This is a genomic window from Ralstonia sp. 24A2 (genome assembly GCF_051783885.1).
Taxonomy (GTDB): domain Bacteria; phylum Pseudomonadota; class Gammaproteobacteria; order Burkholderiales; family Burkholderiaceae; genus Ralstonia.
Genome location: NZ_JBPVZD010000002.1, coordinates 1032823 through 1087867, shown reverse-complemented (window position 1 = coordinate 1087867; position 55045 = coordinate 1032823). Strand labels below are relative to the sequence as shown.

The 55045-nt window shown below is 64.1% G+C and carries 57 protein-coding genes and 1 tRNA gene (2 of these 58 running past the window's edge); 31 read left to right on the top strand and 27 right to left on the bottom strand.

Annotation, left to right across the window (positions count from 1 at the left end; all coding sequences use genetic code 11):
* Nucleotides 1-1419: the 5' portion of a cation:proton antiporter domain-containing protein gene (locus ACS13N_RS09980; RefSeq protein WP_438931516.1), read on the bottom strand. 561 nt of this gene lie to the left of the window's left edge; the window shows 1419 of its 1980 coding nt (coding positions 1-1419); it begins with the start codon at nt 1417-1419; the stop codon falls past the left edge of the window.
* A 321-nt stretch (nt 1420-1740) separates the two neighbouring features.
* Here ACS13N_RS09980 and ACS13N_RS09975 point away from each other — a divergent pair, with 321 nt between their 5' ends.
* The 12 genes from ACS13N_RS09975 to ACS13N_RS09920 all read left to right on the top strand — a co-directional run bounded on the left by ACS13N_RS09975 (nt 1741) and on the right by ACS13N_RS09920 (nt 11569).
* Entirely contained in the window at nt 1741-2724 is a 984-nt protein-coding gene (locus ACS13N_RS09975; RefSeq protein ID WP_438931515.1) for a KpsF/GutQ family sugar-phosphate isomerase, read from the top strand.
* Nucleotides 2725-2734: 10 nt separating this feature from the next.
* Complete coding sequence (locus ACS13N_RS09970; RefSeq protein ID WP_438931514.1) at nt 2735-3322, top strand: KdsC family phosphatase; 588 nt, start codon at nt 2735-2737, stop codon at nt 3320-3322.
* Nucleotides 3323-3326: 4 nt separating this feature from the next.
* On the top strand, nt 3327-3959 hold the full coding sequence (lptC, locus tag ACS13N_RS09965; protein ID WP_438931513.1) for an LPS export ABC transporter periplasmic protein LptC: 633 nt from the start codon (nt 3327-3329) through the stop codon (nt 3957-3959).
* A 69-nt stretch (nt 3960-4028) separates the two neighbouring features.
* Entirely contained in the window at nt 4029-4604 is a 576-nt protein-coding gene (gene lptA / locus ACS13N_RS09960) for a lipopolysaccharide transport periplasmic protein LptA (protein WP_438931512.1), read from the top strand.
* Nucleotides 4605-4632: 28 nt separating this feature from the next.
* Nucleotides 4633-5421, top strand: a complete 789-nt coding sequence (gene lptB, locus ACS13N_RS09955; protein ID WP_438931511.1) for an LPS export ABC transporter ATP-binding protein — start codon at nt 4633-4635, stop codon at nt 5419-5421.
* Nucleotides 5422-5529: 108 nt separating this feature from the next.
* Nucleotides 5530-7038: an RNA polymerase factor sigma-54 gene (locus ACS13N_RS09950; RefSeq protein WP_438931510.1), complete on the top strand. Its 1509-nt coding sequence runs from the start codon at nt 5530-5532 to the stop codon at nt 7036-7038.
* A gap of 51 nt (nt 7039-7089) precedes the next feature.
* Nucleotides 7090-7443 carry a ribosome hibernation-promoting factor, HPF/YfiA family gene (gene hpf / locus ACS13N_RS09945; RefSeq protein WP_438931509.1) on the top strand — a complete coding sequence of 118 codons (354 nt, stop codon included), beginning with the start codon at nt 7090-7092 and terminating at the stop codon, nt 7441-7443.
* A gap of 346 nt (nt 7444-7789) precedes the next feature.
* A complete protein-coding gene (gene ptsN, locus ACS13N_RS09940) occupies nt 7790-8245 on the top strand; it encodes a PTS IIA-like nitrogen regulatory protein PtsN (protein WP_021196400.1) in 456 nt (151 codons plus the stop codon).
* Nucleotides 8246-8309: 64 nt separating this feature from the next.
* Nucleotides 8310-9284 carry an HPr(Ser) kinase/phosphatase gene (gene hprK / locus ACS13N_RS09935; RefSeq protein ID WP_021196399.1) on the top strand — a complete coding sequence of 325 codons (975 nt, stop codon included), beginning with the start codon at nt 8310-8312 and terminating at the stop codon, nt 9282-9284.
* Between the two features lie 189 nt (nt 9285-9473).
* Nucleotides 9474-9821 (top strand): PsiF family protein, encoded by a 348-nt coding sequence (locus ACS13N_RS09930; protein ID WP_438931508.1) that lies wholly within the window; start codon nt 9474-9476, stop codon nt 9819-9821.
* Between the two features lie 93 nt (nt 9822-9914).
* The gene (gene rapZ, locus ACS13N_RS09925; RefSeq protein WP_438931507.1) at nt 9915-10817 is read left to right on the top strand and encodes an RNase adapter RapZ; all 903 of its coding nucleotides are present in this window, start codon (nt 9915-9917) and stop codon (nt 10815-10817) included.
* Between the two features lie 98 nt (nt 10818-10915).
* Nucleotides 10916-11569, top strand: coding sequence for an LON peptidase substrate-binding domain-containing protein (locus ACS13N_RS09920; RefSeq protein WP_438931506.1), 654 nt, complete (start codon nt 10916-10918; stop codon nt 11567-11569).
* A 22-nt stretch (nt 11570-11591) separates the two neighbouring features.
* Here the strand turns inward: ACS13N_RS09920 and mutY are convergent, their stop codons facing one another.
* The 3 genes from mutY to mutM all read right to left on the bottom strand — a co-directional run bounded on the left by mutY (nt 11592) and on the right by mutM (nt 15911).
* Entirely contained in the window at nt 11592-12740 is a 1149-nt protein-coding gene (gene mutY, locus ACS13N_RS09915; protein WP_438931505.1) for an A/G-specific adenine glycosylase, read from the bottom strand.
* Between the two features lie 102 nt (nt 12741-12842).
* Nucleotides 12843-14795, bottom strand: a complete 1953-nt coding sequence (locus ACS13N_RS09910) for a dynamin family protein (RefSeq protein ID WP_438931504.1) — start codon at nt 14793-14795, stop codon at nt 12843-12845.
* 252 nt (nt 14796-15047) lie between these two features.
* Nucleotides 15048-15911, bottom strand: coding sequence for a bifunctional DNA-formamidopyrimidine glycosylase/DNA-(apurinic or apyrimidinic site) lyase (gene mutM, locus ACS13N_RS09905; protein WP_438931503.1), 864 nt, complete (start codon nt 15909-15911; stop codon nt 15048-15050).
* A 100-nt stretch (nt 15912-16011) separates the two neighbouring features.
* On the opposite strand from mutM, the gene ACS13N_RS09900 reads away from it, so the two are divergent.
* From ACS13N_RS09900 to ACS13N_RS09865, 8 genes are all read left to right on the top strand, one after another.
* On the top strand, nt 16012-17940 hold the full coding sequence (locus ACS13N_RS09900) for a tetratricopeptide repeat protein (protein WP_438931502.1): 1929 nt from the start codon (nt 16012-16014) through the stop codon (nt 17938-17940).
* On the top strand, nt 17940-18557 hold the full coding sequence (lolB, locus tag ACS13N_RS09895) for a lipoprotein insertase outer membrane protein LolB (RefSeq protein ID WP_438931501.1): 618 nt from the start codon (nt 17940-17942) through the stop codon (nt 18555-18557). The genes ACS13N_RS09900 and lolB overlap by 1 nt, the downstream gene beginning before the upstream one ends.
* 18 nt (nt 18558-18575) lie before the next feature.
* Nucleotides 18576-19445 carry a 4-(cytidine 5'-diphospho)-2-C-methyl-D-erythritol kinase gene (gene ispE / locus ACS13N_RS09890; RefSeq protein WP_438931500.1) on the top strand — a complete coding sequence of 290 codons (870 nt, stop codon included), beginning with the start codon at nt 18576-18578 and terminating at the stop codon, nt 19443-19445.
* A 51-nt stretch (nt 19446-19496) separates the two neighbouring features.
* Nucleotides 19497-19573: transfer RNA gene (locus ACS13N_RS09885), tRNA-Gln, on the top strand.
* A gap of 82 nt (nt 19574-19655) precedes the next feature.
* On the top strand, nt 19656-20606 hold the full coding sequence (locus ACS13N_RS09880; RefSeq protein ID WP_039599029.1) for a ribose-phosphate pyrophosphokinase: 951 nt from the start codon (nt 19656-19658) through the stop codon (nt 20604-20606).
* A gap of 153 nt (nt 20607-20759) precedes the next feature.
* Complete coding sequence (locus tag ACS13N_RS09875) at nt 20760-21386, top strand: 50S ribosomal protein L25/general stress protein Ctc (protein ID WP_438931499.1); 627 nt, start codon at nt 20760-20762, stop codon at nt 21384-21386.
* Between the two features lie 189 nt (nt 21387-21575).
* Nucleotides 21576-22178, top strand: coding sequence for an aminoacyl-tRNA hydrolase (pth, locus tag ACS13N_RS09870; RefSeq protein WP_438931498.1), 603 nt, complete (start codon nt 21576-21578; stop codon nt 22176-22178).
* Nucleotides 22179-22201: 23 nt separating this feature from the next.
* Complete coding sequence (locus ACS13N_RS09865) at nt 22202-22852, top strand: DUF4124 domain-containing protein (RefSeq protein WP_438931497.1); 651 nt, start codon at nt 22202-22204, stop codon at nt 22850-22852.
* Nucleotides 22853-22910: 58 nt separating this feature from the next.
* Here the strand turns inward: ACS13N_RS09865 and ACS13N_RS09860 are convergent, their stop codons facing one another.
* From ACS13N_RS09860 to ACS13N_RS09840, 5 genes are all read right to left on the bottom strand, one after another.
* On the bottom strand, nt 22911-23171 hold the full coding sequence (locus ACS13N_RS09860; RefSeq protein WP_438931496.1) for a YfhL family 4Fe-4S dicluster ferredoxin: 261 nt from the start codon (nt 23169-23171) through the stop codon (nt 22911-22913).
* A 50-nt stretch (nt 23172-23221) separates the two neighbouring features.
* Nucleotides 23222-23725, bottom strand: coding sequence for a pantetheine-phosphate adenylyltransferase (coaD, locus tag ACS13N_RS09855; protein ID WP_438931495.1), 504 nt, complete (start codon nt 23723-23725; stop codon nt 23222-23224).
* A 205-nt stretch (nt 23726-23930) separates the two neighbouring features.
* Nucleotides 23931-24587, bottom strand: a complete 657-nt coding sequence (gene rsmD / locus ACS13N_RS09850) for a 16S rRNA (guanine(966)-N(2))-methyltransferase RsmD (RefSeq protein ID WP_438931494.1) — start codon at nt 24585-24587, stop codon at nt 23931-23933.
* 76 nt (nt 24588-24663) lie between these two features.
* On the bottom strand, nt 24664-25998 hold the full coding sequence (locus tag ACS13N_RS09845) for a M16 family metallopeptidase (protein ID WP_438931493.1): 1335 nt from the start codon (nt 25996-25998) through the stop codon (nt 24664-24666).
* Nucleotides 25999-26018: 20 nt separating this feature from the next.
* The gene (locus ACS13N_RS09840) at nt 26019-27527 is read right to left on the bottom strand and encodes a M16 family metallopeptidase (RefSeq protein ID WP_438931492.1); all 1509 of its coding nucleotides are present in this window, start codon (nt 27525-27527) and stop codon (nt 26019-26021) included.
* Nucleotides 27528-27586: 59 nt separating this feature from the next.
* Here ACS13N_RS09840 and ftsY point away from each other — a divergent pair, with 59 nt between their 5' ends.
* Nucleotides 27587-28921: a signal recognition particle-docking protein FtsY gene (ftsY, locus tag ACS13N_RS09835; protein ID WP_438931491.1), complete on the top strand. Its 1335-nt coding sequence runs from the start codon at nt 27587-27589 to the stop codon at nt 28919-28921.
* 57 nt (nt 28922-28978) lie between these two features.
* Here ftsY and maiA read toward each other — a convergent pair whose 3' ends face one another.
* Nucleotides 28979-29626, bottom strand: a complete 648-nt coding sequence (gene maiA / locus ACS13N_RS09830) for a maleylacetoacetate isomerase (RefSeq protein WP_438931490.1) — start codon at nt 29624-29626, stop codon at nt 28979-28981.
* Between the two features lie 9 nt (nt 29627-29635).
* Nucleotides 29636-30361, bottom strand: coding sequence for a fumarylacetoacetate hydrolase family protein (locus ACS13N_RS09825; RefSeq protein ID WP_438931489.1), 726 nt, complete (start codon nt 30359-30361; stop codon nt 29636-29638).
* A 148-nt stretch (nt 30362-30509) separates the two neighbouring features.
* On the opposite strand from ACS13N_RS09825, the gene ACS13N_RS09820 reads away from it, so the two are divergent.
* The 5 genes from ACS13N_RS09820 (at nt 30510) to ybiB (ending at nt 36582) form a co-directional block, all read left to right on the top strand.
* Nucleotides 30510-31148: an ANTAR domain-containing response regulator gene (locus tag ACS13N_RS09820; RefSeq protein WP_438931488.1), complete on the top strand. Its 639-nt coding sequence runs from the start codon at nt 30510-30512 to the stop codon at nt 31146-31148.
* A 679-nt stretch (nt 31149-31827) separates the two neighbouring features.
* Nucleotides 31828-33108, top strand: coding sequence for a CmpA/NrtA family ABC transporter substrate-binding protein (locus ACS13N_RS09815; protein WP_438931487.1), 1281 nt, complete (start codon nt 31828-31830; stop codon nt 33106-33108).
* Between the two features lie 46 nt (nt 33109-33154).
* On the top strand, nt 33155-34009 hold the full coding sequence (ntrB, locus tag ACS13N_RS09810; protein WP_438931486.1) for a nitrate ABC transporter permease: 855 nt from the start codon (nt 33155-33157) through the stop codon (nt 34007-34009).
* Between the two features lie 19 nt (nt 34010-34028).
* The gene (locus ACS13N_RS09805; RefSeq protein WP_438931485.1) at nt 34029-34832 is read left to right on the top strand and encodes an ABC transporter ATP-binding protein; all 804 of its coding nucleotides are present in this window, start codon (nt 34029-34031) and stop codon (nt 34830-34832) included.
* Nucleotides 34833-35580: 748 nt separating this feature from the next.
* Nucleotides 35581-36582 carry a DNA-binding protein YbiB gene (gene ybiB / locus ACS13N_RS09800; protein ID WP_438931484.1) on the top strand — a complete coding sequence of 334 codons (1002 nt, stop codon included), beginning with the start codon at nt 35581-35583 and terminating at the stop codon, nt 36580-36582.
* A 10-nt stretch (nt 36583-36592) separates the two neighbouring features.
* Here ybiB and ACS13N_RS09795 read toward each other — a convergent pair whose 3' ends face one another.
* Together ACS13N_RS09795 and ACS13N_RS09790 are read right to left on the bottom strand one after the other, a co-directional pair.
* A complete protein-coding gene (locus ACS13N_RS09795) occupies nt 36593-37462 on the bottom strand; it encodes a pirin family protein (protein WP_438931483.1) in 870 nt (289 codons plus the stop codon).
* A 14-nt stretch (nt 37463-37476) separates the two neighbouring features.
* Nucleotides 37477-37884 carry an OsmC family protein gene (locus ACS13N_RS09790; RefSeq protein ID WP_438931482.1) on the bottom strand — a complete coding sequence of 136 codons (408 nt, stop codon included), beginning with the start codon at nt 37882-37884 and terminating at the stop codon, nt 37477-37479.
* Between the two features lie 242 nt (nt 37885-38126).
* Between ACS13N_RS09790 and ACS13N_RS09785 the strand changes: the two genes are divergently transcribed.
* Nucleotides 38127-41060 (top strand): diguanylate cyclase domain-containing protein, encoded by a 2934-nt coding sequence (locus tag ACS13N_RS09785; protein ID WP_438931481.1) that lies wholly within the window; start codon nt 38127-38129, stop codon nt 41058-41060.
* Nucleotides 41061-41259: 199 nt separating this feature from the next.
* Entirely contained in the window at nt 41260-42189 is a 930-nt protein-coding gene (rpoH, locus tag ACS13N_RS09780) for an RNA polymerase sigma factor RpoH (RefSeq protein WP_438931480.1), read from the top strand.
* Between the two features lie 67 nt (nt 42190-42256).
* On the opposite strand, the gene ACS13N_RS09775 is transcribed toward rpoH, so the two are convergent.
* The 5 genes from ACS13N_RS09775 to ACS13N_RS09755 form a co-directional block, all read right to left on the bottom strand.
* A complete protein-coding gene (locus tag ACS13N_RS09775) occupies nt 42257-42862 on the bottom strand; it encodes an SCO family protein (RefSeq protein ID WP_438931479.1) in 606 nt (201 codons plus the stop codon).
* A gap of 68 nt (nt 42863-42930) precedes the next feature.
* Complete coding sequence (cyoE, locus tag ACS13N_RS09770; protein WP_438931478.1) at nt 42931-43872, bottom strand: heme o synthase; 942 nt, start codon at nt 43870-43872, stop codon at nt 42931-42933.
* Nucleotides 43873-43881: 9 nt separating this feature from the next.
* Nucleotides 43882-44973 (bottom strand): COX15/CtaA family protein, encoded by a 1092-nt coding sequence (locus tag ACS13N_RS09765; protein WP_438931477.1) that lies wholly within the window; start codon nt 44971-44973, stop codon nt 43882-43884.
* Nucleotides 44974-44976: 3 nt separating this feature from the next.
* The gene (locus ACS13N_RS09760) at nt 44977-45624 is read right to left on the bottom strand and encodes an SCO family protein (RefSeq protein ID WP_438931476.1); all 648 of its coding nucleotides are present in this window, start codon (nt 45622-45624) and stop codon (nt 44977-44979) included.
* A gap of 52 nt (nt 45625-45676) precedes the next feature.
* Nucleotides 45677-46447: an SURF1 family protein gene (locus tag ACS13N_RS09755; protein ID WP_438931475.1), complete on the bottom strand. Its 771-nt coding sequence runs from the start codon at nt 46445-46447 to the stop codon at nt 45677-45679.
* A 55-nt stretch (nt 46448-46502) separates the two neighbouring features.
* Between ACS13N_RS09755 and ACS13N_RS09750 the strand changes: the two genes are divergently transcribed.
* Nucleotides 46503-46712, top strand: coding sequence for a twin transmembrane helix small protein (locus ACS13N_RS09750; protein WP_039599003.1), 210 nt, complete (start codon nt 46503-46505; stop codon nt 46710-46712).
* Nucleotides 46713-46824: 112 nt separating this feature from the next.
* On the opposite strand, the gene ACS13N_RS09745 is transcribed toward ACS13N_RS09750, so the two are convergent.
* The 8 genes from ACS13N_RS09745 to ACS13N_RS09710 form a co-directional block, all read right to left on the bottom strand.
* The gene (locus tag ACS13N_RS09745) at nt 46825-47685 is read right to left on the bottom strand and encodes a cytochrome c oxidase subunit 3 (protein ID WP_438931474.1); all 861 of its coding nucleotides are present in this window, start codon (nt 47683-47685) and stop codon (nt 46825-46827) included.
* Between the two features lie 80 nt (nt 47686-47765).
* Complete coding sequence (locus ACS13N_RS09740; protein WP_039599001.1) at nt 47766-47978, bottom strand: DUF2970 domain-containing protein; 213 nt, start codon at nt 47976-47978, stop codon at nt 47766-47768.
* 4 nt (nt 47979-47982) lie between these two features.
* Nucleotides 47983-48585, bottom strand: a complete 603-nt coding sequence (locus tag ACS13N_RS09735; RefSeq protein ID WP_438931473.1) for a cytochrome c oxidase assembly protein — start codon at nt 48583-48585, stop codon at nt 47983-47985.
* A 52-nt stretch (nt 48586-48637) separates the two neighbouring features.
* On the bottom strand, nt 48638-48769 hold the full coding sequence (locus tag ACS13N_RS09730; RefSeq protein ID WP_232314020.1) for a cytochrome oxidase small assembly protein: 132 nt from the start codon (nt 48767-48769) through the stop codon (nt 48638-48640).
* Nucleotides 48770-48821: 52 nt separating this feature from the next.
* Nucleotides 48822-50426: a cytochrome c oxidase subunit I gene (gene ctaD, locus ACS13N_RS09725; protein WP_438931472.1), complete on the bottom strand. Its 1605-nt coding sequence runs from the start codon at nt 50424-50426 to the stop codon at nt 48822-48824.
* Between the two features lie 41 nt (nt 50427-50467).
* Entirely contained in the window at nt 50468-51724 is a 1257-nt protein-coding gene (gene coxB / locus ACS13N_RS09720) for a cytochrome c oxidase subunit II (protein WP_438931471.1), read from the bottom strand.
* Between the two features lie 47 nt (nt 51725-51771).
* The gene (locus ACS13N_RS09715; protein ID WP_438931470.1) at nt 51772-52311 is read right to left on the bottom strand and encodes a DUF2244 domain-containing protein; all 540 of its coding nucleotides are present in this window, start codon (nt 52309-52311) and stop codon (nt 51772-51774) included.
* Nucleotides 52312-52504: 193 nt separating this feature from the next.
* On the bottom strand, nt 52505-53446 hold the full coding sequence (locus tag ACS13N_RS09710) for a methyltransferase domain-containing protein (RefSeq protein WP_048933886.1): 942 nt from the start codon (nt 53444-53446) through the stop codon (nt 52505-52507).
* A 111-nt stretch (nt 53447-53557) separates the two neighbouring features.
* Here ACS13N_RS09710 and ACS13N_RS09705 point away from each other — a divergent pair, with 111 nt between their 5' ends.
* Entirely contained in the window at nt 53558-54280 is a 723-nt protein-coding gene (locus ACS13N_RS09705) for a ComF family protein (RefSeq protein ID WP_438931469.1), read from the top strand.
* A 108-nt stretch (nt 54281-54388) separates the two neighbouring features.
* Nucleotides 54389-54859, top strand: a complete 471-nt coding sequence (trmL, locus tag ACS13N_RS09700) for a tRNA (uridine(34)/cytosine(34)/5-carboxymethylaminomethyluridine(34)-2'-O)-methyltransferase TrmL (protein ID WP_438931468.1) — start codon at nt 54389-54391, stop codon at nt 54857-54859.
* A 34-nt stretch (nt 54860-54893) separates the two neighbouring features.
* Here the strand turns inward: trmL and ACS13N_RS09695 are convergent, their stop codons facing one another.
* Nucleotides 54894-55045 carry the final stretch of an NAD(P)H-dependent glycerol-3-phosphate dehydrogenase gene (locus tag ACS13N_RS09695; protein ID WP_438931467.1) on the bottom strand. 865 nt of this gene lie beyond the right edge of the window, so the window shows 152 of its 1017 coding nt (coding positions 866-1017); its start codon lies off the right edge, out of view — the gene reads right to left on this strand; its stop codon occupies nt 54894-54896.

Genomic DNA, 55045 nt, shown 5'->3' with positions numbered 1-55045 from the left:
ATGGATACCCGCCGCCACCAGCGATTCACGCCGCGCCGCATCACCATAGACCACATGTTCGCCCGCCGCCGCCGCATCACGCACACGGTCCGGGTCCAGGTCGAGCGCCATGTAGCCGATGCCCTCCTGCTCCAGCATGTGCGCTAGGTTCTGGCCGCTGCGCCCGTAGCCGCAGATGATGACGTGACGCTCGGTGGCGATGCTCTGCGCCGCGATCTTGGTCATCGCCAGCGATTGCAGCAGCCAATCCGTGCGCGAGAACCGCATGGCAATCACGTCGCTGTACTGGATCAGGAAGGGGGCGATCAGCATCGACAGCAGCATCGCCGCCAGAATCGCCTGGCTGAGCAATGGGTCGATCAGGTGCATGCCGTCAATCTGGTTGAGCAGCACGAAACCGAATTCACCGGCCTGCGCCAGGCCCAGCGCCGTACGGATCGCCGCGCCACCGCCGGAGCCGAAACCGCGCGCAAGAAACGCGATCAGCACGAACTTGAACAACACCGGCCCGGCCACCAGCGCCAGCACCAGCGCCCAGTGCTCGACCACCACGCGCGGGTCCAGCAGCATGCCCACGGTCACGAAGAACAAGCCCAGCAGCACGTCGCGGAACGGCTTGATGTCCTCTTCCACCTGCAGCTTGTACGGCGTTTCCGACACCAGCATGCCGGCCAGGAACGCGCCCAGCGCCATCGACAGCCCCAGCCGCTCGGTCAGCGCTGCCATGCCCAGCGTCACCAGCAGCAGATTCAGCATGAACAGCTCCTGCGAGCGGCGCGCCGCCACCAGGTGGAACCAGCGTGACAGCAGCTTCTGCCCCAGGAACAGGATCAGCACCAGCGCGACGGTGATCTTCACCGCCGCAATGGAGAGTGTCAGCACCAGATCGGTCGGGTTCTTGCCCAGCGACGGCACCACGATCAGCAGCAGCACCACGGCCAGATCCTGGAACAGCAGCACGCTGATGATGTTGCGGCCGTGCTCGGTTTCAAGCTGCAGGCGCTCGGCCAGCATCTTCGAGACGATCGCCGTGGACGACATCGCCAGTGCGCCACCCAGCGCCAGCCCGGCCTGCCACGACAGCGGATACCAGCGCGACAGCAGCATGGTGATCGGCACGGTCAGCAGCATGGTCAGCGCCACCTGAGACGCCCCCAGCCCGAACACCTGCCGCCGCATCGAGCGCAGCTTGGAGAGGTTGAACTCCAGCCCGATCGAGAACATCAGGAACACCACGCCAAACTCGGCGAGGTAGCGCGTCTGCGCAGAATCGGACTCCAGCCCCGTCGCCTTCGGCCCGATCAGCACACCCACCACCAGGTAGGCCAGCATCGGCGGCAACTGCAGCATGCGGAACAACACCACGCCGATCACGGCGGCGGCCAACAGCACAAGAGTGAGTTCCAGCGGCGAATGCATGCAGCTCGAAAAACCAGGCGAAAGGGGTTGGACAGGGTGGACAGCACCGGCGCATCAGGACGGTGCACACGGCAAACATGCCGCAGGCAGCACGCAGCGCGTTGCAAGACCGATGCCAGGGTATAAACGAAGAACGCGATACGCGGGACGCCGCAGAGCAAAAAATGACGGCGTGGCGACGGGAAGAAAAGTGATTTGAAAGAGAATTGCCGCGGCGCAGCAAAACGAAGCGCCCGCACGCTCCGCGACTCCCCGCAAGCCCAGCCCCAACATGCGGCAAGCGGCCGGGACCAGTGTCAATCGTTGTTATACTTCGCCGCCATGATAGCGAATTTCAATCCAGATCGAGCGCTTGCGCTGGCGCAGCAAACTTTCGACATCGAAGCGCAAGCGGTGCTCGGTCTCAAATCCCAGGTGTCCGCCGACTTTGCGCGTGCGGTCGAGATGGTGCTCGGCTGCACGGGGCGCGTGGTCGTCTCGGGCATGGGCAAATCCGGTCACATCGCGCGCAAGATCGCGGCCACGCTGGCCTCGACCGGCACGCCAGCCTTCTTCGTGCACCCGGCCGAAGCCAGCCACGGCGATCTCGGCATGGTCACGCGTGACGACGTCTTCATCGGCTTCTCCAATTCCGGCGAGGTATCGGAGCTGAACGCCATCCTGCCGCTCATCAAGCGGCTGGGGGCCAAGCTGATCGCCGTGACGGGCAACCCGGGATCCTCGCTCGGTAAGCACGCGGATGTCGTGCTGAATTCACACGTCGACGTCGAAGCCTGCCCGCTGAATCTGGCCCCCACTGCCAGCACCACCGCCCAGATCGCACTGGGCGATGCGCTGGCCGTGGCCGTGCTCGATGCGCGCGGCTTTGGTGCCGAAGATTTCGCCCGCTCTCACCCGGGCGGGTCGCTGGGTCGCAAGCTGCTGACCCACGTGCGTGACGTCATGCGCGCCGGCGATGCCGTGCCGCGCGTGCTGGAAGACACGCCGCTGTCGCAGGCGCTGATGGAAATCACCCGCAAAGGCATGGCAATGACCGCCGTGGTCGATGCCGACGGCCACGCCGTGGGCGTCTTCACCGATGGCGACTTGCGCCGCCTGCTGGAAACCCCGCGTGACTGGCGCACCGTGCCGATGGCCGAGGTCATGCACCGCAACCCGCGCTCGATCGGCCCAGACCAGCTCGCGGTCGAGGCTGTCGAGGTCATGGAAACGCACCGTATCAACCAGCTCCTGGTGGTCGATGCCGCCGGCATGCTTGTGGGCGCGCTGCACATCCACGACCTGACCCGCGCCAAGGTCATCTGACATTCCGCTGATGTCCGCCCCGGCAGAATCTCCCGTCCACAGCAATATCGACGCGCGCTTTCCGCAGGCAATGAAACGCGCCGCCCGCGTGCGCCTGATGGTGTTCGACGTGGATGGCGTGCTGACCGACGGCCGCCTGCTGGTTGGCCCCGAGGGCGAGATCAGTAAGGCCTTCGACACGCTCGACGGCCACGGCATCAAGCTGCTGGCCCAGGCGGGCATCACGTCGGCCATCATCACCGGCCGGCAATCTGAGATCGTTGCCTGGCGTGCTGGGGAACTCGGCATCGAACACCTGTACCAAGGCGTAGCCGACAAGCGTGAGGCATTTGCCCTCCTGCTGGCTGCCACCGAGCTGCAACCCGCCGACGCCGGCTACATGGGCGACGACTGGCCCGACCTGCCGGTGATGACGCTGGTGGGCTTTGCCGCTTGCCCAGCCCAGGCCCACGCTGAACTGCGCAACCGTGCCCACTATGTCGCCCAGGCGACGGGCGGCCGCGGCGCGGTGCGCGAAGTGGCCGACCTGATCCTCAAGGCTCAGGGCGCCTACGACAACCTGCTCGCACAACTGCTGCAGGCTCCGCAAACTTTCTGACCCCATGGCCAGCGAACGCTCCCAACGCCTCGTCTCCACCGTGCTGCAGATCATGCTGCGCGGGCTGCCGATCCTGCTGATGGCGATCGTCTGCGGTGTCACGTTCCTGCTGGTGCAGGTCAACACGCCGCAAACCGACGAAACCGCCAACCAGCCCAAACATCACGTGGCCGACTACATGATGGACGGTGTCTCAGCCACCGCGCTCGACGAGAAAGGCGTGACCAAATACCGCTTCACCGGCGTCCACATGAACCACTACGAGGACGACCTGACCTACGACGTCACCTTCCCGGCGCTGCGCGTGTACGCGCCCGACCGCCCACAGGTGACCGCCCGCGCCGACCTCGGGAAGATGAACGGCGAAGGCACCATCATTGATCTGTACAACAATGCCAAGGTGGTCCGTGCGCAAGGCCCTGATCCGCATCAGGACCCGCTGATGACCGCCGATTCGACATACTTCCAGGTGCTGCTCAACGATGACGTCGTGCGTACCGACAAGCCGGTCGAACTGCACCGCGGGCCGTCGGTCATGAACGCCAACGGCCTCACCTTCAACAACGTGACGCGCCAAGTACAATTGCTGGGCAATGTGCGCGGCCGGATCGAAGGGCTGGGAGCGCCGAAGCAGTAGACAGTAAACTGCGTCCACTCCCGCCCTTGACCACGCCCATCGACCGCGCTCTTCTCTGAATTGATCTCCATGACCGACTCCCTCCGTGCCGCCGGCCTTACCATCGCTGCTGCGCTGCTGCTCCCGGCCCTGCCCGCGCATGCCGAGCGCGCCGACCGCGACAAGCCGCTGGTGCTCGAAGCCGACAACGCCAGCTACGACGACCTGAAGCAGGTCTACCACCTGACCGGCAACGTCGTGCTGACCAAGGGCACCATGGTGCTACGCTCCGACGAGGCCGATCTGCGCACCGACCCGGAAGGCTACAACTACGCCATCGCCACCTCCAAGCCCGGCAATCTGGCCTTCATCCGCCAGAAGCGCGACAACGTCGACGAATACATCCAGGGCTGGGGCGAGCGCATCGAGTACGACGGCAAGCAAGAGATCTCCAAGCTGATCACGCGCGCGCGCATGGAGCGCCTGCAGGGCGCCACGCAGCTCGACGAGATCCGCGGCGCGGTCATCACGTACGACGGCCAGAAGGAGTTCTACACGGCCTCTGGCGGCCCGGAGAACACCACCGCCGCCAACCCATCGGGCCGTGTGCGCGCCGTTCTCGCACCGCGCACCAGCACACCGGGCACGCCTGCCGCCAAGCCCTGATCCGTCCCGCTCGTTTTCTGTTTCGCCTATGTCCGCAACTACCCTCGCCCCCCAAACCGTCGCGCCGCAGGCTACGACCTCCAGCACGCTGGTCGTACGTCATCTGAAAAAGCGCTACGGCACACGCACGGTGGTCAAGGACGTGTCGCTCGATGTGAAGAGCGGCGAAGTGGTCGGCCTGCTCGGCCCGAACGGCGCGGGCAAGACCACATCGTTCTACATGATCGTGGGCCTGGTCGCGCTGGACGCCGGCGACATCGTGCTCGACGGCGAGCACATCAGCCGCCTGCCGATCCATCAGCGCGCACGCATGGGTCTGTCGTATCTGCCGCAGGAAGCCTCGGTGTTCCGCAAGCTCAACGTGCAGGAGAACATCCGCGCCGTGCTCGAGTTGCAGGAACAGGATGGCAAGAAGCTCTCGCAAGACGAGGTCAACCGCCGCCTCGACGGCCTGCTCGACGATCTGCAGATCGCCCACCTGCGCGACAACCCTGCGCTGTCGCTCTCGGGCGGTGAGCGCCGCCGCGTGGAAATTGCCCGGGCACTGGCCTCGTCGCCGCGTTTCATCCTGCTCGATGAACCGTTTGCCGGCGTCGACCCGATCGCCGTGGGCGAAATCCAGCGCATCGTCAGCTTCCTGAAAGACCGCAACATCGGCGTGCTGATCACCGATCACAACGTGCGCGAAACCCTGGGCATCTGCGATCACGCTTACATCATCAGCGAAGGCTCGGTGCTCGCCGCCGGAAGCCCCGCGCAGATCATCGAAAACGAGGATGTGCGCAAGGTCTATCTGGGCGATAACTTCCGGATGTAAGCCACACGCCGCGCTTACGTCATAAGGACGTGCGAAGGGGCGTGGTAAGGGCGCACCTTAAAGCAAAATCCGTTCCATCGACTGACTGTTGGGCATAGAATAGCCCGCATGAAACAGTCGCTCCAGCTCCGCCTCTCTCAGCATCTTGCGCTCACGCCGCAGTTGCAGCAGTCCATCCGGCTGCTGCAGTTGTCGACCATCGAACTGCAGCAGGAAGTTGAACAGGCACTGACCGAAAACCCGCTGCTGGAGCGGGAAAACGAGTGGCTCGACACCTCCGCGCGCATCGGTGCGGACGGCTCCGTCAACGCGCTGCAGAACAACAACGCCACGCCGCTGCCCACCGAATCGCCGCCGCCTTCGCCCAACGGCGCGGACAACTCCGACACGGCCGACAACAGCTACGACGGCCACGACAGCGGCGCCGATTTCGACAGCGACTACGGCTCCGACCGCTCCGACTGGAGCCTCGACGACTTCGCCCGCAAACCGCAATCCGACGAAGACGATCGCGCCCCGCTGCAGCTACGCGAAGCCGAACAAAGCCTGCGCGAATTCCTCATGGAACAGCTCGCGCCGCTCAAGCTGTCGATGCGCGACAAGGGCCTCGTCATCTTCCTGATCGAGTCGCTCGACGACGAAGGCTATCTGTCAGCCACGCTCGACGAGATCCTCACCGACCTGCCCGCAGAGCTCGAGGTCGAACTCGATGAACTGCAAGCCGCGTTGCGCATGCTGCAAAGCTTCGATCCGCCCGGCATTGGCGCACGCTCGGCAGCCGAATGCCTGTCGCTGCAATTGCATCGGCTCGACTCGCCAGCAAAGGCGCTTGCACTCATCATCGTCAATCAGCATCTCGAACTGCTCGCCGCGCGCGACTACACGCGGCTGAAGAAAGCGCTGTCCGTCGATGAGCTCGCGCTGAAGGCCGCGCATGAACTGATCCGTTCGTTGGCGCCGTTCCCCGGTCACGCCTTCGGCCGCGCTGAAGCCGACTTCGTGGTGCCCGACGTGGTCGTGCGTAAGACCAATGCTGGCTGGATGGCACAACTGAATCCGGACGTCATGCCCCGCCTGCGCATCAACGACATGTATGCGCAGATTCTGCGCAGCAGCCGTGGTGAAACCGGTGCCGCCAATCTGCAGCAGAAGCTGCAGGAAGCTCGTTGGCTGATCAAGAATATTCAGCAGCGCTTCGACACGATCCTGCGTGTCTCGCAAGCTATTGTCGAACGTCAAAAGAGCTTTTTCACGCACGGCGAAATCGCCATGCGCCCCTTGGTTTTGCGGGAAATAGCTGATACGCTGGGCTTACACGAGTCCACGATCTCCCGTGTGACGACAAACAAGTACATGGCAACGCCCATGGGGACGTTTGAGCTGAAGTACTTCTTCGGCAGCCATGTATCGACGGAAACCGGCGGGGCCGCGTCATCCACTGCGATACGCGCGCTCATCAAGCAACTTGTAGGAGCCGAAGACCCGAAGAATCCTCTGTCCGATAGCAGAATTGCCGAGCTGTTAGGTGAACAAGGATTCGTGGTGGCCCGTCGGACGGTGGCCAAATACCGCGAAGCCCTCAAGATCCCTGCAGTGAATCTGCGCAAGTCTTTATAGCCGCATCGCGGGCAATTCCGGTGCGGCCCATCCGTGAGAAGGAGAACCGCTATGAACTTCAAACTCAGTGGACACCACCTGGACATCACGCCGCCGTTGCGTGAATACGTGGAAACGAAACTGGAGCGTGTGATCAGGCACTTCGATCAGGTCATTGGCGTCAGCGTGTTGCTATCGGTCGATAACCACAAGGAGAAGAACCGTCGCCAGTACGCGGAAATCAACCTGCACCTCAAGGGTAAGGACGTCTTCGTCGAGTCACACCATGAAGATCTTTATGCGGCCATCGACCTCTTGGTCGACAAGCTGGACAGGCAGGTCATCAAGTACAAGGATCGTGTGCAAGGACATGATCGCGACAGCGTGAAGCATCAGGCCTTCCAGGCCGTGCAGATGCAGCAATAGCAACCCGCACCGCAAAAGACCGCGCCCTCAGATGGCGCGGTTTTTTTATGCCGTGGTGCATTCCTGACGAATCCGATTGCATCCGAATTAAGTCGGGCTAAAATCTGACGAAAGTATGAATGCCGGGCGTGGCGTGGGTTTTGCCGCCATGCTGGCAACAACAGGGTCGTGGCCTGCGCGCAATTCGCCGGCACCGACTGAATCGCAGCCTTGGGGGATTCGCCTTCTGCCCTGCGCGGCACACCGCTGGTGCGTCGCACAAAGCCGCGCGGCACGTGGTCTATAATGACCCGATTGTCCGCGCCATTTTGGTGCAGAAGGACGCCGCTCATTTCACGCATTGCACATGAATCGCTTGGCCAAACTGCTGCCGCCCGGGAACATTGCCCTCGACGTCAGCGTAACCAGCAAAAAGCGGGTCTTTGAACAGGCCGGTCTGCTGTTCGAGAACAACCACGGCGTCGCACGCGCGGTCGTCACTGACAACCTGTTCGCGCGCGAATCGCTCGGCTCGACGGGGCTGGGTGCTGGCGTGGCCATCCCGCACGGCCGTATCAAGGGGCTCAAGCAGCCTCTGGCAGCATTCATGCGCCTGGCCGAGCCGGTGCCGTTCGAGTCGCCCGACGGCAAGCCTGTCTCGCTGCTGATCTTCCTGCTGGTGCCGGAACAGGCCACCCAGCAGCATCTGGAGATTCTCTCCGAAATCGCCCAGCTGCTGTCCGACCGCGACATGCGCGAAGGCCTCGCTACCCTGCCGTCGCCCGAGGCGATTCACCAGCTACTGACCGACTGGCGGCCTTGAGCGCGACGCAATCGGTATAGCAACGCAACCGATTGCGAACACGCACCGCCCACCCCCGCCTGCTATGGAACTGACCGGCGTCACCGCCCAATCGATCTTCGACGACAACGCAGCCGATCTGAAGCTGTCGTGGGTCGCCGGCCTGGAAGGCGCGGACCGCGCGTTCGATGTGGATTTCGCCAAGGAGGCCACCTCGGCGGCAGACCTGGTCGGACACTTGAACCTCATCCACCCGAACCGCATCCAGGTGCTCGGCAAGCCCGAGATCACCTACTACCAGCGCCTGTCGGAAGAAAACCGCAAGCGCCAGATGGGTGAGCTGATCCTGCTGGAACCGCCCTTCCTGGTGGTAGCTGACGGCGTTGATCCGCCGCCGGATCTGGAGCTGCGCTGCACGCGCTCGTCCACACCGCTGTTCACCTCGCCGATTTCGTCGGCGGCCGTCATTGACCACCTGCGCCTGTACCTGTCGCGCATCTCGGCGCCGCGCGTGACGATGCACGGGGTGTTTCTCGACATCCTCGGCATGGGCGTGCTCATCATGGGCGATTCGGGCCTGGGCAAGAGCGAACTCGGCCTGGAGCTGATCTCGCGCGGCCACGGCCTGGTTGCCGATGACGCGGTCGACTTCGTGCGCCTGGGGCCGGACTTCATCGAAGGCCGTTGCCCGCCGCTGCTGCAGAACCTGCTGGAAGTGCGCGGCCTGGGCCTGCTCGACATCAAGACGATCTTTGGTGAGACGGCCGTGCGCCGGAAGATGAAGATCAAGCTGATCGTGCAACTCGTGCGCCGCAACGACGGCGAATTCGAGCGCCTGCCGCTGGATTCGCAATACCTCGACGTGCTCGGCCTGCCGATCCACATGGTGAAGATTCAGGTGGCGGCCGGCCGCAACTTGGCCGTGCTGGTCGAGGCCGCCGTGCGCAACACCATCCTGCGCCTGCGCGGCATCGACACGCTGCGCGACTTCATGGACCGCCAACGGGCCGCCATGCAGGCCGAAGCGGCGTCGCATTCGCCCCAGGGCCGCCTGCTTTAACAAAGTCGCTACAAAGCTTCGCAATTCGAGGGGTTTTACCCTAGTTTTGTCGAGAAACGTCAACCCGACATGCCCCCGCCCCGTTGTGGAGGGGAATGCGCCGGGCACGCACGCGGCGGCGTTCATCGCGAGCGCGGCGGCAATTGATCTCCGCCCGCTCTTCTGACGGTACCCAAGGAGAACACGACGATGAAACAACTGATTGCCGCTTGCGCCCTGGCGCTCCCGTTCCTGGCCGGCCAGGCGTTTGCCCAAGGTAGCGCACCGGCCGCTGCTGCCCCGGCCGCACCCGCAGCCGCCGCACCGGCAGCCAAAAATTCGCAGCAAGACAAGATGAAGCAATGCAACATGGATGCCGCCGGCAAGAAGGGCGACGAGCGTAAGGCGTTCATGAAGGGCTGCCTGTCGGACAAGCCTGCAGCTGCCGCCGCGCCGATGACCCAGCAGCAAAAGATGGCTGCCTGTTCCAAGGCCAACAAGGGCAAGAAGGGTGACGACTTCAAGAACGCCCAGAAAGAGTGCCTCTCGAAGGGCTGAGCATCCGCTTAGCTTCGCTCTAAAAAGGCGGCCGGCCCGGTCGCCTTTTTTATTGGTCGCTGCTTTGCAACACAGGGATGCTATCCTCAAGGCATGCGGATCATTCTCATCACCGGTATGTCGGGTTCAGGGAAATCGGTCGCCCTGAACGTGCTCGAAGACGCAGGCTACTACTGCGTCGACAACCTGCCCGCGCAGTTCATTCCCGAACTGGCGCGCTATCTGGCGGACCAGGGCTATACGCACCTGGGCGTGGCCACCGACATCCGCAGCCGCGAGTCGCTGCGCAAGGTGCCCGAGACCATCACGACGCTGCGCAAGGAACACGACGTGCGCATGCTGTTCCTGACGGCCAGCACGAACGCGCTGGTGCAGCGGTATTCCGAAACACGCCGCCGCCACCCGCTCTCCATCCGTAACGGCCGCCCCGCATCTGCGCATGCGAGCGCTGAACCGCCGCAAGCGCCGAAAGACGCTGACACGTCGCTCATCGAAGCCATCGAGATGGAGCGCGAGCTGCTCAGCCCGCTGGCCGACCCGGCACATCGCATCGACACCAGCACGCTGCGCACCAATGCCCTGCGCGCGTACATCAAGGAATTCATCAGCGACGAGCCACACGACATCACGCTGATGTTCGAATCGTTCGGCTTTAAGCACGGCGTACCGACAGATGCCGACCTCGTCTTCGACGTGCGCTCACTGCCCAACCCGTACTACGACACGCAACTGCGCCCGCTGACCGGCCGCGACCAGTCCGTCATCGATTTTCTGCAGAGCCAGCCGATGGTGCTGGCAATGGCCGAGGACATCCGCGCGTACGTCGAAAAGTGGCTGCCGAGTTTCATTGCCGACAACCGTAGCTACCTGACGGTGGCCATTGGCTGCACGGGCGGCCAGCATCGCTCGGTGTATATCGCCGAGCGGCTCGCCACGTACTTCCGCGCGCATGGTAATGTGTTGGTCCGCCACCGCGAATTGGCCGTAGAGGGCTGAACCGCGCGCGATGCGCGCCGGGCCTGTCCTGCTTGATGTTGGAGTACGGCTTGCGCGGCGCCATGCGAAAGTCTTGCCGCCGTCCGCTCCACTCGCTCATGCAAGAAGACATCGCTCTCTCGCCGTTCTCGCCGCTGCCGCCGCTACCCACCGAGCTGTCGCTGTTTCCGCTGCACACGGTGCTGTTTCCCGGCGGTCTTCTCCCGCTGCGTATTTTCGAAGCCCGCTACATGGATATGGTCCGCACCTGCCTGCGCGACCAGACCCCCTTCGGCGTCTGCCTGATCGAGCGCGGCAATGAAGTCGCCACGGCAGATGCGTCGACCGTGCCGGTGGACGTCGGCTGCATTGCCCACATCGTGGAATGCGACATGGAGCAACTGGGCCTGCTGATGATCAAGGTGCGTGGCACGCAGCGCTTCAAGGTGCTGTCATTCGAGACCACGTCCAACGGTCTGATGCGCGGCACGGTGGAGCCCATCGGTGCCGACGTGCAGGACTGCAAGGGCGAGCTTTTCGATGATTGCGTGAACGCGCTGCGCCGCATCGTCACGACCTTGAGCACGCGCGAAGACGGCCAGGTGCTGATGGCCGAGCCGTACGAGTGGAACAGCCCAAGCTGGGTCGCCAACCGGCTGTGTGAACTACTGCCGGTGCCGCTCAAGGCCAAGCAGAAGCTGATGGAACTGATGGACGCCGGCATGCGCATCGAGATCGTCCATCGCTACATGAAGCAGCATCATATTCTCTGACGCTGCACCGGCCGGGCGAGGCTTAGATCAGGCTCGGCTGGACCAACGTCGCCAGTGCCAACTTCACGGGCGCGGGCAATCCCACTGAATTCAACTGTGCAAGCGGTACCCAGCGCCAGTCATCGTCGAGCGTGGCTGGCTTGGTGATGTCCGCGCGCAGCAAGTGCATGTGCAGACGGAAATGCGTGAAGGTGTGCGTGAGCGCGCCAGCAGCTTCCACCTCTGAGACGACGCCGTAGGCCTGCGCGGCCTGGCGCACGGTATCCACATCCAACGGATGCGCATCGAGGTCATCGTCCATGTCGCCCACCAGCGGCAGCGACCACAGCCCGCCCCAGATACCACGCTGTGGACGACGCTGCAGTAGCACAGCGTCGCCGTGCAGCGCGATCACCATCGTGGCGGCGCGCTCCGGAATCGCCTTGCGCGGACGCGGCACTGGCAGTTCCATCACGCGATCGGTGCTGCGCGCCTCGCACAGGGATTCAAGCGGACACGCACGTTCCCCCGTCAGGCAGGCGGGCTTGCCGCGCGTGCAAACGGTGGCGCCCAGGTCCATCAACCCCTGCGTGTACGGTTGGATACCATCGGCCGGTGGCAGCACGGCTTCGGCGATGCGCCACATAGCGTCTTCGACACGCTTGTCGCCGGGAAAACCGTCGATGCCGAACACGCGCGCAAAGACACGTTTGACGTTGCCATCGAGAATGGCCGCCCGCACACCGTACGAGAACGCAGCGATGGCCGCTGCAGTGGAACGCCCGATGCCCGGCAGCGACGCCAGCACCTCGGGATCGCGCGGGAAGGTGCCGCCGTGCTCGGCCACCACGATCTGTGCGCAGCGATGCAGGTTGCGTGCGCGCGTGTAGTAGCCCAGGCCCGCCCATGCCGCCATCACGTCATCAGCGGGCGCAGCAGCCAATGCCTGCACGGTCGGGAAACGTTCGATAAAGCGTGCGTAGTAACCGAGCACGGCAGTCACCTGCGTCTGCTGCAGCATGATCTCCGACAGCCACGTGCGATATGCGTCGCCGGTGTTCTGCCACGGCAGATGGTGGCGACCATGACGCTGCTGCCAGGCGATCACGCGCACGGCGAAATCATCGGGAAGCGAGGGCAAAGCGGGGGTAGAAAGCGCGGCGCGGCGCGTACGGCGTGGGGTGGCGGTCATGCGTGTGATGAAGAAGCGGTGCGCGGAAAGCGCACGCTGGCGGCGATCCTACCAGAACGAAAAAGGCGCCCGCAGGCGCCTTTCACATGAGCAACGTTCGCGTCAGGCCGCGACCGAGTGGATCGAATGCTGCTCCAGAAGCGTCCCCGCCGCAAGGATGCGATCGGTGTACTGGGCAATCGTGCCGCTGCGCTCATCTAGCGTGTTGAGCAGCGCTTCCAGCTCGGCGATGCGCGCTTCCAGCGTGTCGGTGGCCTCGTGGATGCGCTCGATCGAATCGACGCGCTTGCGCAGCTGCTTCTGGTGATCGCGCACCTGCGCTTCGAGCGGCGTCATGACCGACTTCAACCAGATCTCGATATCGCGGTTCATGTCCTGGAAGGTATCCAGCACGCGGCTGGCCACCGTCGAGAACGCACCGTGCACGAGCTGCGGCTTCGGACGGGTCAGGAAGCTGAACGCGCCAAAGTGGTTATGCGCGAGCAGCAGCGTCTCTTTCAGATCGGCGTCATAGCGCGTGCCCAGGAAGCGCAGCGGCGGCGACAGCGTGAAGCCGTGCTCGGCGTTGAACTTCTTGTACATGCCATCGACCATCTGGTGAAGCTGGTCGATGCGATTGGCCGCGTCGCGCACCAGGCCGGTCAGATGGCCGAACAGCTTGTCCATGTCGTCGCGCAGGCCGCGCGAGAACACGCGCTCCTTCATCTTTTCGCGCGCTTCGCGCATGGTCGAGCGGATCTGCTTGAGCTGCACGCTCTTGATGATCTCCGCGCTGTGGCGGCCGAACACCGTGCGCAGCGCCTGGAACTTGGCGATGCTCTGCTCGAACTCTTCCTTCTCGCCCTGCACGCGCATCAGCATGTGCTTGACCATCGTGTGGTTCTTGCCGCGCAGGCCGCGCAGTTCGAACAGCTGCTCGACGATGTCGCGGCGGCGCATCTGCAGCAGTTGCTGCGCGCCAGCGGACATGTCCTTCACCGCCAGCTGCACCTGCTCGGTCACGATCTCGCGACGCTGCGGGATCAGTTGATCCGACAGCACCGACTCCAGCTCCAGCAGGCGGCTCTTGGCCAGCAGCTCATGATCGTGGCTGACCTTGGCCAGCAAACCCTTTTGGGCCGACACCGGATACACGCGCTCGACATCGATATCGAGCACCTGCGCCGTGGTGATGATCTGGCGGCTGACCTCGTCCTCGACTTCCTGTTCGGTCTTGAGCGGATCCCACAGGCCGTCGACCTTGTTGAGCACGGCGATGCAGCCCTTGCGCTGGCCACCGCCCACGTGCGAGCGCCACAGCTCCAGATCGCTCTTGGTCACGCCGGCATCGGCGGCCAGCACGAACACGACGACGTGCGCATCCGGAATCAGGCGCAGCGTCAGTTCCGGCTCGGTACCGATGGCGTTCAGGCCCGGCGTATCCAGGATCACCAGACCCTGTTTGAGCATCGGGTGCGGGAAATTGATGATCGCGTGGCGCCACTTCGACACTTCCACCGTACCGGCGGCATCCACCGAGAAGGCAGCGTCAGGATCGGCGTCGTTGTACAGGCCGAGCTGCTCGGCCTCTTCCTTGGGCACGCGCACGGTTTCCACCACGTGGCGGAACGCTTCGAGCATGCCCTCGGGCGACGACGGATCGAGCGGCACGGACAGCCAGTGGCTGCCGGCATCACGGAAGTCAGCCGTCGACGCATCGTGCAGGCGCGTCTCGATCGGCAGCAGACGGATCGACGGCGGATAGCTTTCGTCGTACATCAGCTCGGTCGGACACATCGTGGTCCGGCCCGCCGACGACGGCAGAATGCGGCGGCCAAAATCCGCAAAGAAAATGGCGTTGATCAGTTCGCTCTTGCCGCGAGAGAACTCAGCAATGAAAGCGACCTTGAGCTTGTCGCTGCGCAGGACACCGCGAATGCGCTGGGCGCGCATGTCAGCCTGGGCGTCGTACAACTCCTGGGCTTGCAGCCAGTCCTGGAATTCTCCCACCGACTGCAGTACCGAAGCGCGCCAGGTACCGTACTGCTCGAACTGTGTGCTCAGTGTGTTATTCATCGTTCTGTCTTATTTTGTGCGCGCCCCGACCATGCAAAAATGCGCGCCCCCTCGGCATCGCTGTTACCGCCCATTACGGCACAGAAATGCACAAATTTAGGTGGAACGATACAGGGAACCGACAGGTTCCGGGAGAACTTTCCGCCGACTTGTCCGGGCCGGCCAGCCAAGTGTTGCGGGATGCCATCGGCGGCCCGCTACCCCCCTTCGAAAACCTTGCGAAATGACGGGTAAATCGCTCCGAAAGCCGCCTCAGCGCTGGCAGGTCGGACAATAGAAGGTGGAGCGCTGGCCCTGGACGATCTGGCGGATCGGCGTGCCGCACACACGGCATGGCAGACCGGCCCGGTCGTACACGAACGCCTCGAGCTGAAAATAGCCGCTCTGGCCGTCTGAGCCGACGAAATCACGCAGCGTGCTGCCGCCCCGGGCAATGGCGTCGGCCAGCGTGGCGCGAATCGCCTCGGCCAGCGCGGCGTAGCGCGGCCGGCTGATGCGCCCTGCCGCCGTGGTGGGCCGGATGCCGGCGCGGAACAGGCTTTCTGAGCAGTAGATGTTGCCCACGCCGACCACGATATCGCCCGCCAGCAGCGCCGATTTGATGGCAACACTGCGCCCGCGCGTGCGGGTGTACATCCAATCGCCGTCGAAGCGCACATCGAAGGGTTCAATGCCGAGGTTGCGCAGCAGCGGGTGATCAGCCAATCCGGCTTCATCACCAGGGTGCCAGAGCACCGCACCGAAACGGCGCGGATCCCGATAGCGCAGCGTGATCGGCACGCCGGTTGCGTCGACCAGCTCCAAATCCACGTGATCGTGCGGGCCGGGTGAAACCGGGGTCTCCAGCACCCGCAGGGTGCCGGTCATGCCGAGGTGGATCAGCAGCCAGCCGCCGCCGGCATCGGCCTGGCCCGCGTCCGGCATGCATTCGATCAGCAGATACTTGCCACGGCGCAGCAGGCGCGTGACGGTCAGGCCGGCGAGCAACGCTGGCAAGGCAGGATCCACCGGCCAACGCAGCCCGTGATGGCGCACCACCGCGCGCACGATACGTCGCCCCGTAATATGCGGTAGCAAACCCAGGCGGGTGACTTCCACCTCTGGCAACTCAGGCATCGAACCTCCGTCGCATGTGCTGCTCCAACCTTTTTTACGATGCGGGCGATTGTAGCGGTCAGGCTACAATGCCCTGAACCCCATCCGGAGCTTCAAGACCATGCCCCACGCTTTCCCCCGTTCGCCAGCGATGCAACGCCCGCGGCGATTTCCGCGCAGCCGAGCGATCCTGCTCGCCTCGCTGGTTGCGGGAGGACTGGCGAATCTGCCGGCATGGGCGGCAAATCCGAGCACCGCGCCTGCGCTGATCGCACAGGCAACACAGGAGGGTGCCCGCCCCAACATCCAGCTTGAACGCTCACGCTCGCGTGGCAGCCTACTGAATTCGGAGCGCACCGATCTGCCGTCAATCGCGCTCGATCAAGACATCATGTACCGCGTGCTGGCGTCGGAGATCTCGCTGCAACGCGGGCTGGTCGAGCCGGCCTACCGAACCTACCTGGATCTCGCGCAAGACACGCGCGACCCGCGTTTCGCCCAGCGCGCCACCGAAATCGCCTTCCTGACCCGCTCGCCCGCGCAGGCGTTGACTGCCTCGCGACTGTGGGTCGAGCTGTCGCCGACCTCCATGCCCGCCCGCCAGGTACAGCAGCTTCTGCTGGTGGCCACGGGCAAGTGGTCCGAAGTTGAACCGATGCTGCAGGCGCAATTGAACAAGGTGTCGCCCGGCCAACGCGCCGACGCCATCCTGCAACTGCAGCAGCAGATGTCCAAGAGCACCGACCCGGCAGGCGCCGTGGCCGCGCTGCAGCGCATCGCCGCGCACGACATGCAGCGCCCAGAAACGCATCTCGCCCTGGCGCGTGCCAAGGTCGTCGCCAAGGATGTACCGGGTGGACTGGCCGAACTGGACACCGCCCTCAAGCTGCGTCCCGGCTATGAAGATGCCGCCATCCTGGCCGCCGAGCTGCGCGCCGACGACAATCCCGATGCCGCCATTGCCGGCCTGCGTACCTTCCTGAAGGCCGCGCCCGCGTCCATCGACGGCCATCTGGCGCTTGCCCGCATGTACCTCGTGCGCGATCAGCAAGACAAGGCCCGCAGCGAATTCGAAGCACTCAAGAAGATCGCGCCCAACGATGCGCGCATCACGCTGGCGCTGGGCCTGCTGACGCTGCAACAGCACCAGTACGACGCCGCCGAGCGCTACCTGAAGGAATACGTCGCGGCCACCGCCAAGTCGCCCACGCTGAGCCCCGAGCCCGGTTACCAGGGCCTCGCCCAACTCGCCGAGGAAAGGCACGACTACGCAGGTGCGCTGGCGTGGGTCGACAAGATCACCGGCTCGGCCAACGGCGATGCCGACGGCCAAACCGCGCTTGCCGCCGGCATCAAGCGCGGCCAGTTGCTCGGCAAGCTGCGCCGTATTGATGAAGCACAACAGACCTTCGACGAACTCGTCGCCGACTCCGAAGACATTCCCGACGGCCCGCGCCGCCAGGCCCTGATGGACGGCATCCGCCAGGCCGAGATCGGCATGCTGATGGACGCCAAGGCCTATGGCCGCGCCCGCGCCCGCGTCAACGAGCTGCTGAAGAGCGATCCGGACAACGTCGAGTACACGTACCAGCTCTCCATGCTGGAAGAGCACGACGGCCACTACGACAACATGGAAACGCTGCTGCGCAAGGTGATCGACCTGCGCCCCGGCCAGGCCATTGGCTACAACGCACTCGGCTACTCGCTGGCCGATCGCAACGTGCGCCTGCAGGAAGCACAAGAGTTGCTGGAGAAAGCCGTTTCACTGGCACCGGACGATCCCTACATCGCCGACAGCCTGGGCTGGGTCAAATACCGCCGTGGCGATCTGCCGGCCGCCACCGACATTCTGCGCAAGGCGTGGAGCTCCGCGCCGCAGGCCGAAATTGGCGCCCATCTGGGCGAAGTGCTGTGGCAATCCGGCAAGCAGGACGATGCGCGCAAGATCTGGACGGACGCTGCCAAGCTCGACATCAATGACAACACCCTGCGCGACACGCTGCGCCGCTTCGGCCAGCCGATTCCTGACGCTCCCGTGAGCGCGAACTGATGACGCTGCAGTTTTCCCGCGCGCTCGGGGCATTGGTGCTGGGCGTGAGTTGTGCGCTGTTTGCAGGCTGCGCAAGCGTGCGCCCGGCCAACGACCTGTTCGCCAACACGCAAGACAACGACGCCACCATCACGCGCTATCAGGGCCGCTTCTCTGCGCGCTACATGCACGGCAACGCCGAGCAAAGCGCGGTGGGCAGCTTCCTGTGGCGCGAGCGCGGCGCCGATGTGCAGCTTGAGCTGATGTCGCCGTTGGGCCAGACGCTGGCCGTCGTCAGCCAAAACAATCAGGGCGCCACGCTCGAATTGCCCAACCAGCCGCCGCGCCGCGCACCTGAAGTCGACACGCTGATGCAGGATGCGCTCGGCTTCTCGCTGCCGGTGTCCGGCCTGCGCGACTGGCTGCGTGCCCGCCCCGCCCCTGGCACCCCGGCCCGCGTGGCGCGCGACACGCAATCGCGCCCCGAGACCATCGAACAGAATGGCTGGACCGTGCACTACGTCGCCTGGACAGACGACACCTCCGCCGACGCACACATCCGCCGGCTCGATCTCGATCGCCAGCAGAACACCGGCACCAACGGACCGCTTACGGTGCGGCTCGTGCTGGATCAGTAACGCCGTCATCGCCTCACAATGACCTCCGTACTCACCGAGCTGCGCGATTGCCCGGCGCCCGCCAAGCTCAATCTGTTCCTGCACGTGGTCGGCCGCCGGCCCGACGGCTACCATCTGCTGCAGACGGTCTTCCAACTGATCGACTGGTCCGACACGTTGCACTTCTCGCGACGTGCTGACGGCCGCCTCGCACGCACCACCGATGTGCCCGGCGTACCGGCCGACGAAGACCTCGTGATGCGCGCCGCACGCTTGCTGCAAGCCGAAACCGGTTGCACCTACGGCGCCGACATCGCCATCGAGAAACGCCTACCGATGGGCGGTGGCATTGGTGGCGGCTCATCCGACGCGGCCACCACGCTACTCGCGCTCAACCGCCTGTGGGGCCTCGATCTGCCGCGTACGACGCTGATGGCATTGGGCCTGAAGCTCGGCGCCGACGTGCCCTTCTTCGTATTCGGCCAGAACGCCTTTGCGGAAGGCATCGGTGAAGAACTCACGCCCATCGTGCTGCCGCCGGCGGCGTTCGTTGTCATCCATCCACGCGTGCATGTGCCCACCCCCGCAATTTTTTCCGATGAGGGGTTGACACGTAACACGCCACTCACCATAATTACGGACTTTCCTGACCAACAAATTGTTTTCGCTTACGGTCGCAACGATCTGCAAGCGGTGGCGGAAAGGAAATACGGCGAAATCGCCCGAGCACTTGCCTGGCTACGACAGTTCAGCCCCCTGGCAAGAATGACCGGATCCGGTGCCTGTGTGTTTGCTCCGTTCGATAGCGTTGAGCATGCACAAGCAGTAGCGGATCAGGTGCCTTCCGAGTGGGAAGGTCGGTGTGCGGCAGGTCTGGCGCAACACCCGCTCGCGAGGTTTGCTGTGTAAAGGTTTGCAGTTACTGCTTCTGCAATGGAAGCAGTAACCGATCGGTTGTGTAGGGGCGTCGCCAAGCTGGTTAAGGCACCGGATTTTGATTCCGGCATGCGTAGGTTCGAATCCTTCCGCCCCTGCCATTTTCTTCCTTATGTTCCCAGCAATAGCCCGGTTGGTGCTTCTACCAACCGGCGCGTCTGAAGTCGAAAAACAGGTGCCCCGATGAGCAGCGAAGGCTTGATGGTTTTTACCGGCAACGCCAACCCGAAACTCGCCGAAGCTGTCGTCAAGCACCTAGGCATCCCGCTCGGCAAGGCCCTCGTCGGCCGATTCTCCGATGGTGAAGTTCAGGTCGAGATCCAGGAAAACGTGCGCGGCAAGCACGTGTTCATCCTGCAATCCACCTGCGCCCCGACCAACGACAACCTGATGGAACTGATGGTGATGGTCGATGCGCTCAAGCGTGCATCCGCCCGCCGCATCACGGCCGCCATCCCCTACTTCGGCTATGCCCGCCAGGATCGCCGCCCGCGTTCGGCGCGCGTGGCCATCACGGCCAAGGTCGTGGCCAACATGCTGGAAGTCGCTGGCGTCGAGCGCGTGCTGACGATGGACCTCCACGCTGACCAAATTCAAGGCTTCTTCGATATCCCGGTCGACAACATCTACGCGTCGCCCGTTCTGCTCGAAGACCTGCGCAAGAAGAACTACAGCGACCTGCTGGTCGTATCGCCGGACGTTGGCGGCGTGGTGCGCGCCCGTGCGCTCGCCAAGCAACTCAACACCGACCTCGCCATCATCGACAAGCGTCGCCCGAAGGCCAACGTGGCCGAGGTGATGAACATCATCGGTGAAGTCGAAGGCCGCAACTGCGTGATCATGGACGACATGATCGACACCGGTGGCACGCTGTGCAAGGCAGCTCAGGTGCTCAAGGAGCGTGGTGCCAAGCAAGTGTTTTCGTACTGCACGCACCCGGTGCTGTCGGGTGGCGCAGCTGCCCGCATCGCAGACTCAGCACTCGACGAAGTGGTCGTGACCGACACCATTCCGCTGCGCGACGACGCCCTCAAGTGCGGCAAGATCCGCCAGCTCTCGACCGCCCCGCTGCTGGCCGAGACCTTCACCCGCATCGTGCGCGGCGACTCGATCATGTCGCTGTTTGCTGAATAATTCAGCAAGTCTGCGGACCCCTGTTATAATTCAAGGCTTTACTGCAGAAAACGTCGACTAGACGGCACTTCTGCGGTGTCTGCGGGGCGCAATATGGCACCCCGTTCACCAGACGGCTTGGTCGCGAGTCGTCTTTTTTCGTTTGGAGCAAACATGAAAGTTGTCGCTTTCGAGCGTAGCGTTCAGGGCACTGGTGCGAGCCGCCGCCTGCGCAACGCCGGCAAGACCCCGGGCATCATCTACGGCGGTGAAGCTGAGCCGAAGATGATCGAACTCGATCACAACGCGCTGTACCACGCGCTGAAGAAGGAAGCCTTCCACTCGTCGATCCTCGACATCGAAGTGGCTGGCAAGGTGGAAAAGGCGCTGCTGCGCGATTTCCAACTGCACCCGTTCAAGCAACTGGTTCTGCACATCGACTTCCAACGCGTGTCGGCCAAGGAAAAGATCCACGTCAAGGTGCCGCTGCACTTCCTGAACCAGGAATCCGCACCGGGCGTGAAGCTGGGCCACGGCATCGTGAACCACATCCTGAACGACGTTGAAGTGTCGTGCCTGCCGGCCGACCTGCCGGAGTTCATCGAAGTGGATCTGGGCGCGCTGGAAATCGGCCAGACCCTGCACATCTCCGACCTGAAGCTGCCGAAGGGCGTGACCATCCTCACCCACGGTGGCGATGAGAACCCGGCTGTGGCCAACATCAGCGTGCCGGCTGGCGAAAAGTCCGCCGCTGCTGAAGAAGGCGCTGCCGCTGCAGGCGAAGACAAGCCGGCTGCCTAAGGTTGCCGCACCGTCGTGCCTTCGGGCACGACACAAAAAAGCCCGCCGAGCTGGTCTCGCCGGGCTTTTTTTCTGCCTGAGTTTCCATACCTATGTCGCTCGCCCCCGCGTTGTGAATCCCCTGGGCGAAAGCGGCTATGCTTGTACGATCAAGGGGCGCTTCCTGCACCTCACCCTAGACCTCTCCGCATGATCAAACTCATCGTCGGGCTCGGCAATCCGGGCGCCGAATACGCAGCCACGCGGCACAATGCCGGGTTCTGGCTGGTCGACCAGCTCGCGCGCATGGGCAACGTGACCCTGCGCAACGAAACGCGCTTTCACGGCTATGCTGCCCGCGCCAACCTGTGGGGCAATGAGGTGTGGCTGCTGCAGCCGCAGACCTTCATGAACCGCTCGGGCCTGTCGACGGTGGCGCTGGCGCGCTTTTACAAGGTGATGCCCGACGAGATCCTGGTCGCGCACGACGAACTTGATCTGCCGCCCGGCGCGGTCAAGCTCAAGCTTGGTGGCGGCTCGGGTGGCCACAACGGCCTGAAGGACATCGCCGCGCACCTGACCACGCAACAGTTCTGGCGGCTGCGACTGGGTATCGGCCACCCGCGCAACCTGCTGCCGCCGGGCACGGCGCCGTCCGGCCAGCATGATGTGGCCAACTTCGTACTCAAGGCGCCGCGCAAGGAAGAACAGGATCAGATCGACCGCGCCATCGACCGCAGCCTGGACGCACTGCCCGACCTGGTTGCCGGCAACGCTGAAAAAGCCATGATGCGCCTGCATACCGCAGGCTGATTCGCCCGCACAAGGACATCGCCATGAAACCGTTCACCATGCTCACCTCACGCACCGTCGCGTTGGCGAGCCTGGCCCTCGGCCTGTTGGCGACAATGCCCGCGCAGGCACAGGTCTATCGCTGCAGCGAAAACGGCCACACGGCCTATTCCGATCACCCCTGTGGCACGCGTGTGACAGAAGTCCCGCTGATCGACAACACCCCTACCGCCGCTGATCAGAAAGCCGCCCGCGAACGTGCCGCCGCCGAGGCCGCCGAAGTGCGCGAGATGGAAACCTCACGCCGCAAGGCACAAGCTGCGGAAGATGCTCGCCAGGCGCAGATCGCAGCGCTGGCCGCAGAGCAGGCACGCCGTGACCAGCGACAAAAGGTTGTGGTGGCGCAGGAAGGCGTGCGCTACTGCCATCGCGTCTACGTGGGGCCGGTGCCGTACCCGATGCCCTACCCAACGCCAATGCCAGTGGTCCGCCCGCCCGTCACGATTACGCCTGCGCCGGGCACCGGCACATTGCGCCCGCCGAGCGGCGGCGGCCCAAAGCCCTTCCTGCAAGCGCCGGTTGCGCCAACACCCGTCGTGCCGCGCCCATTGCGGCCGCATCCGCCGTACTACCGCATCGTCTGCGAGCCCGGTTATGCGTATGAAGGTCCGGAAGATCTGCTGCCGATCCAGTAAGCGCGGAGCAATCGGCAAACACCAATGAAAAGAGACGGCCTAGACCGTCTCTTTTTGCTTACGCTGCGCGCGGCGCAGAAGTGAGCTGAATGTACTTCTGCATCAACTGCTCCTGCGACTCGGCGTGGGCCGGGTCCTTGGGGATGCAATCGACCGGGCACACCTGCTGGCACTGCGGCTCATCAAAGTGCCCGACGCACTCGGTACATTTGCCCGGATCGATCACGTAGATTTCCGGGCCCATCGAAATTGCGTTGTTCGGGCACTCGGGCTCGCACACATCGCAATTGATGCACTCATCGGTAATTATGAGCGCCATGATGCTTTCCTTGAAATGACCGGCGGGAGGGCTCCCGCCAAACTGTCATTTTATTCCGATTTGCCGACGTCATCTGCCTTGCCCGTCTTCTCCTTGAGCCATTTCTCAACCGAAGGGAACACGAACTTGCTGACGTCGCCACCCAGGATGGCGATCTCGCGCACGAAGGTGCCCGAGATGAACTGGTACTGGTCCGAAGGCGTGAGGAACATGGTTTCCACATCCGGCAGCAGGTAGCGGTTCATGCCGGCCATCTGGAATTCGTATTCGAAGTCCGACACCGCACGCAGGCCCCGCACGATCACGCGCGCACCATTCTTGCGCACGAAATCCTTCAACAGGCCGGAAAACCCTTCGACCCGCACGTTCGGATAGTGGCCGAGCACTTCACGAGCGATTTCGATGCGCTCTTCCAGCGCGAAGAACGGCCGCTTGTTCGGGCTCTGCGCCACCCCGACGATCAGCTCGCCGAAGATGTTGGACGCACGGCGGACGAGGTCTTCGTGGCCGCGCGTGAACGGATCGAAAGTGCCGGGATAAACCGCGATCACCATGGTTCCTCCACCAAGGGGAAAAAAGTATCCGCCGGCGCGGCGTGGGACATTGCCGCGCCAATCTGCGTTTGGACACCGTTGCGTTATCGAGCGCGGCAAGTCCCGAGCCTGCCGCCCGCACGTTCCGGCTGCCTTTCGGCGACCTCACAATCAGACTGTGGAGAGGTGCCGCCAGATGCTCATGCACCGGAACGAGCGGCGTAGTTTAACCTTTTTTGCGCAGCAGCAAATGCGCATGCACCGCACCGGCGCGCAAGTGCTTGTGCAGTGCCACATCGGCCGGCAGCGGAATACCCGCCGCTGCTTCTGCCGATTGTGAATCAGTACTCACATCCACCAGAGGCTGCGGTGCCTCTAGATAGATCACCCCGCCCGGCTTGACCACCCGGATGGCGGCCTCCAGCGCACGCAACGACCAATCCTGCGCAAACGGCGGGTCGATGAACACCGCGTCGAACGCACCGTCAGCCTGGCGGGCGAGCCATGTGAAGGCGTCGCCCGAGACGATGTCGACCATGCGCGCATCGAGCTTGCCGCGTATGGCGTGCAGCGCGCGCACGGCAGAGGCATGGTTTTCGACCAGCGTCACGTGCGCTGCACCGCGAGAAGCGGCCTCGAGACCAAGTGCGCCAGTACCCGCAAAGATGTCGGCGCAGTGCCAGCCGGTCAGGTCCTGGCCGAGCCAGTTGAAGACGGTTTCGCGGACGCGGTCGCTGGTCGGGCGCAGGCCGTCGGCGTCGACCACCGGCAGCGGCGTGCGTTTGTACTGCCCGCCGATGATGCGCACCTGCTGCGGTGCGCGCGCATGCGACGTGGCGGTCTTGGCCTTCGGGCCTTTGGAACTGGAAGTACGGGATGCCATGGGCGCGATTGTAGTGCCAGCCCAAACAAAAACCGGCGGGAATGCCGCCGGTTTTTTCGGTTGAAGGTGCCGTGCGTCAGTTTGTCGCCGGGCCGCCCACCACGATGGTCGCCATGGTCTGCGGCTGCAGTACGCGCTGGAAGGCCGTACGCACCTGGTCACGCGAGACAGCAGCGATGCGCTGCGTCCACGTATCCAGATAGTCCAGCGGCAGGTTGTACCAGCCGATGTTGGCCACGTTGTCCAGCAGCTTGCGGTTGCTGTCCAGGCGCAGCGGGAAGCCGTTGACGAGGTTGTCTTTCGCGGCCTTGAGCTCCGCTTCGGTCGGGCCATCGGCAACGAACTTGCTGACGGTGTCACGCACCACGGTCAGCGCTTCCTCGGTCTGGTCTTTGCGCGTCTGCAGGGCCAGCTCGAACGGGCCGGGCTGTGCAGCCGGCGCAAAGTAGCTGCCGATGCTGTAGGTCAGACCACGCTTCTCGCGCACTTCGTTGGTCAGCCGCGCGCTGAAGCCGCCACCGCCCAGCACGTAGTTGCCGACCAGCAGCGAGAAGTAATCCTTGTCGCTACGCGAGATACCAGGCTGGCCAACGATGATGGTGGCCTGCTGCGCCGGATGCGGAATGCGGATCGTCTCGGCCTTCGTCAACGGCATCTTCACGTCGGGCAGTGCGGGCGGCGTGGCACCGTCGGCGGGCAGACCCTGCGTGATCTGCACGGCGATGGCCTCGGCTTCCTGGCGGCTGATCGCGCCAATGAGCGTCACCACCGCGCGCTTGGCCGTGTAGTTGGCCTGGTAGTAGCGCACGATGTCGTCGCGCGTGATGCTCTCCACCGTTTCCGGCGAAGCCGTCTGTCCGTACGGGTGCGTGCCGTAGATGGCCGTGCCAAACGCGCGCTCGGCCAGCACACCCGGCTTGGTCAGCGATTCACGGATGGATGCCACCAGACGCTGCTTGTCGCGTGTAAGCACGGCGTCGGGGAAGGTCGGCGCGGAGACGATCTGCGTCATCAGCGCAATGGCGGGGCCGCGCTCGGCCGGGTCCGACAGCGTGCGCAGGCGCAGGCTGGTGCGATCTCCGCCGGCGCCGCCGCCAAAGCTCGCACCCACGTCGGCAAACGCATCGGCAATCGCCGCTTCGTCGCGTGCCGGGGCGTTGCCCTGTGCGGCGATGCCCTTGTCGAGCATGCCCGCCGTGAGCGATGCGAGGCCCACCTTGGCCGCCGGTTCATAGCGCGAACCGGCATCCACATCGAGGTTGATGTCGAGCATCGGGATCGACGGGCTCGGCACGAAGAACACGCGTGCGCCGGTCGGGGCCGTCCAGTGTTCGATGGGCAGCGCGGCCAGTGCGCCTTGCGTCGCTGTGGCAACAATGGCGACCAGCGCCGTCTTCAGGGTCAGGGACATCCGTCGTGTAATGGGGTGCATCAACGCAGCCCTCCTTCTTCGCGCATGCCGGGAACAGGCTTGCGCGCCGGTTTGTTGGGATCGATCGGTTGCGGCAGCAGCGTGGCGACGACGAGGTTGTCTTCACTGAAGTACGTCTTGGCAACCTGCTGGATCTGCGCCGACGTGACCGCCTTGATCTTCTCCAGCTGGCGGTCGATCGAGCGCCACGACAGGCCGCTCATCTCGGTCATACCGATCTCCATGCCTTGGCCGAACACCGAATCGCGCTTGTAGATCTGGCCGGCCACGACCTGCGCCTTGACGCGCTTCAACTCGGCATCGGTCACGCCTTCGCGGGCGATGCGCTCGATCTGCGCGCGCAGGGCCTGTTCGATCTCGGCGGTGGTATGGCCGTCGGCGGGCGTGCCGTCCATGATGAAGATCGACGGGCCACGGTTCAGGCCGTCGTAGCCGGCATTGACGTCATCGGCGATACGCTTCTCACCTTTGACGAGCTGGCTCGACAGGCGCGCGTTGTCATAACCGTCGAGCACCGCGGAGAGCACCTCCAGCGCGTACGGATCAACGTCCTTCTCCACATCCCTGAGCGCCGGCACCTTGTAAGCCAGCACCACGTACGGGTTCTCGGCCGGCGCCTTCACCCAGATGCGCTTGACGCCAATCTGCTTGGGCTCTTCCTGCGTGTAACGGCGTGGCAGCGCGTGCGGCTTGAGCTTGCCGTAGGTGCGCTCTGCCAGGCGGAAAGCCTCATCGGGGTTCACGTCCCCCGTCACGATCACGGTGACGTTGTTAGGTGTGTACCAGGCGTGGTACCAGTCCTGCGCGTCCTGCACCGTCATCGTGTCGAGATCGCCCGGCCAGCCGATGGTCGGGTTGCGATACGGCGCGGCGTTGAACAGCGTGGCGAGCATCTGCTCGTAGACAGTCGAACGGGCGGAGTCGTCGATGCGCATGCGGCGCTCTTCCTTCACCACGTTCATCTCCGGCTTGAACTCCTTGTCAGTCAGCTGGAGATTGGCCATGCGATCGGCCTCGAGCTTCATCACATCGCCCAGGTGCGACTTCTCGATCTGCTGGTAGTACATCGTGAAGTCGCGCGTGGTCATCGCGTTCTCGCGCCCACCCATGGCGGCCACGCGGCGGGAGAACTCACCCGGGCCGACGTCCTTGGTGCCCTTGAACATCATGTGCTCGAGCATGTGGGCCACGCCCGTCGTGCCGTTGTGCTCGTCGATGCTGCCAGCGCGGTACCAGACCATGTGGGCCACGGTGGGCGCGCGGTGGTCTTCCTTGACGATCAGGCGCAGGCCATTGGAGAGCTTGTATTCGTGCGTATCGGACTGGCTGGCACCGACCTTGGCGCCGGCAACAGCCGCCGCCGGTCGCACCGGTGCGGCGGCCAACTCCTGTGCACCAGCGGGGCCGGCCAACAGGCCCGCCGCCAGGGCGATTCCTGAGACCATCGCGGCCAATTGCCAGGCACCCGGGCGGGTCCGGCTTGAGACGTTTCGCATGGAAGAGCGCATAAGAGCCGTCTGATAAAATTCGACGCTTGATTCTAACGGCGAATAGACTGCCTTTTACGATGTTTAGTTTCTGGAAGAAGCGCAAGGCAGAGCCGCAACCGGCCGCCGAACCCACGCCCGCAGCGGCGCCCGAAGCTGTTCAGGCGCCAGTGCCCGCCCCTGCGGCAGCACCCGACGCCTCGAGTGCTCCCCTCACACCACTAGACGCTAGCGCCACGCCGTCCACGCCACCCGCAGCGGAAGACACCCGACCAGGCTGGTTGTCGCGCCTGGGCTTTGGCGCAGGCGCCGCGCCCGAGGCCGCCGCCGCCCCGCAGGCGCCAGCGCCTGCTCTTGAACCCGTTGCGGTTGCCCCCGTGCCGGCTGAGGCGCCCGCGCCCGTCATTGCACCACCCACATCGGTTGCCGTGCCGGACGCCCCGATCGAGGCTGCTCCGCTCGATATGCAGGCCGATGACATCGAGACCGTGCCGACACCGCCGGTGATCGAACAGGCCCGCAAGGGCTGGATGTCACGCCTGCGCTCCGGCTTGTCCAAGACGAGCAAAAACCTCACCACGCTCTTCGTCGGCGTAAAGGTGGACGAGGCGCTGTTCGAAGAACTCGAAACCGCGCTGTTGATGGCCGACGCCGGTGTCGACGCCACCGAATATCTGCTGGGCGAACTGCGCCGCCGCATCAAGGCCCAGCGCATCGAAACCGCCGAGGGCGTGAAAGAAGCCCTGCGCGACCTGCTGGTCGAGTTGCTGCACCCGCTGGAGAAAACCATGGTGCTCGGCCGCGAGCAGCCGATGGTGATCATGATTGCGGGCGTGAACGGCGCCGGCAAGACCACCAGCATCGGCAAGCTGTGCAAGCACTTCCAGACCTACGGCCAATCGGTGCTGCTGGCTGCGGGCGATACGTTCCGTGCCGCCGCGCGCGAGCAGCTCGTGGTCTGGGGCCAGCGCAACAATGTGACCGTGGTCGCGCAGGAATCCGGCGACCCAGCTGCCGTCATCTTCGACGCCGTGAACGCAGCCCGCGCTCGTGGCATCGACATCGTCATGGCCGACACCGCCGGCCGCCTGCCGACGCAGCTGCACCTGATGGAAGAGCTCAAGAAGGTGCGCCGCGTGACCGCCAAGGCGATGGCCACGGCGCCGCACGAAACGCTGCTGGTGATTGATGGCAACACGGGCCAGAACGCACTGGCGCAGGTGAAGGCGTTTGACGAGGCGCTGGGCCTCACGGGCCTGATCGTCACCAAGCTGGATGGCACTGCCAAGGGCGGCATCCTCGCCGCCATTGCGCGGCAGCGGCCGGTGCCGGTGTACTTCATTGGCGTGGGGGAGCAGGTGGAAGACCTGCAGCCGTTCTCCGCACGCGAATTCGCTGACGCCCTGCTGGGCTGATCCGCAATCCCGGCGACGCCATGACGCCGGGACAACTCACTTCACTGTACTGACGACTTAGGCCGCCGCATCCGGCTGCGCCGCAGGCGCCGCCCGCTCAAACGCGGGCTGTGCCATGCAATGCTCGAAGATGCGGGCCAGCGTCGGAAACTCCTCCACCGCCACATCAAACCGCTTGCCGTTGAACACCTGCGGCACGAGGCACACATCGGCCAGCGTCGGCGTATCGCCCACGCAGTAGGCGCCCGTCAGCGGCGATGCCGACAGGCGCGTCTCCAACGCCGCAAACCCCAGGCGCACCCAGTGGCGATACCAGTCGTTGCGCGCTTCCTCTTCCACGTTGAACGTGTTCTTCAGGTACTTGAGCACGCGCGGGTTGTTGAGCGGATGGATCTCGCACGCAATCGCCAGCGCAATCGCGCGGATATGCGCGCGGTTGCTGGCCGAGCCCGGCAGCAGCGTGGGCTCTGGATGCGTCTCTTCCAGGTACTCGACGATCGCCAAGGACTGGTTCAGCACGTCGGTGCCGTCGCACAGCACGGGCACCAGCGCATCGGGGTTCAGCTTGACGAAGTCGGGCGCCAGTTGCTCGCCCTTGAGCAGGTGCACCGGCGCGTAGTCGTACGGCAGACCCTTCACCTCTAGGGCAATACGCACACGAAACGACGCCGAACTGCGGAAGTAGTTGTACAGCTTGATCGACATGGTTCTGCCTCAGATGACCTTGACGTGCAGCTCGCCCACGCCGTCGATCTTGCCGACCATCAGGTCGCCCACCACCACCGGGCCGACGCCTTCGGGCGTGCCGGTGTAGATCAGATCGCCAGGGCGCAGTTCGAACAGGCGCGACAGATACGCAATGGTTTCCGGCACCGACCAGATCAGGTCCGACAGGTCACCGCGCTGGTGTTCGCGGCCGTTGACCGACAGCGTGACAGCGCCCTTGTCTGCATGGGCGACATCCTTGGCCGGCACGATCGGGCCGATGGGCGCCGAGCCATCGAACGCCTTGCCGGTCTCCCACGGGCGGCCGCCCTTCTTGGCCGCGTTCTGCAGATCGCGGCGCGTCATGTCCAGGCCGATGGCGTAGCCGTAGATGTGATTGGCCGCGGTTTCCACAGCGATGTCGCGGCCGCCCGTGCCGATGGCAACCACGAGTTCGATCTCGTAGTGGCAATCCTTCGTTTCGGTCGGGTAGACGAACTGGCCGGTCTCACCATCAGGGATGTAGCGCACGGCATCGGCCGGCTTGCAGAAGAAGAACGGCGGTTCACGATCGGGGTCGGAACCCATCTCGCGGGCATGGGCGGCGTAGTTGCGGCCGACGCAGTACACACGGCGCACCGGAAACTGGCCTTGCCCGCCACGCACGGGAATGCCATTGACGGCGGGCGGGGTGACGACGAAATCGGTTACATGCGCGGTCACATGAGCGGTCATGCAGGTCTCCTCGGACTAAGCTGGGATGAAACAGAAACTGACGGGGACACGGCCACCGCCCCCCCGGCGACCGAGCTGCGAGCATACACCCGCACCGGCCCGGCGCGGTTCTTGCATGAGTGGCGTGCACACTGCCCCACTTTGCACCATGCACGCGAAACCGCCCGCCCCACCCGCCTCGCTCGCCGCTCCCGCTTCGGCCGCGCCGATGCGCGTGCTGCTGGTGCGCGATCCGCTGGATGCCGAACAGATCAACCTGGATCTGATCCGTACTGGGCTAGCCGAGGCCGGCTTCGTCAACGTGGGCGTGGCCGATGCTGACCTCACCCTGCCCGAGCGCATCGCCGAAACCCAACCCGACATGGTGATCGTCGCGTCCGAATCCGCCGCGCGGGACACCATCGAGCATGTCTGCGTGGCCACGCAGCACGCGCCACGGCCCATCGTGCTGTTCACTGACAACGACGATGCCGCACGCATCAAGGCGGCGTTCGCGGCCGGCATCACGGCCTACATCGTCGACGGGATCAAGCCCACGCGCGTGAAGGCGGTGCTGGACGTCGCCTACGCCCGCTTCGAGCACGAACGCACCCTGCGCGCGGAACTCGACACCGCCAAGACGCAACTGGCCGAGCGCAAGGTGCTGGAGCGCGCCAAGGGGCTGCTCATGAAGCAGATGAACCTGTCGGAAGACGACGCCTTCAAGCGCCTGCGCAAGATGGCGATGGACCGCAACATCAAGCTGGTGGAAGCGGCGCAGCGTGTGATCGATGTGATGGCTGGCTGAGCGGCCGGGCGACCGCCCAGTTTTGGTGCGGCGCACAAGTCCGGCGCTGGAATCGCACCAGTCATGCGCCACAGTCAGCGCTCCGAAGGCGTCGTTCAGACCCGCATGTGCCGAGCTTTAAGCTCCGAACGCCGGGCTCAGACCTCCAATTTCCCGAGCTCAAAGCGCCGCGTGTCGAGATCCGGACATCAAGCACCGAGCACAAACCTTCGCGCGCCGGCCTCTGATCTCCAATCACCGAGCTAAAAGCCTCGGACTCCCGATGCTCTGAGCCCCAACCGTCGAGCTAAAAGCTTCGCGCGCCGAGCTCCGAGCCCCAAGCGTCGAGCTAAAAGCCTCACACGCCGAGCTCCGAACGCCAACGGCCGAGCTAAAAGCCTCACACGCCGAGTTCCGAACGCCAACGGCCAAGCTAAAAGCCTCATACCCCGAGTTCAGAACCCCAACGGCCGAGCTAAAAGCCTCGCACACCGAGTTCAGAACCCCGCACGCCGGGTTCCGAACCCCATGCACCGCGTCTGGAACGTCAAGGTTGGCATACCCCTTGCAAGTGCCGAAGTGAAGCTGGTGCCAACGTGGGTATCGGCATGGGACAACGGCGTCCCGATGCATGGCATGACGACCCGTCCGGCGGATGGGCGGTGCCGCGCGTCGGGACGCCTTTTCTTTGGAGCCATGGATGGCCGCGCCAGACAAGAACGACGTCGTCGTCAAGCCGATCAACCCGAAGCGCCGCAGCGTCATGAAGGCTGCGGCCACCATCGCAGGAGGTAGTGCCGTGGCATTGATCGATCCGCTGGTGCGCGCTGGTGCCTGGGCCGCTGGCTCCGATGCGCCCGAGAAGGCCGAACTGAAGGTCGGCTTCATTCCGCTCACGGACTGCGCGTCGGTGGTGATGGCGTCCACGCTCGGCCTCGACAAGAAGTACGGCATCAAGATCACGCCGTCCAAAGAGGCATCGTGGGCCGGCGTGCGCGACAAGCTCGTCTCGGGCGATCTGGATGCGGCGCATGTGCTCTACGGGCTGATCTACGGCGTGCAGCTGGGCATTGGCGGGCCGAAGAAAGACATGGCCGTGCTGATGACGCTCAACAACAACGGCCAGGCGATCACGCTGTCGTCCAAGCTCAAGGAAGCCGGCGTGCGCGATGGCGCGTCGCTCAAGGCGGTCATGGCGAAGGACAAACGCGACTACGTCTTCGCGCAGACCTTCCCGACCGGCACGCACGCGATGTGGCTGTACTACTGGCTGGCCGCGCACGGCATCCATCCGCTGCAGGATGCGAAGGCGATTACCGTACCGCCGCCGCAGATGGTGGCCAACATGCGCGTCGGCAACATGGACGGCTATTGCGTGGGCGAGCCGTGGGGCGCGCGCGCGATTGCCGACAACATCGGCTTTACCGCCGAGACCACGCAGGCCATCTGGAAGGACCACCCGGAGAAGGTGCTCGGCACCACGGCGGAGTTCGTGCAGAAGTATCCGAACACGGCACGCGCGTTGACGGCCGCGGTGCTGGAGGCGTCCAAGTTCATCGACGCGTCGGCGTCGAACCGGCGCAAGACGGCCGAGACCATCGCCGCCAAGTCCTACGTCAACACCGACATGGACATCATTCTCGACCGCATGCTCGGCCGTTATACGAACGGCATCGGCAAGACGTGGGACGACCCGGACCCGATGCGCTTCTATCACGACGGTGCGGTCAACTTTCCGTACCTGTCGGATGGCATGTGGTTCCTCACGCAGCACAAGCGCTGGGGCCTGCTGAAGGCGCATCCGGACTACCTGGCGGTCGCCAAGCAGATCAACCGCGTCGACATCTACAAGCAGGCCGCCACCGCCACCGGTACGCCCTTGCCCAAGAGCGACATGCGTACGGCCAAGCTGATCGACGGTGTGGCGTGGGATGCAAAGAACCCCGCTGCGTATGCCGACGGCTTCAAGCTGAAAGCCTGACACCTGCCCTCCCTGATTGCGGTCCTTCACGTCGATGGAGCCCGACATGAACACGCTCGTCAAAACGTTGTCCGGCGTGCAGTCCGACGCCGCTGTTCCCACGCGCCGCACCGTCTGGCGCGACTGGTTTGTTGCTGCTGTGGTGAAAGGTTTTCCGCCCCTGCTGGGCCTGGTGATGTTTGTGCTTGCGTGGCAGGGCATCGCCACGGCCATCCCTGCGTTGCCCACACCGGCTGTCACGTGGAAAGCCGCCGTCGCCCTGTTTGCGGATCCGTTCTATCGCAACGGCCCGAATGACCAGGGTGTGGGCTGGAACGTGCTGGCCTCGCTCGCCCGCGTGGGGGCGGGCTTTGGGATGGCGGCCGTCATCGGTATTCCGGCGGGCTTCCTGATCGGGCGCTTTGCGTTTCTAAACGCGATGGCCTCGCCCATCATCAGCCTGCTGCGGCCGGTGTCGCCGCTGGCGTGGCTGCCGATCGGGCTGCTGCTGTTCAAGTCCGCCAACCCGGCGGCCATCTGGGCGATCTTCATCTGCTCGATCTGGCCGATGGTCATCAACACCGCCGTGGGCGTGACGCGCGTGCCGCAGGATTACCTGAACGTGGCGCGGGTGTTGAACCTGTCGGAGTGGAAAGTGTTCACGCGGGTGCTGTTTCCGGCAGTGCTGCCGTACATGCTGACGGGCGTGCGGCTGTCGATCGGCACCGCGTGGCTGGTGATCGTGGCGGCGGAGATGCTCACGGGCGGAGTCGGTATCGGCTTCTGGTTGTGGGACGAATGGAACAACCTGAAGGTGGAACACATCGTCATCGCCATCTTCGTGATTGGGGTGGTGGGCTTGCTGCTGGAGCACGCGCTGCTGGCGATCGTGCGGCGGTTCTCATACGACGCAGCGATTTGAGGAGAGGGGGGGGGCGACCATGAGCGAAAAATTCCTGCGCATTGAAAACGTCGGGCAGACGTTCAAGACCAAGAGCGGGCCGTTCGTTGCCCTGCGTGATATCGATCTCACTGTCGCGCAGGGCGAATGCATCGCGCTGATCGGGCACTCGGGGTGTGGCAAGTCGACGTTGCTCAATCTGATTGCCGGGCTCACGCGGCCGACCACCGGTGCGTTGATCCTGGCGGAACGCGAGATTGCCGGGCCGGGGCCGGATCGGGCTGTCGTGTTTCAGAACCATTCGCTGTTGCCGTGGCTGACGTGCTTTGACAACGTGTACCTCGCCGTTGAGCGGGTGTTTGGCAAGCGTGAATCAAAGACGGAGTTGAAGGCGCGCACACATGCGGCGCTGGCGCTGGTGGGCTTGTCGCATGCTGAACAGAAGCATCCACATGAGATTTCTGGAGGGATGAAGCAGCGGGTGGGGATTGCGCGGGCGCTTTCCATGGAGCCCAAGGTGTTGCTGATGGATGAACCGTTTGGCGCGCTGGATGCGCTCACGCGGGCGCATTTGCAGGATGAGCTGCTGAAGATCATTGCCGCTACGGGCAGCACGGTTGTGATGGTCACGCATGACGTGGATGAAGCCGTGCTGCTGGCTGACCGGATTGTGATGATGACGAATGGGCCGGCCGCCACGATCGGGGAAGTGTTGAAGGTGGAACTGGCGCGGACTCGGGATCGTGTTGCGCTGGCTGATGACCCGACTTATCACGCTTGTCGGACTGCTGTTTTGGATTTTCTGTATCGCAAGCAGCGGCATCCGGTGGCTGAGGCGGCTTAATTGTTTGCTGTTTCTGTTTTGGTTTTGGTGTTGGTGGTTTGCCTCCCTTTCGTCCCCTGCCGGGGCCGACTCACTTTCTTTGTCTTGCCAAAGAAAGTAAGCAAAGAAAAGCGCGCCCGAGATGGCGACTTCCCCTTGGATTTTTGTCGCGGGGAGGGAGGGGAGGCAAACTCGCTTCGCTCAGACAGCCTCCCCTCTTTTTCCTCCCCGCAACAAAAATCCAAGGCGCCATCTAGGGCAGGGGTAAAACACACCATCGCTTGCTAGCGCACCACTCCGTCTTGTGTTCCAAACTACTCTCCGCTAACCGCTAGCCTCGCACTCGCGCGTTCTGCATCACGCATCACGCATCACGCATCACGCATCACGCATCACGCATCACGCATCACGCATTCGACCGAGCCTTGGCGCTCACTTCTGTTCCCCGCTGGTTTGGCCTTTGATGTTCCTGCCCTTGATGGCGCCTTGAATTTTTGTAAGCGGGCGGAAAAAAGACGGGGAACTGTCTGAGCGAAGCGAGTTTTCCCCGTCTCCGCACGGTTACAAAAATTCAAGGGGAAGTCGCCATCTCGGGCGCGCCTTTCTTTGCTTACTTTCTTTGGCAAGACAAAGAAAGTGAGTCAGCCCCGGCAGGGGATGAAACAAGGGATGGACCAACAACAAAAAAACCAACCAAACCCACGATCTGGCGCCAGCACTGAACCCAGCGCTATGATCAACCCCACGCCAATACCACCGCACCAAACCCATGCCCGCTCCCCCCATCCTCCCCGACAACGCCGCAGAAGAAGCCGCCGCTAACGGCCCTTTCCCGGCAACCAAGTTCATCAAGGAAATCGGCCGCGGCGCTGACGGTGCCCGCGCGCTGGTCAAGCACGACGCGCGTGCCCTCTTCACCGCGATGCTCGAAGGCCGCGTGGCCGAGATCCAACTCGGCGCCATCCTCATGGCTTACCGCATCAAGGGCGAAACCCCGGAAGAGCTGGACGGCATGCTGGAGGCCACCCACGCGCACTGCCGGCCGTTGCCGGCACCGGACACGCCAGAACACGCCCTGCCCGTGGTGATCCCCAGCTACAACGGCGCCCGCCGCCAGCCCAACCTGGTGCCCCTGCTGGCCAAGCTGCTGGCACGTGAAGGCGTGCCGGTGCTGGTGCACGGCATCCGCCGCTTCGACGGCCGCATCACCACGGCCACACTATTCGACGCGCTCGGCTGGCCCATCTGCGAGAACATGGACGAGGCCCGCGAGCGGCTGGAGAACGATCGGTTGGCCTACGTACCAATCGACGTGCTCTCACCCGAGCTGGCAACGCTGCTGGACAAGCGCGAGATCGTCGGCCTGCGCAATTCCGCGCATACGGTGGTGAAGATGCTGCAGCCGATCGGCAATCACGCGCCGCACGAAGCACTGCGGCTGGTCAGCTATACGCACCCTGAATACCGGGACACGCTCACCGATTACTTCCTGCGTCATCCTGCCAACGTGCTGCTGGCACGCGGCACCGAAGGCGAGGCGGTGGCCGATGCGCGACGCGGCAGCGCGGTGGAATGGCTGCGTGATGGTGTGCACGAGACGGTGATCGACGCGGTGGAAGGATCGAGCGATACGCCGCCCGAACTGCCCGCCGGCTCGGACGCGGCAGCAACGGCACGGTGGATTGAAGCGGTGCTGGACGGAAAACAGCCGGTACCGGAGCCGATTGCCAAGCAGGTGCGCGCCATCGTACGTTGCGCACGACCTGCTTGATCAGCGGGTCTTACTTGGACGGCAGCGGAATGCGCTCCGTCTCGCCGGGCACGTGGGCGAAGGCGTCGGCCTCCCAACGCTGCTTGGCGTCTTCGATGTCAGCCTTGTCGCTGGCAACGAAGTTCCAGTAGATGTGGCGGTGGCCGTCGGTCGGCTCGCCGCCCAGCAGCATCACGCGTGATGACACCTGCGCGGTAAGCGTCACGTCGCAGCCGGGTTCGAGCACGGCCAGGTGCTGCGGGTCGAGTGATTCGCCGTCGATCGTGACAGCGCCGTCGACGAGATACAGGCCGCGGTCTTCATGCTCGGGCGGGATCACCAGCGATGCCCTCGCTGCCAGCTCCAGCGCCACATACAACGTGCGCGAACTCACCTTCACGGGCGACGTCAGCCCAAACGCATCGCCTGCGATGACCACGCCCCGCACGCCGGGGCAGTCGAGCTTGGGCAGCGTGTCGGCGCCATGGTGCGCAAAGCTGGCCTCGACCTTTTCCTGATCCTTCGGCAGCGCCACCCAGGTCTGGATGCCGTGCAGGCGGGCGCCCTTCTCACGGGCTTCGGGTGTCGAACGCTCGGAATGCGCGATGCCGTTGCCGGCGGTCATCCAGTTCACGTCGCCGGGGACGATGGTCTGCACGCTGCCCAGGCTGTCACGGTGGACCATGCTGCCGTCAAACAGGTAGGTAACGGTGGCCAGGCCGATGTGCGGGTGCGGGCGCACGTCGATGCCCTCGCCGGGTGGAAAGTCCACCGGCCCCATGTGATCGAAGAAGATGAACGGGCCAACCGTCTGGCGCGCCGCCGAGGGCAGCACGCGCTTGACCGAAAAGCCGCCCAGGTCGCGCACGTGCGGGCCGATGATGTGCTGGATGGAGGTCATGATGGCTCCTCTGCTCAGGTGCGTGCGGCCAGTTCGGTGTCGACGCTGATCTCAACCTCGGTCATCAGCTTGTGGACCGGGCACTTGCCGGCCACGCGCAGCAGGTCGGCGCGCTGCTCATCGGTCAGGTCGCCGTGCAGGGTGAGCACGGTGCGCAGTTTGTAGCGGCCCTGGCGCTCCTGGCTGCCGTCATGCTCGACGGCCACATCGATGGAGTCCAGCGGATATTTGCGTTGCCGGGCGTAGAGCGTGACGGTGAGTGCCTTGCAGCTCGCCAGCGCGGCATCGAAATAGGCGTGCGGGTCGGGCGCGCTGCCCTCGCCGGTGGGCTTGGGGACGTCGGTATAGAACGTGACGCCCTCGGGGAAGGTGACTTTGTGGCGGAACAGGCCTTCGGTGTCCTTGCTGACGACGATGGTCATGACGGCTCCTGGGTGCGGTTCGACGGCTGGTATGACGATACCCGGGGGAGTGTAGCGAAGTTACGTGACGTCACGCGAGGTGCAGCGCAGATCGCATTTCTCGCAGACGTCTCCCCCATGTCGTCGGGGGTGGGGCACTTTGCCTATGCAAACGCTCAAGCGACGCGCATTTACGCCGATTTCCCGGTTGGGGCACGTTCGTCCGGACCTGCCCCGTTTCGGGCCCCACATAAAGATCCTGCATGATTTCTCGCCGCCCGCTTGTCGCCATTGCCGGCGGCATCGGCGCTCTTCTCACGCTCGTCGGGCTGACCGTCATGGTCAGCTGGCTGCGGCATTGGCCGCAGGGCGTGAAGCTGGGCGGCGATCAGCTTGTGGTGGTGTTTGCCACGGGGCTGAACCTGGTGCTGCTGGGCGCGGGCCTGATCGCGCTGCTGATCGGCACGCTATGGCCCGATGCACGCTGGGCAGACCGCGCCGCGCGCCTGGCCGGCAGTGCGGTGGCCGTGCTGTGCACGTTGCGCTTGGCGGAAGTGGCGACCGGCTGGCCCGTCGCGCTGGACTTTCCGGAGGTGCACACCTGGTTGGTGCGCAACTGGCTGACCGGGTGGATCGGCGGCATGCACCCGAGCCACGCGCTGGCGCTGGCCACGGGCGCGGGCGCGCTGTGGCTCGTCCCGACGGTGCGGCAACGGCATCGCGCGCGGTGGCTGGTCGCGCTGATGGGCGTATCGGTGGTGCTCAGCGCCGGAGACCTGCTCGGCCGCGCCATGGCACTGGAGTATCTGTACCCCATCTGGCTGCACTGGCGCGCCTCCGACGTGGCCGCCGGCTGCACGCTGCTGGTGGTCGTGGGCGTGCTGTGCGCCGCACTGGCCCGGCATCCGCGCCCGTTCCATATTCGCCCTACTCAGTTGCGGCCGGAAGACACCATCGTCTGGATCAGCGGCGGCTGTGTGGTGCTGGCAGGCCTGGGCGCCACCGTCACCGCCTTCATCATCCAGGTCGATAGCGCCAGCGTGGCGTTCGGCAACACGCGAACGCGCGCGCTGTCGAGCTACGCCGAAGAGTTCGACCAGGTGCTGGCCATGCGCGCGGAAAACCCGCGGCTGGTGGCCGCTGCCATGCGCATCCAGGAGGCACTGCGCCATCCCGCCGACAACGCAGCCCGCCTGCACGGCGAGAGCGCGCTGCAGGCCTATCACGAGCAGGGCTACTCGTACCTGCAGCTGCGCACGCTGGCCGACGAGGGCATCATCAGCCTCGGCACAGAGGTGTTGCATCCGGAACTGGCGATCGCGCTGCACGCCGGCCTGGCGCCCGAGCGCGTCACGCTGCAGTGGAACCACGGCTTTGCCATGCGCACCGAAACACCCGTCATGGCGGACGGCACGCAGATCGGCTGGCTGGTCGCCGAGCAGCCGCTGGCTCACATGACGGCCCGCTACACCAACCTGCCCGACGCCGGCGCGACGGAAACGCTGGCCATGTCGGGGTTCGATGCGGCTGGCCGCGCGATGTCGTTTCCGCAGCGCTTTGACGCCAGTATCTTCGAGCTGCCGGCGCAGACGATCGAGCAGCGGCCGCTGCCCTCGCGCTTGGCGCTGGCGGGCCAGTCGGGCTACGGCCAATGGCGCGACATCCACGGCGTGCCGACTTCGCTCAGCTATACGCCCATCGGCCACACGGGCCTGGCGCTGATCAGCAAGATCTCCAGCGCTGAGCTGTACACGCCCATGCGCGCCCAGTTCGAGCGGCTGGCCGCGTTCATGCTGTGTGGGATCATCGGCAGCGTGGCGGCCATCCGGTTGACGGTACGGCCGTTTGCCAACCGGCTGGCGGCGTCCGAGCGCGCCCTGCGCATCGCCAACGAAAGCCTTGAGCGCCGGCGTGACGCCCTGCGCGCCAGCCGCGAGCAACTGCGCCTGGTGGCCGACAACGTGCCCGCACAGCTCAGCTATGTCGACCCCGACGGCGTCGTCCGCTTTGCCAGCCGCACGCTGCTCGAAGCGTTCGGCCGCACGCAGGACGACATGGTCGACCGCCACGTCAGCGAGATCTACACGCCCGAGGACTACCGCACGCTGCTGCCCTACATGACCGAGGTGCTGGCCGGGTATCCGGTGCAGTTCGACATCACCTCGCTGCGCACGGGCAAGCCGCGCTACCTGAGCGGCCATTACTACCCCGACTACGATGACCGCGGCACGCTGCGGGGCTACTTCTCGGTACTGCAGGACCTGACCGCGCGCACCACCGCCGAGATCGCACTCGCCCGCAGCGAACGCGCGCTCACGCTGGTGCTCGACAACGCACCGCTGCTGGTCTCGCACATCGACGCCGACGGCATCTTCACCTTCTGCAACGTCACCCATGCGCGCTGGCTGCAGCGCACGCCCGAGGAGGTCTGCGGCCGGCCCGCGCAGGAGATCTTCACGCCGGGCACCTATGCGCTGCTGGCGCCATACCTGAACCGCGCGGTGCGGGGCGAGACGGTCGAGTTTGAGATCAACGCGCCGTGGTACGAGAAGCCGCACGCCAGCGGCCCGCGCCGCCGCACACGCTATCTGCGTGGCCACCTTGTGCCGGATGCCGCGGATTGCGACTGCGGCGCCGAGCGCTGCGGCTTCTACGCCTTTGTGCAGGACGTGACCGAGGCCAAGCGCAGCGAGATGGAGCTCTCGCGCATGGCCCGCTTCGACGCGCTCACCGGCCTGGCCAATCGCTACGAGCTCTACGAGCGCCTGCGCACGGCCCTGGAGCGCCGCCAGCGCCAGCCCGCCCCCATGGGGGTGCTGTACCTGGACGTGGATCACTTCAAGCACATCAACGACACCTACGGCCACGCGGCCGGTGATGCAGTGCTGGTGGAAGTCGCCCGCCGCCTGCAGCAGGCTGTGCGCCGCACGGACACCGTCGCCCGCCTCGCAGGTGACGAATTCGTCATCCTCCTGGACCCGCTCGACGCCCCGGATGATGCGCTGCACACCGCGCACAAGGTGGTGAGCGCGATCCGCCCGCCGATCCCCCTGCGCGGCGATGTGTCGCTGCATGTGACGGCCAGCATCGGCGTCGCCTGCCCGGCGCCCGATATCAGTGATCCCGACGTGGTTTTGCGCGAAGCGGACCGCGCACTTTATTGGGCCAAGTCACGCGGGCGTAACACTGCGGCATAAGTGCGAACCGATACCGCTGGCGACTGTCTATGACTGGGTGCGCGGCCACTTTTGCTGCGGCGCAATCATCACACTATTGAGGCCCATCATCTGATTTGCGGGAACTATCAACCGGCACAAAATGTCCTATTAGCACTCTTCCGGTTGGAGTGCTAAGATGCTTTTCCAAACTTCCACTGGATTTCGACAGGAGTCCTGAGTGAACGCAGTCATTCCCGTGAATACCGTTTCCGCAATCGCCACCCAGCCGTCCGGCAACGCCGGTAATGGATGGGCGCTGGCGTTCCCCGGCAACCTCGGCAACATCGACGCCTATATCCAGAGCGTCAACCGCGTGCCGCTGCTGTCGGCTGAAGAAGAACAACGTCTGGCCCGCGAGTACCGCGACGACGACAACCTCGACTCGGCGCGCCGTCTGGTGCTCTCGCACCTGCGCCTGGTGGTGTCGATCGCCCGCCAGTACCTCGGCTACGGCCTGCCGCATGCCGATCTGATCCAGGAAGGCAACATCGGCCTGATGAAGGCCGTCAAGCGCTTCGACCCGGATCAGGGTGTGCGTCTCGTCTCGTACGCGATGCACTGGATCAAGGCCGAGATGCACGAGTACATCCTGAAGAACTGGCGCATGGTCAAGGTGGCCACCACCAAGGCCCAGCGCAAGCTGTTCTTCAATCTGCGCAGCCATAAGCAGGATGCCCAGGCGACCTTCTCGCCGGACGAGATCAGCGCTGTAGCGGCCGAACTCAACGTCAAGGGCGCCGAAGTGCGCGAGATGGAAACGCGCCTCTCGGGCGGCGACATTGCGCTGGAAGGCCAGATGGACGACGGCGAGGAATCCTTCGCCCCGATCGCCTACCTGGCGGACACGCACAACGAGCCGACCCGCGTGATCGAGTCGCGCAGCCAGGATCGCATGCAAAGCGAAGGCATCGAAACGGCGCTGGCCAAGCTGGACGACCGCAGCCGCCGCATCATCGAGGCCCGCTGGCTGAACGTGAACGACGACGGATCGGGCGGCGCCACGCTGCACGAACTGGCTGACGAGTTTGGCGTATCGGCCGAGCGCATCCGCCAGATCGAATCGGCCGCGATGAAGAAGATGAAGGGTGCGCTGCAGGCATTTGCCTAATGCGATTTCCCCGCAGTAAAAAAGCCCGCCAAGTTGGCGGGCTTTTTCGTTGGGCGCTGGCCTTAGATCACTCGGCCAGTAGCTGCTTGATATCGTGCGCGATCGGCTCGGGGCCCTGGCCGTGCTTGATGAACAGCCGCAGGTTGCCCTTCGGATCAAACATATAGCTGCCGGCGGTGTGATCCATCGTGTAGTTGTCGGGCGAGCTGCCCGGCACCTTGCTGTAGAACACCTTGAAGTCGGAGGCGACCTTCTTCAACTCCGCCTCGTCGGCCGGGCGCAGGCCGATGAAGCGCGGGTCGAACGCCGGCACGTACTTGGCCAGCAGGTCTTGCGTATCGCGCTGAGGGTCGACGGTCACGAACAACACCTGCACGCGGTCGGCATCCTTGCCGAGGGTGTCCATCACGCCGCGCAGTTCGGCCAGCGTGGTCGGGCAGACATCAGGGCAATGCGTATAGCCGAAGAACATCACGACGACCTTGCCGCGAAAGTCTTCCAGCGTGCGGCGCTTTCCGGTGTGGTCAACAAGCGAGAAATCCTTGCCGAAGCTCTTGGCACCGGTGATGTCGAGGTTCGTGAAGGCCGGCTTGTCGCTGCAGGCGGTCAATGCCAGCACGGCGGCGGCCAATGCGGCAAACAGAACGGCGCGGAAGTGTCGGAAAGAGAGCATGGTCATTGTGTTGGGAAAGACCGCCTAGCGTAACGCCAACTGCACGCGCTCGCTGGCAACCCCGTGCGTCACAGCGCCGCGCCTTGAGTCAGCGTGGGGCCGAACTTGAAGTAGTGATCGACCAGCAGCGCCGCAAACAGGATCGACAGATAGATGATCGAGTAGCGGAAGGTCTTCTGTGCCAGCGCGTCGGAGTAATTGCGGTACATGCGCCACGCATAAGCGAAGAAACCGCCGCCCAGCACCAGCGCCGTCGCCAGGTAGATATAGCCGCTCATGCCGTGCACAAACGGCAGGATGGTCGCGGCAATCATGATGAGCGTGTACAGCAGGATGTGCAGCAGCGTGTATTTCTCGCCGTGGGTGATGGGCAGCATCGGCAGGCCGGACTTGGCGTAATCCGCACGGCGGTAGAGCGCCAGCGCCCAGAAGTGCGGCGGCGTCCAGGTGAAGATGATCAGCACCAGGATCCACGCCTCGGCCGGCACGCTGTTGGCGACGGCCGCCCAGCCCAGCGCTGGCGGCATCGCGCCTGACAGGCCGCCGATCACGATGTTCTGCGGCGTGGCCGGCTTGAGCAGCAGCGTGTAGATGATCGCGTAGCCGATGAAGGTGGCGAAGGTCAGCCACATCGTCAGATCGTTGGCGAAGACATGCAGCGTCCACATGCCTGCGCCGCCCAGCACCAATGAGAACAGCAGGATCTGCCGCGTGCCCAGCTCACCGCTGGCTGACGGGCGCCAGGCCGTACGACGCATCATTGCGTCGATCTTGCGCTCGACCAGGCAGTTGATGGCGAAGGCCGCGCCGGCAAACAGCCAGATGCCGATCGCACCGCCGATCAGCACTGACCACGGCACCATGCCCGGCGTGGCCAGGAACATGCCGATCACGGCACAGAACACGGCGAGTTGCGTCACGCGCGGCTTGGTCAGCGCCGCATACTGCGATGCGGTCGTTCGCCAGCCAGGAAGTTGAGTGGAGGTCGTTGGGGTTGCCACGGTATTCATAGAAAACGGTCAGACGGCGGCCACTGCCGCAGGTATCGGCGCGCGCGCATGCGCTGCGCCGATCAGGTAATGCAGACGCACCATCAGCAACAACAGCACCGCCGCGCCACCGTTGTGCGCCACGGCAGCCAGCAACGGCCAGCCCAGCACGATGTTCGACAGGCCGGTCGCCAGTTGCACGGCCAGTACGATAAGCAGCACCGTCGCCACACGGCCGATGCCGGCCACGCGACGTGCACGCACACCCAGCCATGCCAGGTAGCTCAGCACCAGCACCGCGAACACGCGATGCGTCCAGTGGATGGCAACCAGCGCCTCATGCGAGATGAAATCGCCGCCCGCGGTCTTGCCGAGTTGGCGCCAGAACGTGAAGCCGTGCGCAAAATCCATCGCCGGCACCCACTGGCCATTGCACAGCGGGAAATCGGTACAGGCCAGCACCGCATAGTTGGTGCTGACCCAGCCGCCCAGCGCAATCTGCACGACAAGCAGTGCCAGGCCGATCGCAGCGGGCACGCGCAGCGAGGCACCACGTTCGTCGACAAACCGCGGCACATCGTTCTTGCAGCCAAGCCAGATGAGCGCCACCAGCAGCGACATGCCGAGCAGCAGATGCGTCACCACAATGGCCGGCTGCAGCTTGAGCGTGACCGTCCAGGCGCCAAACGCACCCTGCACACACACCAGCGCCAGCACAGCCGTGGCGTACCACGGCGATTGCTTCAGCTCGCGGCGCTTGACCCACGCCAGCACCACCAGCGTGATGATCAGCACGCCCAGCGCGAGCGCGAAGTAACGGTGCGTCATCTCGATCCACGCCTTCATCCACGTGACCGGGCCGCTGGGCATGGCGGTTTGTGCAGCGTGAATGTCGTCACGCGCGTGAAAGGGATTGGACGTGCCGTAGCAGCCGGGCCAGTCCGGGCAGCCCAGACCAGAATCTGTCAGGCGCGTAAAACTGCCGAACATGATGAGATCCAGCGTCAGGAACGCAGTGATCCACACCAGCTTGCGGTACTTGTTGCGGTCCCCCTTGACCAGCACGTAGCACAGCGGAATCAGCGCGATCAGGATGCCGATGGAAGCGAGTTGCAGCAGCATGGCTTATCCGATGCGCGAATACTTGAGCAATCGCGTGAGATCACCGCGCACCTTCTTCGGGTCGGGGTCTTTCGGAAACTGCATCATCAGGTTGCCGAGCGGGTCGATCAGGAAGATGTGATCGGTCGCCGGCGTCTTGCTGTCGGTCAGCCAGTCCTTGGGCAGTTCGGGGGCGCGCAGGAAGCGTGCGGCGGCGTAGTCGTCGTTGTAGGCCTTCATCAGGCGTGGGTCGATCGCGCCGCGATCCGTGACCAGCCACACGGGGACGATGCGGTCGCGGTCCGGCCCCTGGCCGATGCGCAACTGGCGCATGGTGAAGAGCTTGCGCGCGCAGTTGTCGTCGCAAGCGCTGTTGTCCACCGAGACCATCAGCCACTTGCCCTTGAGGCTGGCAAGCGGCACCTCGGCGCCGTGCTCATCCTGCACCATCAGGCCGGTCGGGATGGGACGCTGCGGGTCGACCAGCGAGCCATAGGCCGCCTTGCCGCCGGCCGGCGTGAAGACGTAGTACGCAAGGTACGACGCGATCACCGGCGATGCGCACACCAGCAGCAGGAGCAGCATCATCAAGCGGCCCCGGCGCGTGCGTGCATCGATACGCGGGTCGGCGGGCGCCGACAGCGTGCCGGGTGCGGATTCCTGGTTCACCATGTGATTCCTAATACATTCAACTGCGGCACTAAGCCGCAATGCGTGTTCGTGTTCAGACGGGCTCGGAAGGGCCCGCCAAGCGACGATAGCGCCGCACGCTGTAGACAACCATCAAGATCAGCACCGCCGCCGCCATCGCGAACCACTGGAACGCGTAACCGTAATTGCGGTCGGCACCGAGGTCTGCGCGCGGCCAATCGCGCGCCAGACCGTCCTGCGCGTCGGATTGCTGCTCCACCACAAAGGGTTGGAGCGGCACCCCGATTTCGCGCGAAAAAGCGTCGAGGTCGATATTCTGCCTAAGTCGCTGGCCGACTTCACCTGCCCCGTCTCTTGCCCCCAGGCTGAAGACGCGGCTGGCATGGGGCACAGCAATCCCTTCGACCTGCACTTCGCCCCCTGGCGTGGTGTACGGTGCGATGTGCGTACGGTCTGCAGGATCGCGCGGCAACCACCCTCGATTGACAAGCACGGCGCGCCCACCTGCCCCTTCCAGCACGAACGGAATGAGTACCTCGAACCCAGGGCGCGACACACCATTGGTCATGTGCGGGCGATTGTCGAGCAACACCGTATGCGCTTCGTCAAAGGTGCCCCGCAGCAACACAGGCCGATACAACACCGCATCGGCCGCGACCGGCTGCGCAGTGATGCGTTGGGCCGACGCATTTTGCAGCGCCTCGATGCGCGCCTGCTTGTCGATACGCTCGTGCGCGCGCGACAACTGCCAGCGCCCCAGTGAACACATCAGCGCAATCAGCAGCACACCCGCCAGCATGGGCACCGGCGCAAACCACTGGCGCAGTGGCACGCGCGCGGTCATCGCGCCCACCCGGTGAGATAATGCACGGCAATCATTTCCAAGCTCTCAACCTTCCATGCGCATCGTCGTTGCCATCGCGTTCCTGCTGATCCTCGGCAGCCTTGCTTCCGCGCTGTTCTTCCTGATGCGCGACAAGGGAAACAGCAACCGCACCGTCCGCTCGCTGATGTTCCGCGTCGGCTTCTCGATCGCGCTGTTCATCTTCATCCTGGTCGCGAACCGATTGGGCTGGATCCACAGCACCGGCATCCGCTTCGGCCAGTAATCACCAGAATCCCCCGCGCCAGAAAAACGAAAACGCCGCAGCGGTATCCCGTCTGCGGCATTTGTCGGCGTAGGCGCGGGGCGACAAACGCGTCGCCCCAATCCATTCGGCCTTACAGCCAGTACACCACCACGTACAGGCCCAGCCAGACCACGTCCACGAAGTGCCAGTACCATGCGGCGCCTTCGAATGCGAAGTGATGGTCCGGCGTGAAGTGACCCTTGATCACGCGGCCCAGCACGACCGACAGCATGATCGCGCCCATCGTCACGTGGAAACCGTGGAAGCCCGTCAGCAGGAAGAACGTCGAGCCGTAGATACCGGACGTCAGCTTCAGGTTCAGTTCGTGATACGCGTGAATGTATTCGAACGCCTGGAAGCCCATGAACGTGAAGCCCAGGAGAATCGTCAGCAGCAGGCCTTGGATCACCTGTGCACGCTTGCCCTCACGCAGCGCGTGGTGCGCCCAGGTAAGCGTCACGCCCGAGGTCAGCAGCAGCGCCGTGTTGATGGTCGGGATCGGCCACGGGCCCATCGTCGTGAACGGTGCCACCGTGCCGGCCGGGCCAGCGTTCGGCCACAGCGCGTTGAAGTCGGGCCACAGCAGCTTGTTGTTCAGATCGCCCAACCAAGGCATGGCGATCTCGCGGGCGTAGAACAGCGCGCCGAAGAACGCCGCGAAGAACATCACTTCCGAGAAGATGAACCAGCTCATCGACCAACGGAACGAAGCGTCCACGCGATCGCCATACTTGCCGCCCTCGGACTCGGAGATGGCGTCCGCAAACCACGAACGCAGCACGAACAGGAACCACACCAGGCCGATCAGGAAAGTCCACGGCGCCCACGGCTGCGCGTTGACCCACGCTGCGGAGCTCAGCAGCACGATCAGCAAGCCGATACTCGCCGAAATCGGATGCCGCGACGGCCCGGGCACGAAGTAGTACGGAGCGTTCGCTCGATTCGCACTCATCTCTTTTTCTCCAGCTCTATTTTTTTAAGAATCCACTCGATGTTGCCCGGCCCATGCTGCTCAGACCGTCTCCTCAACCTTCAGCTGACGACCGCTCGCACAATCATCAGCAGCACAAAAATGAACAGCGCCGTCGCCAGCAGGCCCGCGATAATCACGTGCACAGGATTGAGCTGTGCCATGTCACGGTCATGATCGCGCCCCTTGCGCACCCCGAAGAAGGACCAGAACACCGCCTTCATTGTCTGTGCGAATGATGCGCGTCGCTTGGTCGCTTCCTTCAGGTCGTCCATGTCCTCACGTTCCCTTGTTCGGCATCGCCGGCGCAATGGCTGACGGTGCGTGGATTTCAAAGAAAGTGTAGGACAAGGTGATCGTCTTCACGTCTTTCGGAAGCTCCGGATCGATCACAAACACCACCGGCATTTCACGCGACTCGTTGGCCGTCAGCTTCTGCTGCTTGAAGCAGAAGCACTCGATCTTCTTGAAGAACTCGGTTGCCTGCTTGGGCGCGTAACTCGGAACGGCCTGTGCCTCCACCGTACGGGCTTCCTTGTTCACCACCTCGTAGACGATCTGGTTGATCTCGCCCGGGTGGACTTCCATGCTGTTCTTGATCGGGCGGAAGCGGAACGGCCCCTGACTGTTCGAATCGAACTCCACCGTGATCGTGCGTGTCTTGTCGACCTGCGAGTTGCGCAGCGCGCCGCCATCTTCATCACGCGTGTTCAGCACGTTGATGTTGGTGAGCTCGCAGATCTTCTTGTACAGCGGCACCATCGCGTAGCCGAAACCAAACATGATCACGACCACGATGGCCAGCTTGCCGAGCATGGTGCGGTTCAGGCCACGTTCGATGGCCCGGTCGTCTTGATGGTCTTGGACCGGCGGCTGGCTCATATGCGGTCTTGCGAGATTTCGATTCGGCGATGGACGGATCGCATGCCCGGCGCTAACCGCCGAACACCACGCGCTTGAAAATCACACCCAGAAAGAAAACCAACGCGATGGTGGCAAGGATGAACCCCAGGCGGCGGTTGTTGGCGCGTTGCTCGGGCGTTGGGCTTTTTTCTGGATTCGACATCGTTGTTTGGAGGGTCGCGAGGCCGAAACTGACCGACCTCGCGACACCTGAATTACTTCACGTGCGGCGGTTCTTCAAAGGTGTGGAACGGCGCCGGCGACGGCACGGTCCACTCCAGGCCTTCTGCGCCCTCCCACGGCTTGTCGGCGGCCTTCTCGCCACCGCGGTACGACGGCAGCACCACGAAGAAGAAGAAATACACCTGCATCAGACCGAAGCCCAGTGCACCGATCGACGCGACTGCGTTGAAGTCGGCGAACTGCTGCGGGTAATCCGCATAGCGACGCGGCATGCCGGCCAGGCCCAGGAAGTGCATCGGGAAGAACGTGAGGTTGAAGGTGATCATCGACCCCCAGAAGTGGATCTTGCCGCGCGTCTCGTTGTACATGTAGCCCGACCACTTCGGACCCCAGTAATAGAAGCCCGCGAACAGCGCGAACAGCGAGCCAGCCACCAGCACGTAGTGGAAGTGCGCCACCACGTAGTAGGTGTCCTGCAGCTGAATGTCGATCGGGGCCACGGCCAGGATCAGGCCCGTGAGGCCGCCAATCGAGAACACGAAGATGAAGCCCAGGGCGAACAGCATCGGCGTCTCGAACGTCATCGAGCCGCGCCACATCGTGGCCACCCAGTTGAAGACCTTCACGCCGGTCGGCACCGCGATCAGCATCGTCGCGTACATGAAGAACAGCTGGCCGGTCACAGGCATGCCGGTCGTGAACATGTGGTGCGCCCACACGATGAACGACAGGATGGCGATCGAGGCCGTCGCGTACACCATCGAGCTGTAGCCGAACAGCGGCTTGCGCGCGAAGGCCGGCACGATCTGGCTGATGATGCCGAACGCCGGCAAGATCATGATGTACACCTCGGGGTGCCCGAAGAACCAGAAGATATGCTGGTACATCACCGGGTCACCACCACCGGCAGCCGAGAAGAAGCTCGTGCCGAAGTGGCGGTCGGTCAGCACCATGGTGATCGCGCCTGCCAGCACCGGCATCACGGCGATCAGCAGGTACGCCGTGATCAGCCACGTCCAGCAGAACATCGGCATCTTCATCAGCGTCATGCCGGGGGCGCGCATGTTGAGGATGGTCACGATGATGTTGATCGAGCCCATGATCGACGAGGCACCCATGATGTGCACCGCGAAGATCGCCATGTCCATGCCCGGACCCATCTGCACTGACAGCGGCGCGTAGAGCGTCCAACCGGCAGCCGTGGCACCACCTGGTGCGAAGAACGACCCCACCAGCAGGATGGCTGCAGGCGGCAGCAGCCAGAAGCTGAAGTTGTTCATCCGCGCAAAGGCCATGTCGGACGCACCGACCTGCAGCGGGATCATCCAGTTTGCGAAGCCCACGAAGGCCGGCATGATCGCGCCGAACACCATGATCAGGCCGTGCATCGTGGTGAACTGGTTGAACAGTTCCGGATGGAAGAACTGCAGGCCCGGCTCGAACAGCTCCAGGCGGATCAGCAGTGCCAGCGTGCCGCCCGAGAGCAGCATCGCGAAGGAGAACAGCAGGTACAGCGTACCGATGTCCTTGTGGTTGGTCGCGAACAGCCAACGGCGCCAGCCGTGCGGATGGTCGTGCGCGTGGTCGTCTCCATGACCGTGCGCGTGATCTTGCGGGTGCGTAACAGCGGTGCTCATCGCAAAACTCCTTGGATTCGTTTCGTCACGCAGACGATCAATCAGCTAGCGCTGCGGTCTTGCGCCGCATTCACTTGTTGGGTGGCCACCTTGCCGGCGGGCTCAGCAGCGGCAGTCTTGGCGCCGCCGCCTTCAGGCATCTTGCCGCCGCGGGCGTCCTTCACTTGCGACGGTTGCAGCAGGTCACCGGTATGGTTGCCCCAGTTGTTTCGCTCGTACGTGATGACGGAAGCGATTTCCACATCGTTGAGCGCCGAGGCCCAGGGCGGCATTGCAGCCTTGCCGTGCAGCACGATGTCCACGTGGCCGGCCAGCGGGCCGTTGGCGATCTTCGAGCCGTCCAGCGCGGGGAACGGACCACCGCCCTTGCCGTTCGGCTGGTGGCAGACCGCACAGTTGGCGGCGTAGACCTTCTCGCCGCGCGTCTTCAGCTCATCCAGCGTGTAGACCTTGTTCGGATCATCAGCCTTGGCGGCCATTTCCTTCTTCTTGCCGTCGACCCACTTGGTGTAGTCGGCGTCGGACACGACGCGCACGACGATCGGCATGAAGGCGTGTTCCTTGCCGCACAGCTCGGCGCACTGGCCGCGGTACACGCCGACCTTCTCGGCCTTGAACCACGTGTCGCGCACGAAGCCCGGAATCGCATCCTGCTTCACGCCGAATGCCGGGATCATCCACGAGTGAATCACGTCGTTGGCGGTGGTGACGATACGCACCTTGCGGTTGACCGGCACCACGACCTCGTTGTCCACCTCGATCAGGTACGTGGTGCTCTTGGGCGCCTGGTTGTTGATCTGCTCGCGCGGCGTGGTGAGCGTGGAAAGGAACGAAATGCCCTCGCCTTCGCCCTTCAGATAGTCGTAACCCCACTTCCACTGGTAACCGGTGGCCTTGATGGTGAGGTCAGAATTGGTGGTGTCCTTCATCGCGACCACGGCCTTGGTGGCCGGCAGCGCCATCCCAATGACGATCAGGAACGGCACGATGGTCCAGATGATTTCGACGGTGGTGCTTTCGTGGAACGTCGCCGGCTTGTGGCCCAGCGATTTGCGGTGCTTGAAAATGGAGTAGAACATCACCCCGAACACACCGATGAAGATCACGATACAGATGATCAGCATCATGTAGTGCAGCCAATGGATCTCGGCGGCGATCTTGGTGACCGGGGGCGCGAGATTGAGCTGCATCACTGCGGGGCCGCCTGGCATGTCTTCCACTGCCAGAGCCGTTTGACCGAAGGCGAGGAGTGAGCCTGCCGCCAGCAAACTTGCCAATGTCTTATTCAACATTTTCATTTTTTATCTACCCAATTTACAGATTCCACTCTGCCCCGGTGCGCGGCTCATGAGACCTGGGTTGGTTGCCCTTGTCCCAAACACCGGGAAAGCTCGTTCGCAAGCCTGCGCCGCCCGACCGGATCGAGAAATCGACCGACCTGCACGACACGTCCACCGGAATGCAGCGCAACCAGTTCCCGGATGGGCTCGTTCCGCGGCTCGCCGAGTTCGATGCGCACCCACTGCGGATTGAGCACATGGCGCACCCGCTGGCTGGCGCTCACCTGTTCGATCACCAGCGCGCCGTCTTCCAGCCAGACGTGCTCGTAATCAGAGGCGTGGCGGGCATAGTACAGCAACGCCCACCCGAGAATCGCGACCTCCAGCCCCGAGAAAGGCAACACCAGCCACGCACCTTGCCACGCAAAGAACGAAGCGATCGCGAACGAGAGGATGACAATCGAGAGGTAGAACCAGCCGACCTGGCGAGGTGAAAGCGAACAGTTTCGCTTCATGAACCAGTTCTTCCGCGGCGATTCCGGGATGGTGGAGGCGCCGCATGCTGGCTGGAGCGCCGTATCAGCGCACGTGGCAATGTCGTGCATTGAACCACTCCTGCCTCGGATGCATACCCGATCGGTTCGCCCGTGGCAAAAACGGGATAGGCCTTAGGGGGGACTGCTGCGACAAACCGGCACAGTATATGGTCCCAATTGACCCCAAACAAGGTAAAGCGCCTTTATGCAAGTCCCGGCTTGACAAGCGGCCATCAATACCGTCCCTGCATCAAGAACCGCCTCAGGCGCGCGGCTTGCGACCGATCTGATCGACCGGAATCATCGCCCGCCCCTCGTCATCCAGCGCCTGCCGCCGGGTGGGCGCCAGCTTCCAGGCATGGCCGTAGACGACCTCGAACGTGAGCGGAATCAGGCCCTCGGGATTGCGCTGGGCGTCGAGCGCATCGAATAGTCGTTGGCGCCAGCGCGGCGTGTGCAGGCCTGCGCCGGCCAATTGACGGCCGCTTTCATCCATGAGGCCGGCCATGCCGCCCAGCAGGTGCACGTCGGCCAGCAGCGCCTGCGGCGTCTCGTAGGTGATGGTGAGCTGCTCCATGTCCATCACGGGCGTGGACCAGCGGCTGTGCACCAGCATGTCGCCAATATCGTGCATGTCGACAAAGCGCAGGGTGTGCACGCCCGCATCGATACCAGCCAGCGCACTGCGCAGCTCGCGCAGGGTGTCCGGGCCGAACAGGCTGAACATCAGCAGACCGCCTTCGGTGGTGATGCGGTGCCATTCCGGGAAGATCGCGTGCGGGGATGGATCCCAGTGCAGTGCCAGGTTGGACCACAGCAGGTCGAACGACGCATCAGCAAATGGCAGCGCGCGGAAGTCCGCCTGAGCGAAATCGAAGACGGGACGCTTCTTCAGCAGCCGGCCGAGCCAGCCGGTGTCCGTGCGTTGCGGATCGAGCTGCGTCGCCCGCGCCAGCATGGCGGAGGACCAGTCCACGCCGCAGATCTGCGCATCCGGGTACTGCGCGCGCAGCACCGCCAACCCTTGTCCAAGGCCGCAGCCCAGGTCCAGCGCACGCGACGGCGTCAGCTTGATGTACGACAACCGGTCCTGCATCCGGGCCCCGACCTCGCGCAGCAGGAAGTCCACGTCGGCAAAACGCGCGGCGCGGCGATCGAAAGCGCGCCGCAAGGCGGCAGGATGGGCGAGAACGGGATCGGACATCGACAAATCGAGGCTGGAACTGCGGTCACCAAGTATACCGGCGGGATGTTTCAGGCGCCGTCTGATGGCATATCGGCCGCAAATCGGCTGGGATAGCGGCTTTTGGCTGCCATGTCCCCAACCCTGTTGCGCCAATGGTTTCATGCCGGTCTGCGGCAGCTGTTGCCGTGTGCCTGCGCGCTGTGCGGCGCGGTCCAGCGTGAATTGGTCTGTGTCGGCTGCATGGACGATCTGGCGCCGCTGCTGTACCGGCGACGCTGCGTCCAGTGCGCCATCGCGCTAGAGACCCGACACGTCGCGCGGCATTGCCCTGCCTGCTTGGCCGGCGCGCCCGATTTCGACGCCACCGTCGTCATTGCCGACTACGGCTGGCCGCTCGATCACCTCGTCACCGGATTGAAATTTCGGGCGCAGTTGCCGCTCGCGGCCTGGTTGGCCGACCGTTTAGGGGATGCGTTGACTGCTGCGCCGGGTAGCCTGCCGGACCTCCTGTTGCCCGTGCCGCTGTCGGCCGCCCGCCTGCGCTCGCGCGGCTACAACCAGGCATGGGAGATCACCCGGCGGCTGGGTAGGCAACTCGCCATCCCCGCCAAGGCAGACGGGCTGCGCCGCGTGCGCGACAATCCTGCCCAGGCCTCGCTTGACCGCGCCGAGCGGCTGGCGAACCTGCACGGCGCCTTCGAAGTGACAGACCCGGGCAGCATTGCGGGGCGTCACGTCGGCGTCCTCGACGATGTGATGACCACCGGCACCACCCTCGGCGAGATCGCCACCCAACTCAAGCGCGCAGGCGCTGCACGTGTCACCAATGTGGTTGCCTTGCGCACGCCCTAGTTACATGCTTATGCGACATTGTGTCGCGGTCTGGGCGCGGCACTGTGGCGGGGTGACAACCCTCGTCAATCTAGATAAGCTCGCCGCCGAAATTTTCCTGCCGCCATCATGTTCAACGTCGTCCTCGTCGAGCCCGAAATCCCGCCCAACACGGGCAATGTGATCCGCCTATGCGCCAACACGGGTGCGCAGCTGCATCTGATTGAACCGCTGGGTTTTCCACTCGAGGACGCCCGCATGCGCCGCGCCGGCCTCGACTATCACGAGTACGCGACGATGCGCGTGCATGCCGATTGGGACGCCTTCCTGCGCGATGAGCAGCCCGATCCGACCCGCATGTTCGCGCTCACCACGCGCGGCTCCACGCCGTTTGCCAGCATGGCATTCCGGCCGGGTGACTGGTTTGTGTTCGGTTCGGAAACGCGTGGATTGTCGGAAGAACGGCGCGAGTGGTTTCCCACCTCGCAGCGCATTCGCCTGCCGATGCGGCCCGACAACCGAAGCTTGAATCTGTCGAACACCGTGGCGGTGGTGGTATTCGAAGCGTGGCGGCAGAACGGATTCGAGGGCGGCGCCTGAGGAAGGCGCTGCGCCTCAATATCTAGCTCTAGCGCTAGCGCGTCGATTCCGCCTTGGCGTCGCGCTGCAGCAGGCGATCCACCGCGAGTGCGGGTGCGAGACCTTCGAACAGGACTTCGCACACCGTGAAGGTGATCGGCATATCGACGCCTTTTGCGCGCGCCAACGCAGCCACGGCACGCGCGC

What these genes read in the sequence shown, in the direction of transcription:
- ACS13N_RS09975 (WP_438931515.1), top strand. Translation starts at nt 1,741, where the DNA reads ATGATAGCGAATTTCAATCCAGATCGAGCGCTTGCGCTGGCGCAGCAA.
- ACS13N_RS09970 (WP_438931514.1), top strand. Translation starts at nt 2,735, where the DNA reads ATGTCCGCCCCGGCAGAATCTCCCGTCCACAGCAATATCGACGCGCGC.
- lptC (WP_438931513.1), top strand. Translation starts at nt 3,327, where the DNA reads ATGGCCAGCGAACGCTCCCAACGCCTCGTCTCCACCGTGCTGCAGATC.
- lptA (WP_438931512.1), top strand. Translation starts at nt 4,029, where the DNA reads ATGACCGACTCCCTCCGTGCCGCCGGCCTTACCATCGCTGCTGCGCTG.
- lptB (WP_438931511.1), top strand. Translation starts at nt 4,633, where the DNA reads ATGTCCGCAACTACCCTCGCCCCCCAAACCGTCGCGCCGCAGGCTACG.
- ACS13N_RS09950 (WP_438931510.1), top strand. Translation starts at nt 5,530, where the DNA reads ATGAAACAGTCGCTCCAGCTCCGCCTCTCTCAGCATCTTGCGCTCACG.
- hpf (WP_438931509.1), top strand. Translation starts at nt 7,090, where the DNA reads ATGAACTTCAAACTCAGTGGACACCACCTGGACATCACGCCGCCGTTG.
- ptsN (WP_021196400.1), top strand. Translation starts at nt 7,790, where the DNA reads ATGAATCGCTTGGCCAAACTGCTGCCGCCCGGGAACATTGCCCTCGAC.
- hprK (WP_021196399.1), top strand. Translation starts at nt 8,310, where the DNA reads ATGGAACTGACCGGCGTCACCGCCCAATCGATCTTCGACGACAACGCA.
- ACS13N_RS09930 (WP_438931508.1), top strand. Translation starts at nt 9,474, where the DNA reads ATGAAACAACTGATTGCCGCTTGCGCCCTGGCGCTCCCGTTCCTGGCC.
- rapZ (WP_438931507.1), top strand. Translation starts at nt 9,915, where the DNA reads ATGCGGATCATTCTCATCACCGGTATGTCGGGTTCAGGGAAATCGGTC.
- ACS13N_RS09920 (WP_438931506.1), top strand. Translation starts at nt 10,916, where the DNA reads ATGCAAGAAGACATCGCTCTCTCGCCGTTCTCGCCGCTGCCGCCGCTA.
- mutY (WP_438931505.1), bottom strand. Translation starts at nt 12,740, where the DNA reads ATGACCGCCACCCCACGCCGTACGCGCCGCGCCGCGCTTTCTACCCCC.
- ACS13N_RS09910 (WP_438931504.1), bottom strand. Translation starts at nt 14,795, where the DNA reads ATGAATAACACACTGAGCACACAGTTCGAGCAGTACGGTACCTGGCGC.
- mutM (WP_438931503.1), bottom strand. Translation starts at nt 15,911, where the DNA reads ATGCCTGAGTTGCCAGAGGTGGAAGTCACCCGCCTGGGTTTGCTACCG.
- ACS13N_RS09900 (WP_438931502.1), top strand. Translation starts at nt 16,012, where the DNA reads ATGCCCCACGCTTTCCCCCGTTCGCCAGCGATGCAACGCCCGCGGCGA.
- lolB (WP_438931501.1), top strand. Translation starts at nt 17,940, where the DNA reads ATGACGCTGCAGTTTTCCCGCGCGCTCGGGGCATTGGTGCTGGGCGTG.
- ispE (WP_438931500.1), top strand. Translation starts at nt 18,576, where the DNA reads ATGACCTCCGTACTCACCGAGCTGCGCGATTGCCCGGCGCCCGCCAAG.
- ACS13N_RS09880 (WP_039599029.1), top strand. Translation starts at nt 19,656, where the DNA reads ATGAGCAGCGAAGGCTTGATGGTTTTTACCGGCAACGCCAACCCGAAA.
- ACS13N_RS09875 (WP_438931499.1), top strand. Translation starts at nt 20,760, where the DNA reads ATGAAAGTTGTCGCTTTCGAGCGTAGCGTTCAGGGCACTGGTGCGAGC.
- pth (WP_438931498.1), top strand. Translation starts at nt 21,576, where the DNA reads ATGATCAAACTCATCGTCGGGCTCGGCAATCCGGGCGCCGAATACGCA.
- ACS13N_RS09865 (WP_438931497.1), top strand. Translation starts at nt 22,202, where the DNA reads ATGAAACCGTTCACCATGCTCACCTCACGCACCGTCGCGTTGGCGAGC.
- ACS13N_RS09860 (WP_438931496.1), bottom strand. Translation starts at nt 23,171, where the DNA reads ATGGCGCTCATAATTACCGATGAGTGCATCAATTGCGATGTGTGCGAG.
- coaD (WP_438931495.1), bottom strand. Translation starts at nt 23,725, where the DNA reads ATGGTGATCGCGGTTTATCCCGGCACTTTCGATCCGTTCACGCGCGGC.
- rsmD (WP_438931494.1), bottom strand. Translation starts at nt 24,587, where the DNA reads ATGGCATCCCGTACTTCCAGTTCCAAAGGCCCGAAGGCCAAGACCGCC.
- ACS13N_RS09845 (WP_438931493.1), bottom strand. Translation starts at nt 25,998, where the DNA reads ATGTCCCTGACCCTGAAGACGGCGCTGGTCGCCATTGTTGCCACAGCG.
- ACS13N_RS09840 (WP_438931492.1), bottom strand. Translation starts at nt 27,527, where the DNA reads ATGCGCTCTTCCATGCGAAACGTCTCAAGCCGGACCCGCCCGGGTGCC.
- ftsY (WP_438931491.1), top strand. Translation starts at nt 27,587, where the DNA reads ATGTTTAGTTTCTGGAAGAAGCGCAAGGCAGAGCCGCAACCGGCCGCC.
- maiA (WP_438931490.1), bottom strand. Translation starts at nt 29,626, where the DNA reads ATGTCGATCAAGCTGTACAACTACTTCCGCAGTTCGGCGTCGTTTCGT.
- ACS13N_RS09825 (WP_438931489.1), bottom strand. Translation starts at nt 30,361, where the DNA reads ATGACCGCTCATGTGACCGCGCATGTAACCGATTTCGTCGTCACCCCG.
- ACS13N_RS09820 (WP_438931488.1), top strand. Translation starts at nt 30,510, where the DNA reads ATGCACGCGAAACCGCCCGCCCCACCCGCCTCGCTCGCCGCTCCCGCT.
- ACS13N_RS09815 (WP_438931487.1), top strand. Translation starts at nt 31,828, where the DNA reads ATGGCCGCGCCAGACAAGAACGACGTCGTCGTCAAGCCGATCAACCCG.
- ntrB (WP_438931486.1), top strand. Translation starts at nt 33,155, where the DNA reads ATGAACACGCTCGTCAAAACGTTGTCCGGCGTGCAGTCCGACGCCGCT.
- ACS13N_RS09805 (WP_438931485.1), top strand. Translation starts at nt 34,029, where the DNA reads ATGAGCGAAAAATTCCTGCGCATTGAAAACGTCGGGCAGACGTTCAAG.
- ybiB (WP_438931484.1), top strand. Translation starts at nt 35,581, where the DNA reads ATGCCCGCTCCCCCCATCCTCCCCGACAACGCCGCAGAAGAAGCCGCC.
- ACS13N_RS09795 (WP_438931483.1), bottom strand. Translation starts at nt 37,462, where the DNA reads ATGACCTCCATCCAGCACATCATCGGCCCGCACGTGCGCGACCTGGGC.
- ACS13N_RS09790 (WP_438931482.1), bottom strand. Translation starts at nt 37,884, where the DNA reads ATGACCATCGTCGTCAGCAAGGACACCGAAGGCCTGTTCCGCCACAAA.
- ACS13N_RS09785 (WP_438931481.1), top strand. Translation starts at nt 38,127, where the DNA reads ATGATTTCTCGCCGCCCGCTTGTCGCCATTGCCGGCGGCATCGGCGCT.
- ACS13N_RS09775 (WP_438931479.1), bottom strand. Translation starts at nt 42,862, where the DNA reads ATGCTCTCTTTCCGACACTTCCGCGCCGTTCTGTTTGCCGCATTGGCC.
- cyoE (WP_438931478.1), bottom strand. Translation starts at nt 43,872, where the DNA reads ATGAATACCGTGGCAACCCCAACGACCTCCACTCAACTTCCTGGCTGG.
- ACS13N_RS09765 (WP_438931477.1), bottom strand. Translation starts at nt 44,973, where the DNA reads ATGCTGCTGCAACTCGCTTCCATCGGCATCCTGATCGCGCTGATTCCG.
- ACS13N_RS09760 (WP_438931476.1), bottom strand. Translation starts at nt 45,624, where the DNA reads ATGGTGAACCAGGAATCCGCACCCGGCACGCTGTCGGCGCCCGCCGAC.
- ACS13N_RS09755 (WP_438931475.1), bottom strand. Translation starts at nt 46,447, where the DNA reads ATGACCGCGCGCGTGCCACTGCGCCAGTGGTTTGCGCCGGTGCCCATG.
- ACS13N_RS09750 (WP_039599003.1), top strand. Translation starts at nt 46,503, where the DNA reads ATGCGCATCGTCGTTGCCATCGCGTTCCTGCTGATCCTCGGCAGCCTT.
- ACS13N_RS09745 (WP_438931474.1), bottom strand. Translation starts at nt 47,685, where the DNA reads ATGAGTGCGAATCGAGCGAACGCTCCGTACTACTTCGTGCCCGGGCCG.
- ACS13N_RS09740 (WP_039599001.1), bottom strand. Translation starts at nt 47,978, where the DNA reads ATGGACGACCTGAAGGAAGCGACCAAGCGACGCGCATCATTCGCACAG.
- ACS13N_RS09735 (WP_438931473.1), bottom strand. Translation starts at nt 48,585, where the DNA reads ATGAGCCAGCCGCCGGTCCAAGACCATCAAGACGACCGGGCCATCGAA.
- ACS13N_RS09730 (WP_232314020.1), bottom strand. Translation starts at nt 48,769, where the DNA reads ATGTCGAATCCAGAAAAAAGCCCAACGCCCGAGCAACGCGCCAACAAC.
- ctaD (WP_438931472.1), bottom strand. Translation starts at nt 50,426, where the DNA reads ATGAGCACCGCTGTTACGCACCCGCAAGATCACGCGCACGGTCATGGA.
- coxB (WP_438931471.1), bottom strand. Translation starts at nt 51,724, where the DNA reads ATGAAAATGTTGAATAAGACATTGGCAAGTTTGCTGGCGGCAGGCTCA.
- ACS13N_RS09715 (WP_438931470.1), bottom strand. Translation starts at nt 52,311, where the DNA reads ATGCACGACATTGCCACGTGCGCTGATACGGCGCTCCAGCCAGCATGC.
- ACS13N_RS09710 (WP_048933886.1), bottom strand. Translation starts at nt 53,446, where the DNA reads ATGTCCGATCCCGTTCTCGCCCATCCTGCCGCCTTGCGGCGCGCTTTC.
- ACS13N_RS09705 (WP_438931469.1), top strand. Translation starts at nt 53,558, where the DNA reads ATGTCCCCAACCCTGTTGCGCCAATGGTTTCATGCCGGTCTGCGGCAG.
- trmL (WP_438931468.1), top strand. Translation starts at nt 54,389, where the DNA reads ATGTTCAACGTCGTCCTCGTCGAGCCCGAAATCCCGCCCAACACGGGC.